Origin of the sequence: Shewanella amazonensis SB2B (genome assembly GCF_000015245.1) — a bacterium.
Lineage (GTDB): Bacteria > Pseudomonadota > Gammaproteobacteria > Enterobacterales > Shewanellaceae > Shewanella > Shewanella amazonensis.
The window spans coordinates 2227127-2284797 of the sequence record NC_008700.1; the positions used below are offsets into that span (position 1 = coordinate 2227127).

Sequence of the window (57671 nt, forward strand, 5' to 3'; positions counted from 1 at the left end):
CGCCTTTAACGGCATGAAGTTAATCGCAAAAATTGTTCCCCTGTAGTTCAGTCGGTAGAACGGCGGACTGTTAATCCGTATGTCACTGGTTCAAGTCCAGTCAGGGGAGCCAACTTCACAAGCGATTCAATCTGTTCCCCTGTAGTTCAGTCGGTAGAACGGCGGACTGTTAATCCGTATGTCACTGGTTCAAGTCCAGTCAGGGGAGCCAACTTCACAAGCGATACAATCTGTTCCCCTGTAGTTCAGTCGGTAGAACGGCGGACTGTTAATCCGTATGTCACTGGTTCAAGTCCAGTCAGGGGAGCCAATCGCACTTCAGTTTTTTTCGATTCCCCTGTAGTTCAGTCGGTAGAACGGCGGACTGTTAATCCGTATGTCACTGGTTCAAGTCCAGTCAGGGGAGCCATCGAAACTTTCTCCCATCCTCGCCTACTCTCGCTTTGCAAATCCTGTTGATTTGGATTTTGTTTTGTCAGCTTTGAGGTTACACTTTTCCCCGCTCTTCATATTCTTTAGCTAGAATTTTCAAAACGGCGTTAATGGAATTAGCCATGAGTTTGATAAAAACTTTCCCCATCGCACTTATTTTGCTCTTCGGTAGTGCCGCACTTTGGTTACATCAAGAGAACCTTGGCCTGATGCAGGATGCTGGTAAGGCCCTGGAAACACAATATCGGAACAAAACCACTGAATTGGCATCCTGGCATGGTGATGGCCAGGCGCTCTATCAACACCTGCAGCAATCGATCACATTACAGTTTTTTCAATACACCGATGGCACCGATGGCAGCCGCAACTTCACCACCGGACAATTACAGGAAACCCCGGAATCGTTTTTGGCACGCCTGTTCCCCTTGGAAATAAGTGATACCCGAAACTTGCCTGACGGGCGACTCATGGTGAAGTTGGATACAAACGGCCCCAGGACACTGGCGGTTAGCCTCTATTCAGAACAATTAATCATCATTGGCAGTTTATTTGCCGCTTCGCTGCTGCTGTTTTTGGCGTTGGCGTCTACCTTATCCCGTAAAATCCGTTACGCTGCAGAGTATGTAAAGTCGCTGACAGAACTTAACTTCTCTCCCCCTGAGCAGTCCAAACTCGGAGGAGAACTCAAGCCCCTCGCCACTGTATTTGAAGAAGCCAGACAAGCACTGAAGCAAAAGATTGATGGTTTGCATCATGAAAACGAGAAGCTGTCCCGGGCTGCATTTCAAGATCCCATTACCGGTTTTGGCAGCCGCGCGCGCTTTACCCGTAAATTGGATGAATTGGCAAAGAGCCAAAAAGATTTGCTGGGTTCCCTCGCCATGCTGCAAGCCACTGAACTGGGTACTATCAACCAGCTTAAAGGCCGTACCGCTGGCGACGATTATCTGGCGAAAGTCGCCGGATGTTTGCGAAAGGCAGGCAGTCCCTTCCCCGACGCAGAGTTCTACCGGATTAGCAGTTCTGACTTTGCCGTGTTTTTGCCTAACCTGGTTATCAGTGACGCAGAACGCTTTTTGGAGCCCCTTAAAACCTTACTCGATGAATACCAGTCCACTTCTGCCATGGAGTCAATAGCGTATACCGGACTCGTGCCCTACAAGAGCGGCGTTGACCCGGTAGGCCTACTCAGTCTTTCTGATGCGGCGCTCAGCATTGCTCAAACACTGGGCGCGAACAGTTTCCATGTGCTTGAGAAGTTCACAGAGGATCAGGAAATTGGAGATAACCGCTGGCAAGTGGCTATTACTGAAATCATCACCCAACGCGCAGTACGATTCTTTCAGCAGCCAATACAGCCCTGCCGCAGTGAAGTGGAAGTCTACCGTGAACTCTTTGCCCGCTTCTTTAATTCAGAAGGTAAGGTTCTCCCGACTGCCACTGTGATAGCCATGGCTGAAAGGCACGGGCTGAGTCAGGAGCTGGATAAACTGGTCGTACTCTCTGCTGTGCGCATGTTGCTGGATAATCCAAACATGACCGGTGCCTATGGGGTCAATATCAGCGCAGTGTCAGCGACCGATGATAATTTTGTGGTCTGGCTGAAAGATCTCTTGACCAAACACCGAGCCATTTCTAACCGACTGGTACTGGAAATCAACGAAAGTGGTCTCCAAACCAATATGCAGGGCAGTTTCCGTTTCATACGTGAAATCCACAGTGTGGGGACCAGGGTGTCCATCGAGCGTTTCGGCATGGGCTTTACATCGTTCAAGTTTTTCCGGGAAGTCAGACCCGACTATATCAAGCTCGACGCCACCTACAGCGAAGCCATCGATCAAGACGCCAATAACAAGTTTTTTGTGCGCATGATGATAGACATTGCCAGACGTATCGGTGTCAGGGTCATTGCCTGCGGTGTAGAACGTCAGGAAGAAAAGCTGACGTTAGAGAAGCTCATGGTGGATGGTTTGCAAGGTTTCTACATTGCCAAACCAGAACCTGCCGGCAGCAAAGACTTGCTTGACGAGAAACTCACCCGCCAGAGTTAACCCTGCATTTGATATGTTGTTAATGAGACTCAAAAAGCCGATAATACCGGCACCGACCGCTAATGCTTTTTTGCGATGAGTGAATATCTCCTGTTGTTGATCGGTACTGTGCTGGTCAACAACTTCGTTTTGGTAAAATTTCTCGGACTTTGCCCCTTTATGGGGGTGTCAGGCAAGCTTGAGTCTGCCATCGGCATGTCGATGGCGACCACCTTTGTGTTGACCCTGGCCTCCGTTCTCAGTTTCCTGGTAAACCAGTACCTGCTGGCACCGTTTGATTTGACCTATCTGCGCACCATGAGTTTTATTCTGGTGATCGCTGTTGTGGTGCAATTCACCGAAATGCTGGTACAAAAAACCAGTGCCAGTCTGCACCGTGCGCTGGGTATTTACCTGCCGCTTATCACCACCAACTGCGCCGTTCTCGGTGTGGCGCTGCTCAATGTGAACGAGCAGCACGATTTTCTGGAGTCAGCCATCTATGGCTTTGGCGCCGCAGTGGGATTCTCTTTGGTGCTCATTCTCTTCTCAGCCATGCGTGAACGCCTTGCTGCAGCTGATGTGCCCATGCCTTTTCGGGGTGGCGCCATTGCCATGATCACCGCTGGCCTTATGTCTCTGGCCTTTATGGGCTTTACCGGTTTGGTGAAATAATGTCAGCAGTCATGATAGCGGTTGTATTACTGGGCCTGCTGGCATTGGTATTTGGTGCCATATTGGGCTTTGCTGCCGTCAAATTCAGAGTAGAAGGCGATCCGCTGGTGGACCAGGTCGAGTCCCTCTTGCCGCAAACTCAGTGCGGTCAGTGTGGCTATCCCGGTTGCCGCCCTTACGCCGAAGCCATCGCTGGCGGCGACCAAATCAACAAATGCCCCCCCGGTGGTACAGCCACCATGGAAAAGATTGCTGAGCTAATGGGCGTTGAACCTCAGCCACTGTCTGCCACCACTGAGCAGCAAGTCAAAAAAGTTGCCTACATTCGTGAAGACGAGTGTATCGGCTGTACCAAGTGTATTCAGGCGTGTCCCGTGGATGCCATCGTCGGCGCCGGTAAGCTGATGCACACCGTCATTACCCAGGACTGCACCGGCTGCGATCTCTGTGTCGAGCCCTGCCCTGTCGATTGCATCGACATGCTCCCTGTCACTCAGGACATCAAGACCTGGAATTGGAAACTGAGTGCCATTCCCGTGATGCAGCTCGAAGAGGACAAACAGTGCTGACGCTTTTGGAACAATTGGATAAAGGTACGCTGTGGCGCTCACCCGGTGGCATTCACCCACCCGAGATGAAATCCGTCTCCAATGGCACCGCTATCGCCACACTGCCACTGTTTGATGAGTACCTGGTACCCCTGCCTCAGGTCGGTGAACAGGCCATTCTCGCCGTAAAAGTGGGAGATACTGTACTTAAAGGGCAGATGCTGACTCAGGGCCAGGGAGTTGGCTATCTACCGGTACATGCCCCCACCTCAGGCCGCGTCAAAGCCATTGAATCACGCCCGAGCAACCATGCCTCTGCGCTGCCCATACTGACCCTGGCATTGGAAGCCGATGGCCAGGACAAATGGTGTGAACTCCAAAGCGCGGCTTTGGATGCGTTGACCCCTGCCCAAATGGTCAAAAGGATACAGGATGCCGGCATCGCCGGTATGGGCGGCGCTGCGTTTCCAAGCCACATTAAATTAAGTCCGGCGAGCGAAATTGAGCTGGTGATAGTCAATGGCGTTGAATGTGAACCCTACATTACCGCTGACGATCGCCTTATGCGCGAGCACGCCGATGGGATAGTCGCTGGTATCGGTATAGTGCACCGTATCCTTGCACCCAAACGCATTATCATCGCCATCGAAGACAACAAGCCCGAAGCCGCTGAAGCCATGCAGGCTGCCGTCAATCGCAGCCAGTTACCGGCAGGACTTGTCAGGGTCACTGTTATCCCGACCAAATACCCTTCAGGCGGTGAAAAGCAGCTCATTCAGATAGTGACTGGCCAGGAAGTGCCCTCCGGCGCTATTCCTGCGCAGCTCGGTATCCTGGTGCACAACGTCGGTACCCTGTTTGCAATCCGGGATGCCGTCATCGAAGGTAAGCCACTGATAGAAAGAGTCGTCACTGTCACCGGCAATGCAGTAACCAAACCCGGGAACTACTGGACTTTAATAGGCAGCAAGGTAGAGGATGTCCTCCGCCACTGTGATTTTCGTGAAGCAGAGGCCCAAAAAATCATCATGGGTGGCCCCATGATGGGATATACCCTGGCCAATACCCAGGTACCGATTTTGAAAGGCAGCAATTGTCTGCTGCTGCCCAACGGCCTCGAAATCACCGAGATGCCGCCTGAAAAACCCTGCATTCGCTGCGGCGAATGTGCCGTTGCCTGCCCTGCGTCCTTGCTGCCGCAGCAACTCTTTTGGCACGCCAAGGCGGAAGAATACGACAAGGCACAAAGCTATAACCTTAAAGACTGTATCGAGTGCGGATGTTGCACTTATGTCTGCCCCAGCGATATCCCGCTGGTAGAGTATTATCGGGTGGCCAAAGCCGCCATTCGCCAGCAGGCGGAAGAAAAAGCCAGTGCTGAGCGTGCCAAGGTGCGATTTGAAGCGCGCATTACCCGCCTTGAAGAAGAAAAAGCGGCCCGTGAAGCCAAGGCAAAAGAGGCGGCGGAAAAACGTAAAGCGGCCATGGCCGGTGGAGAAAAAGACGCCATCGCTGCCGCCCTCGCCCGGGTACAGGCCAAAAAAGCCGCCCAGGAACAAAATGCCGCTCCGGTCGCTGCCTCACCAGAGGGGGCTCAAGCTTCAGCGGCGGATCCAAAAGCCGGGGTTGCTGCCGCCATCGCCAGAGCCAAAGCCAAAAAGACAGCCCAACAGGAAGCAGCCAAGTCCCCCGATACAGCGGGCAGCACTGTGACCGATGCTGCTTCAGACCTGTCTATCGAGACGACGCCTGAGCAGGAGTCAACGCCCGCAAGCAGTGAAGATCCGAAAAAGGCCGCTGTTGCCGCAGCGATTGCCCGCGCCAAGGCAAAAAAGGCAGCGCAGGCGGCAAACAGCAATACAGCGGCTACAGACACCGCTAACGGTAATCGCCAGGTATCCTCCTTACAGGAGCCAAAAGTTCAGGCATCAGCAGTACAGCCACCTGAATCACAGGCGCAGGAGCAGGATCCCAAGCGAGCTGCTGTGGCAGCCGCCATCGCCAAAGCGAAAGCCAAAAAGTCTGCCCGGAATACGGATGAAAGCGGCTTGGCTGTGGCAGAACCGTCCGCACCAGCGACCGGGGAGGCAGAATCAGCCCCAGCGGATGACAAATCAGCAAGAGTTGCCGCAGCGGTTGCCAAAGCCAAGGCGAAGAAGTTGGCGGCAAGTGCTTCTGACAGCCCATTCCCAGAGGATATGGCCGCTATTCCTGAAAAGAATCGCAGTGAGGCAAGCCTCGTACAAACAGATGAAAGTCTTCCTGAGACCAGGGGAGACGATAAGCCTGACAACAAAGCCGCCAGAGTGGCCGCTGCGGTTGCCAAAGCCAAGGCAAAGGCTGCGGCCAGACGTGAAGAGGCACAGCCGGATCCAGCTGTGGCTGAACACATTCAATCTGAAACGTCTCAAGCGGCCGACGCCGATGAACTTGAGACTGACATTCAGGCACCAGAGAAAAGTACCTTAACCGACATGGCCACGGCCATGCCGCCTGCAGCAAACCAAATACCAGAGCAAGGTGTTCACATCGCAGACAGCGCAAACACTGCTGCTTCAGAGGTTCCACCAACCGATGCCGATACGCTCAAAAAAGCCCGTATTGCTGCGGCTGTCGCCAAAGCCAAGGCAAAAAAAGCCGCCAAGGAGCATGAATAATCATGGCGTTCAAGATTGCATCCTCACCCCATGTCCGCAAAGACAGCCAAACCTCGGCTGTGATGCAGCGCGTCATTCTTGCCGCCTTACCTGGCCTTGCCGTGCAATGCTATTTCTTTGGTTGGGGCACCTTTATTCAGGTGTGTGTTGCCATCGCGACGGCACTTGCCGCCGAGGCACTGGTATTGAAGCTTAGAAACCGCCCGATATCACCTACCTTGATGGATCAGAGTGCTGTGCTGACCGCTCTCCTGATTGGTGTCGCCATTCCACCGCTGGCACCCTGGTATTTGGTAGTCATAGGCACGGTATTCGCCATCGTGATGGTCAAACAGCTTTATGGCGGTTTGGGGCAAAACCTCTTTAACCCTGCTATGGCCGCCTATGTATTGCTTCTGGTGTCTTTCCCGGTTCTGATGACGACCTGGGCTGCCCCCAGTACCCTGGCACAAAGCAGTGCTGGTATCCTGGATGCCATTGACGTGATTTTTTCAGCCCAGGGCGCAGCAGATTTTGCGCTGGGAATTGATGGCGTCTCCATGGCGACACCACTGGACACCTTGAAAACCGATCTTTCCATGGGGCTTACCGCAGATGAAAGTCTGAAACGCGCCATCTTCGGTGGCGGCAGCACCGGTGAAGGCTGGTTCTGGGTGAACCTCGCTTATCTGTGTGGCGGTTTGTTTTTGCTCGCCACCAAGACCATCCGCTGGCACATCAGCGGTGGGCTCATCGGCGCCCTTTTTGTGTGCAGTCTCTTTGGCTTTGGCGCCTCGCCAGACACCCACGCCAGCCCCCTGTTTAACCTCTTCAGCGGCGCTACCATGCTGGCTGCCTTTTTTATCGCCACCGACCCGGTTACCGCAGCCACCAGTCCTCGCGGGCGGCTGCTCTTTGGGGCCATGATAGGGGTGCTGATTTATCTTATTCGCACCTTTGGTGGTTACCCCGATGGTGTGGCGTTCGCGGTATTGCTGGCTAACCTCTGCGCTCCACTAATCGACTATTACATCAAGCCACGGGCCTATGGCCACCGTGGCAGCCTGTAGGACCTGGCGATGCAAAAATCCATCATCAAAAACGGACTCCTCTTAAGCGGTTTTGCGCTTATCTGTACCGCAGCGGTTGCGCTGGTGAACGAGGCTACCAAAGACAAGATTGCCGAGCAGCAACGTCTTGAGCTGACTCGAATACTGCACCAGATAGTACCCGATGAAATTCACGACAACGACCTCGGTGGAAGCTGTATTCTCGTTCACAATGCCGACGCTTTGGGCACAGACGAGCCCATGCCGGTTTACCTTGCAAGCAGCGCCAATGAGCCCGTGGCGCTGGCCATAGAAACCATTGCTCCCGATGGGTATAACGGCAACATTCGCCTTATCATAGGGGTAGATCTTAAGGGTAAGGTGCTTGGTGTCCGCACCCTCACCCATCAGGAAACACCGGGGCTTGGCGATAAGATTGAGCTGCGTAAATCCAACTGGGTACTGTCGTTTAACGATAAGGTGTTTTCTGACAAGGCTAATGACCGCTGGAAGGTGAAAAAGGACGGCGGTGACTTTGATCAGTTCACGGGTGCCACCATTACCCCCAGAGCCTACCTCAAGGCAGTGAGCCGTACCCTGATCTTCGTCAGTGCCAATCAGGCCGAGTGGTTTAATCGGCCGCTGGGCTGTGATAACGGAGCCAATGCAGATGAGTAACTACAAAGAAATTGCCTGGCAAGGGCTGTGGAAAAATAACCCGGGGCTGGTGCAGCTTTTGGGGCTTTGTCCACTCCTTGCCGTCACAGCCACCCTGACCAATGCCCTTGGACTTGGTCTTGCCACTGTTGCCGTGTTGATTGGCTCCAACGTGCTCGTCTCTCTGGTACGTGAATTTGTACCCAAGGAAATTCGCATTCCTGTGTTTGTGATGATCATCGCTGCGCTGGTTACAGTAGTTCAGCTTGTTATCAACGCCTATGCCTACGGCCTTTACCTGTCGCTGGGGATATTCCTGCCGCTGATTGTGACCAACTGCGTCATCATCGGCCGCGCCGAAGCCTTTGCATCCCGCAACAGCGTCGGCGCCGCCGCCTTCGATGGCCTGATGATGGGGACTGGATTTACCGCCGTGCTTGCTGTGCTCGGTGCAGTAAGGGAAATTCTCGGTCAGGGCACCTTGTTTGATGGCGCCGACCAGCTGCTCGGCGACTGGGCCGCATCCCTTCGTATTGAGCTGTGGCATGTGGATAACAGCTTCCTGCTGGCCATGCTGCCCCCCGGCGCCTTTATCGCCATGGGACTCCTGATTGCCGGTAAAAACGTTATCGACAAGCGCCTGGAAGCGAAAAAGCCAACACCTGAAGCCGCTCCCGCCATCACCCGAGCCAGGATCACCAAAGTAGGCTGAATACAGCAGACTGAGTAAGGTAAAAGATTCCGTGAATAACCAAAAGCGAGTGGAAATTTTAACCCGGCTTAGAGCCAATAACCCCAAGCCAGAGACTGAGCTTAATTTTTCCTCCCCCTTTGAATTGCTTGTGGCTGTCACCCTGTCGGCCCAGGCCACCGATGTCAGCGTGAATAAGGCCACCGACAAGCTGTTTCCGGTGGCCAATACCCCACAAGCCATTGTTGACCTTGGTGTCGAGGGACTTAAGGAATACATCAAAACCATCGGGCTTTTTAATAACAAAGCCATCAACGTGGTGAAGCTATCGCAAATTCTGCTGGATAAACACGGCGGCGAAGTGCCGGAAGACAGAGAAGCGCTGGAAGCCCTGCCCGGCGTTGGCCGCAAGACCGCCAACGTGGTACTTAACACCGCCTTCGGCTGGCCTACCATTGCCGTGGACACCCATATTTTCCGTATGGCAAACCGCACCAGGTTTGCTCCCGGCAAGAACGTGGTCGAGGTAGAAGAGCGGATGCTCAAGGTGGTGCCGGCGGAGTTTAAAGTGGATGTGCACCACTGGTTTATCCTCCACGGCCGCTATACCTGCCTTGCCCGCAAACCGCGCTGTGGTTCCTGCATCATCGAAGATTTATGCGAATTCAAGGATAAGGTTTACCCGGACGAGTAACCTGGAAACCACAAATGAAAAACGCCGCAAACTGTTGCCAGTTGCGGCGTTTTTCGTATAAATCGGCTTAAAACATGGAGGTTGCAAATGCAGCGAAGAACAATCCAATCACAGCTACAGTGCCCACAGCCATTTTCAGTTCAGTTTTCATCTTCTTCTCCTTTGGTGAACTTATACGGCATTATCCGATGCCATTGTGGCTTTAGCCAACACCACACTGTCAAACTGTGAGTTGCTTCAGATTTCTCCTTTTGTTCCCTGTAAGCAGTACGTTTTTGCTATACTGGCCGCCATCTTAATGCCGTTAAAGGAACCCCAAATGTCTCAAATTCTTCATACCATGGTTCGGGTTGCCAATCTTGAGAAATCCATCGCCTTCTACACTGAGGTGCTGGGCATGACGCTGCTTCGCACCTCAGAAAATCCTGAGTATCGTTATTCACTGGCTTTTGTGGGCTATGGCGAAGAAGCCAAGGGCGCGGCCGTCATTGAGCTGACCTGGAACTGGGATACCGACAAGTACGAACTTGGCACTGGCTTTGGCCATATCGCCATCGGTAAAGCAGATATTTACAAGGCCTGCGAAGACATCGCCAAGGCCGGCGGTAAAGTTACCCGCGCGCCTGGTCCTGTTGCCGGTGGCACTACGGAAATCGCCTTCGTTGAAGACCCCGATGGTTACAAGATTGAACTCATCCAGATGAAATCTGCCATGCAAGGCCTTGGCTGATTTTACCGGAGCGACGCTGACTGAGTGAGGCTTTGACTCCCGTAATAAAAAAGCGCCCATGGGGCGCTTTTTTGTTTCTGCGTTAAAGTGTCTGATAGTTATCAGAACTTCATCGTCAGACCACCGTAGATTTGACGACCGATGGTGTCAAATACTTCAGGAATGGTACCGCCGTCGCTGCCGTTAGGCACGTAGGATGGCTCTTCATCAGTGAGGTTCTTCACACCCAGAGATACGGTCACGCCGTCGTTGATGAAGTAAGTGGCAACCACGTTGTGGTACAGCACTGAGTCTACAGTTTCATCACGGTCACCCAACCACTCGGTTTCGCCGATGAAACGGTTGTAGTACATCAGGCTCCAGTCGGCCTGACCGGCCTGGATGCTGAAGTTGTTGCGCACCTTGGCATAACCACCGAAGTTACCATCGCTGGTGCCTTCGTAGGCTACGTTGTCCTGTTCGAATTCCAGCAGGTAGGTCAGATCGTTATTGATCTTCCAGTCCAGATTCAGAGCTTCGAAGTTGTAGGCCAGGTTGAAGTCGATACCACTGGTGTTCTGGCTACCCACGTTGGTCAGCGGGTTGGTGAAGTTCGACAGATCGCCTTCATCGGTGATCTTGAAGGTTTCACAGGCGCTCAGAATACCGGCATGACAGTCAACCAGACCCTTCTGGGCATCCAGACGGGTAATGGCGTTGGTCACACGGAAACGCCAGTAATCGAGGGTCAGAGACAGACCGTCGATGTAGCTTGGAGAGTACACCAGACCGGCAGTGTAAGACTCAGACTCTTCTGGCTTCAGATCAGGATCTGAGGTGTAGTTCACCAGAATTTGAGGATCTTGCTCGTTACCCCATGGATCGTCCAGATAATCGTAAGAACCTGTGTTACCACCAAACAGCTCGGCAACGTTAGGTGCACGGAAACCGGTAGCAGCTACGGTACGCAGCATCAGATCGTCAGTGGCTTCATAGGTCAGACCCACTTTCCAGGTCGAGGCTTTACCGAAGGTAGAGTAGTCATCGAAACGCAGGGCGAATTCACCGGTCAGTTTCTCGGTGAAAGGCACGCTGACTTCCTGATAGATGGAGAATACATCGTAGTTACCATCAGTTGGGTCTTGCTGAGCCGCAGTACCCTCACCGGCCACAATCACAGGATCAGGATTGTAGTAGCCACTGTCGTAACGGTATTCAGCACCGATTGCAAAACCAACTGCACCTGCACTCAAATCAAACAGTTCACCGCTCAGTACGCCGGCAACCACGTGCTGCTCGTTACCGCCATCGTTACGCTCGGTGAAACCGATGTCGTTGATGATGTCCTGAGTCAGAGGCTGACCGCTGAGCCATGAGTCCAGGTTGTTATAGACGGAGTTTTCCATCTTCACGGCATTGATAGAGTTTTCAACCCAGGTCTCGGCCTTGTTCTTACCATAGGTGTAAGACAGGTCCCAGGTCATGCCTGTGTTGATGTCCAGAGAACCTTGCAGGCCCAGAGAGGCGCGCAGAGTGTCGGTGTCCTGATTGTAGATACGTGGACCCACATCGGTGGTACGGCGACGGTAGTTTACACGGCCAGTGTCATCAGGAGCGATACCGGCAGCAATCATGTCGCCATCCAGAGTGATGCAACGTGCAGCATCGATACCCTCTTCACCACATACGCCCAGCATGATGTCGGCTGGCTGAGCGGCCATTTGCTGATCAGATTTACGCTTGGTATACAGGATGTCACCGGTCAGCAGCAGATCGTCACCCAGTTCCTGAGTCATGTTGGCAAACAGGCTGTAACGCTTGGCTGGGGTCTGATACCAGCTGTCCTGGGTGAAGTCATAACCTGTGTTACGGTCAACCCAATTACCGTTGGCGTCTTTCACCATACCTTCCAGAGAGCCGGTAGGAATGAATGAGCTGTAACCTGCCTCGGTCCAGTCACGATCGGCCTGGATAACACCACGGCGCTCAGAGTAAGCCGCACCAAAGGTGTAGTTGCCACCGTTATCGGTGTTGAAACCGTAGAGCATGCTCAGTTCGCCACTTTCGCCGTCACCCTTGTCGGTGCCGCTGCCGTTAAAGTCGAACTGGAAGCCTTCAAAATCTTTCTTGGTGATGATGTTCACCACACCGGCGATGGCGTCAGAGCCATACACTGCAGATGCACCGTCTTTCAGGATTTCTACACGGGCAATCATGGCAACCGGGATAGAGTTCAAATCCACAGCGCTGTCAGCGCCTGAACCTGAGTTCACCATGCGGCGACCGTTCAGCAGTACCAGAGTACGCTCAGCGCCCATACCACGCAGGTCAACCTGCGCTACACCATCTGCACCGTTGTTGGTGCTTGAACCCACAGCGGCACCCGCCATGGAGGTTTGAGCCTGCAGCATTTGGTCAACAGAGGTGAAGCCTTCAGCGCGAATGGCATCGGCACTGATCACTGTGACAGGAGAAGCAGTTTCCATATCCTGGCGCTGGATACGTGAACCTGTTACTGCGATACGCTCTACGTCTTTGGCTTGAGCTTCTTCGGCAAACGCCTGACTGGACACGACAGCAGAAGCACTGGTAGCCAACAGAACACAATTGACCGCCCAGGCGATTCTCGTGGTTTTTAACATGATTTAACTCCCTGCTTATTTTGACTGCGCCTGTAAGATTTTGAATTTGGCGCAGACCCGATACTCGCCAAGCAGCAGAGAATCGTCAAACCCTCAAACTATTAACATTCCATTTCCAATGAAACACTTATGTTCGTTTATGTTGTCATTTTTGTATGTCATTATGTTTTGTTTTTGTTTATTACTGAATATTTATTCAAATATGCAGTTACAGTCTGTCACAAGCGCTCATGACACCAGCAAACCGTCCACCTGTCCGTTAACAATGCAAAGAGCTTATTTTGTGACGTGCATCACACTTTTTCTGTGACCCATATCGATTAAATCTACCCAATGGATGAATTTGATAATGAAACTCACCGAGTCTGTTAACGAATAGCGAAGGACATAAACCCTTGTCCCATAAAAAAAGAGACCCCAGGGGTCTCTTTTTTAAGCAGTGGTTTAGCGGATTTAGTCAATCTGGTTTGATAAGGTCAAAATGGCTGTAGGCACGGGCCGTGGCAATCCGCCCCCTTGGTGTGCGCTGCACAAACCCCTGCTGAATAAGAAATGGCTCAAGCACATCTTCTATGGTTTCACGTTCCTCACCGATGGCGGCGGCAAGGTTATCCAGACCCACAGGTCCTCCCATAAACTTGTCGATAATCGCCAGCAGCAGCTTGCGGTCCATGTAATCAAAGCCTTCGCTGTCCACATCCAATAAATCCAGTGCTGACTGAGCCACCGCACGGCTGATTGCGCCATCATGCTTCACTTCAGCAAAGTCCCGCACCCGGCGAAGCAGCCGGTTGGCGATACGGGGAGTACCGCGGCTGCGGCGGGCAATCTCTTCGGCGCCACCTTCATCCATGGGCACATCCATCACCTTGGCGGAGCGCGCCACAATGGATGACAGGTCACGGACATTGTAAAACTCAAGCCGCAGCGGAATGCCGAAACGGGCCCGCAGCGGTGATGTGAGTGAACCTGCTCGGGTTGTTGCGCCCACCAGGGTAAAAGGCGGCAAATCCAGCTTGATAGAGCGTGCAGCGGGCCCCTCACCTATCATGATATCCAGCTGATAGTCTTCCATCGCCGGATAGAGGATTTCCTCCACCACAGGGCTTAAGCGGTGGATTTCATCGATAAAGAGCACGTCACCTTCTTCAAGATTGGTGAGCAGGGCCGCCAAATCGCCTGCCTTTTCCAGCACAGGCCCGGAGGTGGACTTGATGTTCACCCCCATTTCGTTGGCAACGATATTGGCCAGGGTGGTTTTACCCAGGCCTGGTGGGCCGTAGATAAGCATATGATCCAGGGCTTCGCCGCGCTTTTTAGCCGCCTCAATAAAGACTTTAAGCTGGGCGCGGGTATCGTCCTGCCCCGTGTATTCGTCGAGTAATTTTGGCCGCATGGCGCGGTCAATCACATCTTCCTGACCCAGATCCTGGGGCTGAATAAGCCGGTCGGCTTCAATCATGGTATTCCCCTTTCACCTTAGAGCATGGACTTAAGTGCAGCCTTGATAAGCTGCTCGGGATCCATGCCCTCCTGGAAGGCACTGGATACGGCTTTGCTTGCCTGCTGCGGTTTGTAGCCCAATGACAAGAGCGCGGCTATGGCATCTTCTTCCACAGTGGCAGCCACCGGCGCCGGTGTGAAGTTGCTCTTAAGCACAAACTCTCGCTCAGCGCCCATGGAGGCTTCCATCAGGCTCTTGAGTTTGTCGCGCATCTCAACCAGCAGACGTTCGGCAGTCTTTTTACCCACACCGGGCAGCTTAATCAGGGTCGCGATATCGTCACGTTCCAGGCAACCAATAAACTCTTTGGCGGTCATGCCCGACAGAATAGTGAGCGCGAGCTTGGGGCCAACACCATTGGCCTTGATCAGCAAACGAAACAGTGAGCGCTCTTCTTTATGGATAAATCCATACAAAAGCTGAGCATCTTCACGGACCACAAAATGGGTATAAACAATGACCTCGGCGCCAGGCAGTGGCAGCTCGTAAAAGGAGGTCAGCGGCATTTGCAGCTCATAGCCAACACCGCCCACATCTATCAATACCTCTGGGGCGTGTTTCTCAACCAAAATGCCCTTTAAACGACCTATCATCTGTATCTTCCGTATGTTCTGACACTGGCGCGCCCACCGAGGGCCACCAGACTTTGATGGGTGTGATAATGACACATGGCAACCGCCAGTGCATCTGCCGCGTCGGCCTGGGGCGCTGCGGGGAGTTTCAGCATCTGCTGCACCATGTGCTGCACCTGAGCCTTTTGTGCCCGGCCTGTGCCCACCACGGCATTTTTAATCTGGGTGGCGCTGTATTCCGCCACCGGCAAACCTGCCACTGTGGCGGCGACTATGGCAGCGCCCCTCGCCTGGCCTAGCTTCAATGCCGAGTCGGCATTCTTGGCCATAAAGACCCGCTCGATGGCAAACTGGCTCGGCTGGTACTGACGGATAATTTCCTGCAGACCATCAAAAATCTGCTTAAGCCTGTCGGGCAGTTCATCCGATGAAGTACGAATACAACCGCTGCCAAGATAGAGCTGATGCCTGCCCTGACACTGGATAACCCCATAACCTGTGATGCGTGAGCCCGGGTCGACTCCTAAAATAATGGCCATGGATTATTCCAGCGTCTCCATCACCTCATCGGGGATGTCGGCGTTATGGTAAACCTCCTGCACATCATCATGATCTTCAAGCTGATCGATAAGCCGCAGGAATTTGGGAGCGGTTTCGGCATCAAGCACGGCCCGTGTGGATGGCACCATGGTCACTTCGGCGTTCACCGAGGAAAAACCGGTGCCATCGAGGGCATCTTTCACGGCGCCAAAGTCCTCAGGCGTAGTGTACACATCGGCACTGCCATCATCATTGATGATGACATCATCGGCGCCGGCATCGAGCGCAGCTTCCATCATGGCGTCTTCATCTGTGCCGGCCTCGAAACTTATCACCCCACGTTTGGTAAAGAGATACGCCACCGAGCCATCTGTGCCCAGGTTGCCGCCGGACTTATTGAAGGCATTGCGCACCCCGGTCACCGCCCGGTTGCGATTATCCGTCATGCACTCGACCATCACAGCAGTGCCGCCGGGGCCGTAGCCTTCGTAGATGAGGGTTTCCAGGTTGTCGCCATCAAGTTCACCCGAGCCGCGTTTAACCGCGCGTTCCACAGTGTCACGGGTCATATTGGCAGACAGGGCTTTATCGATGGCAGCACGCAGACGGGGGTTGGCATCGGCATCTGAACCACCCTCACGGGCGGAGACAACCAGCTCGCGAATGAGTTTGGTAAAGAGTTTGCCGCGCTTGGCATCCTGGGCGGCTTTACGGTGCCTGATGTTGGCCCACTTGCTGTGACCTGCCATAGAAATCTCCTTGAAATGCGGATAGATGACCAGTGTCCAGACTAACGAAAAACAGCGTCCGGGGAAAATGCAGTGGCCGTAAAAACAGACCGAGGCATGCGCCCCGGTTTGTTTGTGACTCTATCAGTCTTGTTTCGGCTCTTTCGGCAGAACCGCAATGCCCAGTTCCACCAGTTGGTCGGGGTTGGCATGTCCCGGCGCGTTGGTGAGCGGACAGGCCGCCGTGGTGGTCTTGGGGAAGGCCATCACATCACGGATGGAGCTGGCGCCGGTCATCAGCATCACCAGACGGTCCAGACCAAAGGCCAGACCCGCGTGTGGTGGGGTACCGAAACGCAGTGCGTCCAGCAGGAAGCCGAACTTTTCTTTGGCTTCTTCATCGTCGATGCCAAGGATACGGAACACGGTAGACTGCATGTCGCCATTGTGGATACGCACAGAGCCGCCGCCCAGCTCAACGCCGTTGAGTACCATGTCGTAGGCATCGGACACGGCCTTGCCTGGGCTCGCTTCAAGCTCGGCAGCAGTGACGCCGCGCGGCGCGGTAAAGGGATGGTGAACTGCGTAGAAACGGCCATCGGCCTTTTCGAACATCGGGAAGTCAACCACCCACAGTGGGCGCCACTCACCTTCGAGCAGTTTGAAGTCTTCGCCGGCTTTCAGACGCAGGGCGCCCATGGACTCGGCAACCACGTTGGCCTTGTCAGCACCGAAGAAGATGATATCGCCATCGGCAGCCTTGGTGCGGGCAATGATTTCCTTGATGATGTCTTCATTCAGGAACTTAGCCACAGGTGACTGAATGCCTTCAACGCCAGCAGCCAGGTTGTTGACCTTCATCCAGGCCAGACCGCGGGCACCGTAGATTCCTACAAACTTGGTGTAGTCGTCGATTTGCTTGCGTGACAGCTCGGCGCCGCCGGGGATACGCAGGGCAGCAACGCGGCCTTCTTCATCGTTGGCAGGGCCGGAGAATACCGCAAACTCAACGGCTTTAAGCAGATCGGCTACATCAACCAGTTCCAGCGGGTTACGTAGATCAGGTTTGTCGGAGCCAAAGCGGCGCATGGCTTCATCCCAGGTCATTTTCGGGAAATCACCCAGATCCACGTTCATCAGCTCGAGGAACAGGTTACGGATCATACGCTCGGTGGTTTCCATCACCTGATCTGAGGTCATGAACGAGGTTTCGATATCGATTTGGGTGAATTCAGGCTGACGGTCGGCGCGCAGGTCTTCGTCGCGGAAACACTTGACGATTTGATAGTAACGGTCAAAACCTGACATCATCAGCAGCTGTTTGAACAGCTGTGGCGACTGTGGCAGTGCGAAGAACTGACCTTTATAGGTACGGCTTGGCACCAGATAGTCGCGGGCACCTTCCGGAGTGGCCTTGGTCAGGATAGGGGTTTCAATGTCGAGGAAGCCGTTGCCATCCATAAAGCGACGCACAAAGCTGGTGACCTTGGCACGGAAAATCAGACGCTGTGCCATTTCAGGACGGCGCAGATCCAGATAGCGGTACTTCAGACGGGCTTCTTCGCTGTTGTTCTGGTGGTTATCCAGGCTCAGTGGCAGCGGGTCGGCGGCATTGATGATGGTGAGCGCTTTACCCAGCACCTCAATTTCACCGGTTTTCATCTGGCTGTTCACCTGGCTGTCAGGACGTGGGCGAACCACACCTTTCACCTGAACACAGAACTCGGCACGCAGGCTGCTGGCTACGTCAAACACGTCTGGCAAGTCCGGGTCATATACTACCTGAACCAAACCTTCGCGGTCGCGAAGATCCAAAAAGATCACACCCCCCAAATCGCGGCTGCGGTTTACCCAGCCAACGAGGGTGACTTCTTGTCCGACGTGAGACTTATTAACGTCTCCACAATAATGACTGCGCATTGAGAGTTATCCTTTTTCCTGCACCGGTGTGGCGGAAATCTGATTGAAAATTGTGACTGGGCATTATAGAGAAATAATGCCCTGAGCCAAAGTACTTCACTTTTGGTCGGTGAAGTATCCAGCATGTTTTTGTCATTGACCAGAGGCCCAGGCCAGCAAAATGCGACGAGTGCGCAAAAAAAACGCACTCTCAGGCACTGCGATAACCATTACCTCCCGCCTGTTTGGCGAAATACATCATTTTGTCGGCTTTTTGCATCAGGCCTATGGGGTTGTCGCTATCGGACGGGAAAATGGCGATACCGATACTGGCCGACAGTTTCAGGGTCTTTTTGCCGATGTTCAGCGGCTCGCCAATGCGGGCAATCAGGGTTTCAGCCACCTGACAGACGCTGTCCAGGTCGTGAATTCTATTGAGCAATACCACAAACTCATCGCCGCCGAAGCGCGCCACTGTGTCGGACTTTCTGACAGCCTCGTCCAGCAAGTTCGCCACCTTAACCAGCGCCGCATCCCCTGTGACATGCCCCTCGCTATCGTTGATTTCTTTAAAGCCATCCAGATCGACAAACAACAGTGCAAATTTACTCTGCTCACGGCAATGGAACAAGGTTGCCTGTTTAAGACGGTCATCAAGCAACATACGGTTTGGCAACCCGGTTAGCGGGTCGTGGCTCGCCAGATGGGCAATGCGCGATTCGGCCTCTTTTCTGGCCTGAATTTCGCCTTTAAGGCGCCGGTTAATCACGGTAATGACCAGCACCAAGAGTGTCAGCAGTGCCAAGGCTATCGCCACGCCCTTCATATAGCGCTGATAACGCACCAAGCCGGTGTCGAGCTTAATGTCCACCCACCGGCTATAGATTTCCTGCACCCTGGCTTTGTCCAGTTTGGCAATGACCCGATTGATAAAAGGCAGAAGTTCCGAGTGTTTGGCTGATACGGCTATGTGGCTCTTCTGATCGGCAAAATCTGCCAGCAGCGACATCTTCAGCTGCTGATACTGGCCTGCGCCCAGTTGGCTTGCGACTGTTACCACCTTTTCAAGGAACACATCGGCCTTACCGGATGCAACCGTTTGCAACCCGGATTGACTGTCCGGCACCAATACCAGCTTGATGCCGGGGTATTCTGCCATCAAACGGCTGATAATCTGGTATCCCTCTACAACCGCCAAACGCTGACCTTCGAGCTGTTCAAGGTTGAATACGGTGACGCTTTCCAGTGGGCTAACCAAAGCCCAGGCCGAGGGCCAGTAGGGTTCTGAGTATCCCATTTGCCCTTCCCGCTCGGCGGTTTTGGCCACGCTGCCCGCTAAATCTATGTTGCCTTTTGCCAGGGCGCTTATCAGATCGCTCCATTCCTTGAATGGCACGGGTTGAATTTCAATGCCCAACATGGCTTCCATCATCTGGGCAATGTCGGCATTAACGCCGGCAAAGTTACCCTGCTCATCAACAAACTCCATGGGCCCCCAGTTTTCAAGAAACCCCATACGCAAGGTGCCAAGTCCATCAAGATAGCGCCGTTGGTTATCCGTGAGCTCTATGTGTTCTTTGCTTTTCAAAAACACATGGTCGCGGCTGTTGAGCATCCATTTTTGCTCAATGTCCGCCAGCTCTTTCCAATCAATCATGTTGAATCCAGAGGCAATACGATTGGCAAGCCCCTGATCTCCCTGACGGATCAGCGCATAAATTTCGGTGTCAAACTCAAGGGAAGGCACCTGATGAAATTCTGACCAGCTGCGATTGAGCAACAAGTAATGTTGGGTCCAGGCGGCGGCCGCCACAAAACCGACAATATCCCCCTGATGCACAGCGGTGAGCATTTCGTCCATACCCTGATAGAAACGGATCTGGGTGTTGGGTAAGGCAGCCTTGAGCGCTGCCACATAAGGTGCAGTCGGAAATACCCCAAGACGTTTGCCCTTTAGGGCATCCAGGTCATGACTTTGATCGCCGTACAAAAATAAACGGCTCTTGATGGTGTACATATGCCAGGCGCGGTAGAGCCCGGTATTCATATCGTCACTCTCCGGATAGCCGATATGCACATCGGCACGCCCCGAACGCACATCCTCCAGACTGCCATTCATATCGCCGGGGATGAAGTTAATGGGGATCCCGGTTTTTTCTGACCACAGCCGCCAGATATCAACGTAGAGGCCGTGGGGCTGACCATCGCCCCCCAGGTCTACAAAGGGCTCAACCCCCAGTTGCATGGCAATGGCGAGACCACTTTGCTGACGCTGATACCCCAGCCAGCGACGCTCTAGCTTGCGAATAAAATCATCGGCGACATTGGCAAAGCCTTCGTTTATCTCCCGGATAAGCGCATTGTTGCCCTTTCTGACCGCTGGATGAAGTTTGGTCTCCCGAACCAATACCCGTGTATTAATGGGAAACTCAGCCGCGAGTTTCTGCTGCAACGCCTGGTCGCGCATGTAGCCTTCCATCCCGGCAAACGCAACAAGCTCTCCCCGGTATGCGGCTTCAAGGAGGCTATCGCGGGTAGGGAAATAGCGAAACACCAGACCGGGCTGGCGGCTACTGAGCTCCTGCTCAAAGGTAGAACCCTGTACTATGCCGATTTGAAAGGGTTGAAGTTCTTCAAGTTTTGTACGTCCCTGCAACTGCTTATGCAGGTAGACGTAGGTGTTAACGTCAGAAATGGCGTTTGCAAATGCAAACCTGGCTTCGCGTTCAGGATTGATAGCCATGCCCAAATGGACATCGGCGCGCCCGTCTTCCAACTGGGCAACCGAATCGCGCCACACCCTCCCGACAAATACCACCGGACGACGATTGACCCTCGACCACTCTTTCCACAACTCCACCAGTAATCCCTGTGGTTCGCCATCATCATCAAGGAACTGAAATGGATAGCTGTCTTCTCCCATCACCAACACCAGTGGCTTTTCACTGGCATGAAGCACAGAGGGCAACAAGAGGCTAAGGAAAAAAAACAGTCTCAGAATAAGCTTCAAAGGGAACACCCAAAAGGTCAATAAGGCGTAAAGGGAATGTTACTTAACGATATATTAGACATAAATTTCCACGAAATAGCCAGTGTGCCCTTGCTGGTCAGAAAAGCGTTTCGTTAAAATACAAGGCTATATTGTGAGATAAGAATCCCATGACCAATCAACAGGACACACTGTTCGCCGAGCCAGGCGAGCATCAGGGTAACTTCCAGTTTGACAGTCGCGTTGCCGGTGTATTTGGCGACATGATCCGCCGCTCAGTGCCCGGTTACACGCAAATCATTAACACGATTGGTGAAATTGCTGACCGCTGCGTCACGCCAGGCTCCAATGTTTATGATCTGGGCTGTTCTCTGGGAGCCGCGACTCTTGCCATCCGCCGCAAAATCGAAGGTCGCAATGCGCGCATTTTTGCCATCGATAACAGCGAGCCTATGTTGGTACGGGCTGAAGAAAACCTCTCCGCTTACGTGAGCGACACCAAAGTTTTCTTTCAGCTGGCTGATATTCGAGATCAAACGTTTGAAAATGCCTCTCTGGTGGTGCTCAACTTTACCCTGCAGTTTTTGCCGCCAGACGACAGAGACACCCTGCTGGCACGCATCTATCAGGGACTTAACCCCGGCGGTATCCTGCTGCTGTCTGAAAAACTCAAATTTGACGGCGTCGATGTCCAGGCATTACTGGACTCGCTGCATCTCGATTTCAAACGGGCAAATGGTTATAGCGAACTGGAAATCAGTCAAAAACGCAGCGCCATTGAGAATGTACTGATCCCCGACACGCTGGAACAGCACAAAACCCGACTGAACCAAGCCGGCTTCACCCAGGCTGACCTTTGGTTCCAATGTTTTAATTTTGCATCTATGGTGGCTATCAAGTGATCAGTTTCTCAAGCTTTTATCGCCAAATCGCCGATACTCAATTGCAACACTGGCTTGAGTCTTTGCCCGCAATTCTGGGTGAATGGCAACGCCAACATAAACATGGAAACCTGCCCAAATGGGAGAAGGTGCTGGCAAAGCTGCACTATCCGGCCCCTGAGTTCCTTGACTTGAAAGACAGCGTGACGATTGGCGATGGGCTGCAACTTGACAGCGGACAAACCGAGAAACTCGAAAACCTGCTGAAAATACTGCAACCATGGCGCAAGGGGCCGTTCCATGTACATGGGATTCATATTGATACCGAGTGGCGCAGCGACTGGAAATGGGACAGGGTTTCCCCCCACTTAAGCCCGCTGACCAATCGCACGGTATTGGATGTGGGATGTGGCAGCGGCTATCACATGTGGCGCATGCTGGGTGCGGGAGCCAAACGGGTGGTGGGAATAGACCCATCTGCACTGTTTCTGTGCCAGTTTGAAGCCATTAAGCGCCTGATAGATACCGAGCTGCCAGTGCACCTATTGCCACTGGGCATAGAGGAACTGCCGCCGCTGGATGCGTTCGATACTGTGTTCTCTATGGGCGTGCTTTATCACAGACGCTCCCCCATCGATCACTTGTTACAACTTAGGGATCAATTGCGAATGGGTGGTGAACTTGTGTTGGAAACCCTGGTGGTAGATGGTGATAAAGACACGGTTCTGGTGCCCCAAGATAGATATGGCAAGATGAATAATGTATGGTTTTTACCATCAATTGATGCACTTAAGCTGTGGCTTGAGAAATGTGACTTTACCGATGTGCGCTGTGTGAATGTGGATGTCACCTCCCTTGCGGAGCAGCGCAGTACCCCATGGATGCAAAATGAATCGCTTGTGGATTACCTGGATCCCAAGGACGTCAATCTTACAGTAGAGGGATATCCGGCACCCAAGCGGGCCACCTTCATTGCGGTAAAGAACCGCAGTCCACAGGATGCAGACTGAGACAAGAACCGCTATCGAAAGGGAAGCAAAGACTATGTTCAAACATACCCTGGCCGTTGCCATCATCGCCGTATGTGCAGGTTGCAGCACTACCTCCAAACCCGAAGTTGCAGGCCCTGCCCCGCTAAATGCCCAAGAGCTGAAAGCCAACCTCGATAACAGTGAAGCGCGCATGATGGCCGTTATCGATAAGGGAAATCTGGATACACAAGCCAAACTTTCTGAACTGAACAGCGCCATCGCAGCCCTGGATAAAAACCTCGCGACATTCAAGCAAAATAATCAAATGACTGCGGCCGCAGTAGTACCTGTCGAATGTCCGCCCAGTGCCATCGGCGACAAGTTCATGCTGGGGGAAGTCGAAAAAGTCTTCATCGACGAACTTAAAGCCAGCTTTCACACCCGCATCGACACGGGGGCTGAAAGCTCGTCACTGGATGCCCGCAACATCCTCCTGTTTGAGCGAGACGGCGAACAATGGGTGCGCTTCGATGTGATGGTACAGGGAGAATCCAAACCGGCCTCCACCTATGAGTCAAAAGTGGTGCGTTTTGTGCGCATTAAACAGGAAGGCGATGTGGACGACCGTCGTCCTGTTATTCACGCCCACCTTAAAATCGGCAAATACAGCGCCGAAACCGATCTGAATCTAACCGACCGCAGCCATCTGGATTATCCCTTGTTGCTTGGCCGTAAATTTATCAAAGACATTGCAGTTGTGGATGTCAGCCAGCAGTTCATTCACGGAAAGTAACAGATCTCAAGAGCAAAGGAGCGCAGATGCACTCACGTAAGCCATTTTATATTTTCGTTTTTTTATTGGTTGTCCTTGGGATCTCCAGCAGTATTTATCGCGGTGTAGAGCACAGGGTACCCTTCTTGCCGGGCGAGCAGGTCAATACCTGGGCGATAGATGCAAAGGTCAGCTTTATCGGCCAGGGTGGCGAAAGTGAAGTGTCGCTTGCCTTACCCCAGGACCCCGCATTTGAAGTGCTGCTTGAGCACACAACGTCTGCTGGTTTTGGCCTGGCGATGATGGACGATGCCGACGGGCGACGTGCATTGTGGAGCAAACGTGCGGTGCTTGGGCAACAGGATCTCTACTATAAGGTGACCTTGGTTCCCACAGGCATTTCTCGGTTAGTTGAGGATATCGAACCAAAAACGCCCGAAGCGCCTGTCTGGGCCGCCACCGAGCAGACCGCCGCTCAGGAAGTCATCGATGCCGCCTGGGAACGCAGTGGCTCCAACCTCTCCTATGCCCGCCAACTGGTAACTCTGGTGGGGACCGAAAAGAGCCAGAATCTGGCGCTGCTGCTGACAGCCCAAACGCCAAGCCGCCTCTTTATCAACTTGCTGGCCGCCAAGGGGGTTCCCGCCCGTGAAGTCTCAGCCCTGTTTCTGGAAGATCAGCGCCGGCGCCAGCAACTGGTGCCCTTTGTGGAAGTGTACGACCAGGGTGAATGGTATCTCTTTGATGCCACAAGTGGCAAAGAAGGACGCCCAGAGAATCTGCTGTTGTGGGAACGTCAGGGCAAGTCGGTACTGGACGTGATAGGCGGCAACAATTCTCAGGTAAGCTTTTCCATGCTGATGGAAACCCGCCCCGCCCTTGCCACCTCCATCGACATGATGGAAACCACTCAGGGACTGGACTTTTCACTCTATCAATTGCCACTGGAAGAACAGAGCCTGTTCAAAGGGATTTTGCTTATCCCCATCGGCGTGCTGATGGTGGTGTTTTTGCGGGTGATAATCGGTATAAAAACCTCTGGCACCTTTATGCCGGTGTTGATTGCACTGGCCTTTATCCAAACCACCCTGCTCACAGGTTTGGTTGGCTTTTTACTGATTGTGGCCTGTGGCCTGATGATCCGCTCTTATCTGTCGCACCTTAACCTGCTGCTGATTTCGCGAATATCGGCGGTCATCATAGTGGTGATTGGCATCATAGGTATCTTTACCCTGCTGTCTTACAAGTTTGGCCTCAGCGAAGGCCTGACCATTACCTTCTTCCCGATGATCATCCTCGCCTGGACCATTGAGCGAATGTCTATCCTGTGGGAAGAAGAAGGCGCCAAAGAAGTCGTGCTTCAGGGTGGCGGCAGCCTCTTGGTTGCGACTCTGGCCTACCTCGCCATGAGCGCAAGCTGGGTCCAGCACTGGGTGTTCAACTTCCTCGGGATCCACCTGGTGATCCTGGCGTTGGTGATGTTGATGGGCCAATACACGGGCTATCGCCTGCTCGAGCTTAAGCGCTTTAAACCCCTGGCGGGAGAATAACATGAAATTTGCCTGGCCTTGGGAGCTTCGCCGCGCGGGTGTGCTCAATATGAACAAGCGCAATATCGACTTTATCGGTCGATATAACCCGCGAAAATACTATCAGCGGGTGGATGACAAACTGACCACCAAGCAGCTGGCCCTTGCCAACGACATCGCAGTACCGGATTTGATTGGTGTGGTGCAGGAGCAGCACGAGATTGCCGAAATCCCGGAAATGGTACAGGGGCGCGGCGGCTTTGTGATTAAGCCCGCCAAGGGCTCCGGGGGCAAAGGGATTTTGGTGATCACCAAGGTCGAAAACGGTCGCTACTACAAACCCAGTGGCAATGAAGTCACACCCAGCGAAATCGACCGCCATGTCTCCAATATCTTAAGTGGCCTCTTCTCTCTTGGCGGCAAACCCGATGTCGCCATTGTAGAAGGGCTTATTCAGTTTGATCCCGTATTCGATGGCTACAGCTATGAAGGGGTACCGGATATCCGTTTGATTGTGTTCAAGGGATATCCTGTAATGGGCATGTTGCGCCTGTCTACCGCAGCGTCCGATGGCAAGGCTAACCTGCACCAGGGCGCGGTGGGGGTTGGCATTGATATCGCCACAGGTAAAGGCCTCAGAGCAGTGCAGTTTAACGAGCCTATCGAGTTTCACCCCGACACAGGCAAGCGCCTGATGGACATTCAGGTGCCAAATTGGGATACCCTGCTGACCACCGCCTCCAGTGCCTATGAAATGTGTGAGCTTGGTTATCTTGGTACCGATATGGTGCTGGACAGCGAAAAAGGCCCTCTGCTGCTGGAGCTAAACGCCCGACCGGGTCTCGCCATACAAATCGCCAACGGCAAGGGATTGCTGCCAAGACTTAAACACGTGGAATCGCTCGGCAACAAGTTTATGGATGTGAATGACAGGGTGGCCTATGCCAAAGTGCATTTCGGCGCTCACGCTGACCGCTAGTCTCTGGTGCAGTACTGCGATTGCCAATCCTGTGATGCTGCTGGCGGAGCAATGCCAGCAGCTGACCCTGGCAAGTGACTTCGACGCAGCCTTCAACCCGGAAAGTCTTGACCTCATTCAGGATCCACTCTCGGCTGCAGTTCAAGCCACGCAATTTGAACGGCTCAGCCTGGGCTTTAACAATATATCGTCCCGGGTCAGCCTTTACCTTAGTGAGCCACTGTCGAAAGACGGCCGCGATATCCTGGTAAACTGCCAAATCCGCCTCGCTGATGAAATAGACCAAATCACGCAAAAGGTTGCGTTTAAGCAGCTCAGTCTTCGCTTGCAAACCCATGGCGAAGGCGATACGGCAGCGTTGGGGCAAGCAATGTATAGGCTGGCGAGTATGCGATTGTCGGCTACTGACAAAGCCCGATTGCACACCGCAGAGGCCAGTTTTATGACTGGCCACAAGCGCGGAGAATTCAGTTTACAGCCCACTGACGAATGCCAAATTGTCAGTGAAAATAAATCATCAAAAAACCAAATAAGCAATGCTGTTGCGGTTTATTTGAGCGAACAAATCAATGAAGAATGCCGCGAGAGCGCTTGGAAATCCTATCAAATTAGAGCGCGCGAACTGAGCCTTAGTGCCTTGAATGTCATTCACGACATAAGACAGTCACAGGCCATTCAGCAGGGCTTTGCAGATTACGTAAGTCTTGCACTCAACAACACCTTCTTCGCCACCCCGGACACGGCGCTCGCCTTCTTGCAGGCCACCCGTCCTGATAAGACATTGGCGCCCTGGAACATAGGCCGGGCACTGAAACAGGCCGACGGCAACCGCACTCCCATTGACAGCAACTGGCTGTTAAACACCTTGCTCAATGAGTTACAAACATTCGGCATTCGGTTCGACTGGCTCAGCGATACTCATTTACGGCTCTGGCTTAATAACAGACTTCTTGGGGAGCTTGCCATTGCCACAGGTAAAGACCCGGACTTTCAGCTCACCCGCCCAGGTATTTTTACACGCCAGTTCAATCAGGGCCTGTTAATCCGGCCTGATGTGTTAAAGGGTCGCAGCGCCGCGGCGGATTTTATCCATGCTTTTGCCAGGGCCCTTGCCAATATGACGCAGGTAGAGCGCCACTATTTGCTGGCGAGGCAAAGTGAATATGATGACAGTCGGGCGCTTGCAGCCAACTGGCTGGCACTGATACTGGAAAACAAGCTCAGTAGCCGATTGCCGGCGGCCACGCCAAGGGAAGCGATAGTCGACGCCCACCGCCTGGCCCAAAACTACTATCGCTCGGCGTTGGCACTGGATTTCTATCGATATCAACCTGCGGGAATAGACAGATTTGCAGAACATTTTGAGGGGCAATGGCCGAGTGTAGACGCTCAGTACCAAAGTACCATAGCACTCGTGCAACAAGGCCCCTTGCTTTACCGCGAGTTGTGGCAACAAAGACTCTCCCGCTTTATCACCGACCACCAGCAGATGACCGATGAACACGCCTTTGAACTGCTGCTGGTCAATCCAAATCGTCAATCTTTGATGCAGCAACTCACCTCCCTCCTCGGCCGCAGTTACACGGCCGACGAACTGATAAGGAGTATTGCCGATGACCTTCGCTAGTAAAACCTGCGCCTTGTTACTCTGTGCCAGCCTTTTACCCGCGGCCAATGCCGCAGACAGCAAGGCCGAAGATGCCAAACACAGCAGCAACAACGCTACCGAGCCCATGGGTACGACAGCGGTTTATCAGGCTATCAAACAGCAATTGGAAGCCAGTCTGTTTGAGTTGCCGCCGCGCGTGCAGGGCCATTACGGCATACGCATGTATCGCATGACAGGCGATGACAAATATGCCAATGCAGCACTGGTTGATTTGTACGCGGTGACCGAGTCGCAGGCGTTTTATGCCTGTAACCTGGACAAGCCCGGCTTTATTGGCTCCGCTGCTGAAGAAGCCATTGAGGCACTTGGTCGAGGCCCAAGGGCGAGTGCACGCAAAAAGGCCCTCGACAGCTTTCCGGAGTTTTTGTTTTACACCGATGTACTGCTCAGGTTTGCAAGCCGCATCGATGAATTCGGCCTTGAGGGCCCATGTCATGACAAGATGATTGCCGCATTAAAGGCGACTGATCTTAAGCAGGGACTGACCTCACCTGAGATGATTGAATCCTGGGCCGCGCAGCTTGCCAACTATGTTTACTGGGCGAAACAGCTGGGCGTTGGCGACTACCTCAAAGACTACCGGGATGCCTTTAACAAGGTGTACCCTGCATCCCGCGACCAAAACCTGGATAAGGCGCAGTTTCGTAACAAACTCTACGGCATGACCCACTTTGTATTTGCAGCCAGTGGCTATTACCAGGCGCCCGTTGATGCCAGCGAGTTTGCCTGGGTACTGGAGTATTTCGAGGCCAATATCGACCGGATCCTCAAAGATGCCACCGACGACATCATCGCTGAAGTCGGTGTCAGCTTTTTGCTTGCAGGGAAAGACGACAGTGATGTGGTCAGTAAGACCCGGCGTCACATCGTAAAAGCCTTTGACGAAGAGCACGATATCATCCCTTCGCCAAGGGGCAATCCGGACCTGGCTCTGGGGGAGCACAGAAACATGCTCGCCATGATGCTGTTGCAATGGCCACAGACCTTAAGCCCGGGACCTTATCTGGCGGAGCTGAAAGCGACCAAAAAGTATCTGCCGAAAATGGTTACTCCCAAAACGGCGCCCAGCGCCAAATCGAAAAAGCCGGACAACCTAAAAAAATAGAATCACGTGTAACTCACCGTTGATAAAGTAAGGTCACGCAGTAAGTCCAAAGACCGCAAAACCGGTCTTTGGCACCTACAATGCAAAGCCATTAAGATTCATCCTTTTCGGGTCATGACGACAGGACATGAATCGTCACCACACATCTTCTGTTCACAAGAGCCGGATATTTTTATTGCAAAAAATCGAATTAAAAGTGCAGTATTAAGCAAACTTCTTTCGATGTAGCAGCTATGTTCAGAGCAAAATCCACCCTCGAGCAATGGCGAATTCTGCAGGCTGTCGTAGACCATGGCGGCTATGCGCAGGCCGCCACTGCCCTAAACAAGAGCCAATCTTCCCTTAACCATGCCGTTGCAAAGTTACAACATCAGCTGGGGGTGGAGCTTTTGGAGGTTAGGGGACGCAAAGCCTACCTGACTCCCCGCGGGGAAGTACTGCTCAGGCGCAGCCGCTACATCACCCAGTCAGTCATGGAGCTTGAGCAACTTGCAGGCAATCTTGAACGCGGCTGGGAACCCAGCCTGACCATAGCCCGGGAAATTATCTATCCCATGGATAAGCTCATCACAGCCATCAACGCTTTTTTACCCAATGGCAGAGGTACCCGGGTCTCTGTGATTGATTCGGTGCTCAATGGCACCCATGAGTTGGTGGAAGAAAACAAGGTTGATATTGCGCTCTGCGGCGGCAATCCCCCAAAGGGACATTTGGCACAGCCACTGTGCGTCGTCGAATTGATTTTAGTGTGTCACCCTTCCAACCCACTTGCCGCCGAGCTCAAGATCCAGGACGACAAGTTTCTCGCCCAGCATCTGCAAATCGTTATTCGTGATACCGCCGCCAAAACCAATAAGGATATCGGCTGGCTTAAAGCTGAGCAGCGATGGACGGTGAGTAATTTCCACGAAGCGAAAGCCATTCTGTGTTCGGGTAGCGGCTTTTGCTGGCTGCCAAAAGAGTTGGTTGAAAAAGAGTTGGCGTCAGGAGACTTGGTCAGACTGTATCTGACCGGAAGTGAAAGCCGGAAGATCCCCATTAATCTGGTTGTCCCTAGCAGAGACGATCAGGGGCCTGCGGGTGAGGCGTTGGAGCTGCTCATTCTTGCCCAGCATGGTATCTCATGCCAGCGCCAGTAGCGATGATGCCGCCTTATTAGGTTGGGACTTATCGTTTTCGATTTGTGTCTTCTCGTTGGTGTCGAGATACGCAAGGATCGCTCTCGGTGGCCCAAGCTTACTGATATCCGTGGTGCGTGAATTATCAAGTGTTTGGCCATAGCCATCAGAAGCCGAGCCTGAGCCATCCGACCCGGTATCGACGGCAACTAGGCTAGTCTCAGTGCCTTTGTCGTCGTTACCCTGGTTCTCTGTTTTATTTCCCTCACTATCCTTTTCAAGGGTTTGAGCCAAAGCGGCGGTAATACGTGCCGACAATGCATCGACAAAGCCGCTGTCACTCTGCTCTTTGCCCAAAGCGCCGGATTTATCCAGGTTGGTGCCCAAAGAAGGGGTAACCGGCTCGAACACCGGCACTTCATCAATGGCGTTTTGAGCGTCCAATAATGGGGAAATTTCGTCCTGAGTGGGCATTGCCGCCAGCCGCTCGGACGCCAATTCGTCCTTGGCCAACTCAATGTTCCTGAGTGCTTCAGCCGCCACACGCAGATCCGCTTGCGACGGATTTACCGGCGCCATGGCTGCGGCATATACCTGCTGCATCTTGTTGATTGTCGCCTGGGGGTTGCCTTGGACGCTGGCAATATCAATCGACACCTCTCCCCCCGTGGCATATCTCTTACCATCAGGACCAAGCTCATATTCAAAATTGGGCGCGCGGGCAAATTGTCCACCAACGGCGGCGTGGGCTCTCTCATGTGCCAGTACTTCCGCTTGTCTGGCTTCAAGCTGACGCACCTCCATCTCCTGCTGACGTATTTTTACCTGCTCGCGACGCTCGATGTCGTTTTCGCGGGCCATTGCCTGAGCATTGCTGTCTTGTTCCACTTGCTGCCTGGCAACCTTTTGTTCAGAGAAGGGCTCCCGCTCTCCACCCAGCGCCTCAGCAAGCTTTTGTTGCTTTGCTTCTTTGGCAGCCTTCTCAGCTTCCTGGGCAGCGACAGCTGAATTTGACGCGTCTTCTCGTGCAAACTGAACACCCACAGGCGTACCTGTATCAAAAACTGCGTTCGAACCGCCTCCACCGTCTCCTTGACTGACAACGCGCCCCGTTTCAGCACTACTCGTTGTGACACCATCAACAGAAGATTGATTTGGGGAAATAAAGATATCTGCGACTGAGTGCTCATCCGAGCTTGTAAATTCAGCACCTGTGAGTCCAGTGTTCTGAACCTGACTGAACCGAGCATCAGAACCTTGATTCACTGGAGAATAACCTTGAGCAGAAATGGCTGAAGCAAATTGGGTTCTACCCGGCAACGCATCGATACTCTGCGCGCCAGTAATCAGATTAAAACCGGGAGTGGCAGCCGAGGCAGTGGGTGCTGAGCCTCCTTGCAGTGAACCTGACGCCCTGTGTTTGACCTGTCCAGCCGTTCCAGTCGCGACCGGTGCTGATGGCAACGTCGCTGAAGACGGTGATGATTTTAATATCTGGTTAGTGCCCACTGAAACTGACGCTACGCCACCTGACGCCGCAGTCTGTGTCATGCCGGATGAAGGCGCTCCGTGGGAAATAGCTGGCGTAGAAACACCGCCCCCACTATGGAAAGACACTGAGTGGGAAGAAGCATGATTTGATGGGGACTTTAGTGAGACTTCGGATACAAGGGGCGCCGACGAGAACGAATTTCTCGCAGTCTCAGCGGTATCAGGATGCCCGGCGAAAGATGGCCGGGCAACACCGTTTGACGCCGCATGATTGACAGACAGCGCCGGGGAGGACATGGCAATTACACTTTGATGTCTATGATGGTGCCAATTGTCTCATCGGCCGTTTCAATCACTTCGGCCGATGCCTCAGCCTGATTAACCGACTGGGTCGCTTTGACCAGGGCGTCGGTTTTATCAGGTGCTTCAGCCTTGAGCTCGGCACTTTGTTGGGCAGGCTCGCTGCGCGCCACATCGATGGTTGCCTGAGTCAACCCACTTTGAGCGCTGTTAAAGCCATTGATACCCGATACGGATGCAGGTGGGATTTGCATGGCTTCCTCCAGAATAAGTTTCACAAATGGCTTTTGATGAACGGGTCAATTATTAGCCAAAAAAGCGGGAAACGCCAGCAAAAATGCACTGTAGACCGTCGACTGACGGCTCCATTACCACTGGGATTCCCAGTCTTTCCAGATGGGGTTAAGTCCCCTCGCCTTCAGCACGGCTGCGATGTCGGCTGCACTTCTGTCATCGCTGATTTCAAACTGATCCAAATGGGTATCCGGCTCAGAGTATCCTCCCGGTGATGTAGCACTGCCAGCGCTGGTTTGGGTGATCCCAAGGGCAAACAGATTGTCGCGAAAGTCCGGCCGCTCCCGTGTCGAGAGGCTGATATCCAGCGCTTCGTTGAACAACCGGAACGCACAGATAAGTTGCACCAATCCTTTATCGCTTATCTCGGTTTTCGGTGCCACGCCGCCGGTGCAGGGCCTGAGTCTTGGCAGTGAAATACTGTAGCGGCTGCGCCAGTACTTTCGCTCAAGATAATCAAGGTGATACCCCATCAACAGCGCATCCAGGCGCCAGTCATCAAGCCCCAGCAGCACCCCAAGGCCAATCTTGTCTACACCGGCCAGCGCCAGTCTGTCGGGCGTATCCAGGCGCCAGATAAAGTCCATTTTTTTGCCGCGGGTGTGATGCTCAGCGTAGGTGGCTCGCTGATAGGTTTCCTGATAAATCATCACAGCATCAAGCCCGAGGGTTACCAGCTCGCGGTACTCCGGCTCGGCTAGGGGCTGCACTTCCATCGCCACGTAGGAAAACGCACGCTTTACCTCGGGTAACACCTTACGAAAATAGCCCATGCCGACCTTGGTTTCATGCTCGCCGGAGACCAGCAGCACTGAGTCATAGCCCATGGCCTTGATGGCGGCCATTTCGCGGGTAAGCTCGGTTTCATCAAGGGTCTTGCGCTTAATGCGGTTACTCATTGAAAAGCCGCAGTAATCACACTCGTTTGCACACAGATTGGATAGATACAGCGGCAGGTACATACCGATACTGGCACCAAAGCGCTTACGGGTGAGCTGCATGCTTTTTTGTGCCATCTGCTCAAGATAAGGCTCGGCGGCAGGCGACAAGAGTGCCAGCAGCGCATTCAGGTTACCCGCCGGAGCCCGCAGTGCCGCCTCCACATCCTGTGCTGTGGCCGAGTAGAGCTTAAGCCGCAAGCTATCGGGGTTCAGGCGCGCAAATGCCTCAGAGAAATACCCCTGGCTCATAACAGCTTTTCCGCCATGCCCGAATCAACCAAGCCCGTGGTGGATAAGCCTGTATTTAAAAAGCCGGTCAGCGGGCTGGTTTCGTGGGCGTGCAAGCTCTTACTGCCAAGCCCGGCCAGATAGGCTTCACGGCCAATTTGCACCGCCAGCGCAAAGGCTCTGGCCATACGCACAGGGTCGGCACTCGAAGCAATAGCGGTATTAACCAGCACGGCGTCGGCGCCAAGCTCCATCGCCTCACACGCATGGGACGGCGCGCCAATGCCCGCATCCACCACCACAGGAATGCTCGCCTGCTCAATGATGATTTTCAAAAATTCACGGCTCACCAAGCCCTGATTGGAGCCTATGGGGCTGCCAAGGGGCATCACCGCTGCGCAGCCAATCTCTTCGAGGCGACGACAGAGCACAGGGTCGGCATGCACATATGGCAGTACCTTAAAGCCCTGACTGACGAGCTCCTTGGCGGCGGCAAAGGTTTCCATGGGATCCGGCATCAGGTACTTGGGATCCGGGTGGATCTCAAGCTTCAGCCACTCGGTGCCCAGCATTTCCCGGGCAAGCTCGGCTGCGAATATCGCTTCTTTGGCATTGCGGGCACCGGAGGTATTGGGCAACAGACGCACGCCGCGCGACAGCAGCGGCGCCAGAATATCATCGCTGCCGGTTTTAAAATCCACCCGCTTCATGGCGAGGGTGACAAGCTCACTGCCGCTGGCCGCAATAGCCTCCTGCATCAGCTTACCCGAAGCAAACTTGCCGGTGCCGGTAAACAGCCTGGAGCCAAATTCCGTTTCTGCAATTTTCAGCATCTCAGCCTCCTGCCACTGCTGCAAAAAGTTCAACCGCATCATTGTGTTTAAGATGAATATGTTCCCAGCTATGCCGCGGTACTACTTCACCGTTGAGCACCAGCGCGATATGGCTATCGCGCTCGCAGTGATGTTTAACCAAACTGGCCAGATCCTGGCCGTCGTCTATTGGATGGGAATGTCCGTTAACACTGATACTCAGCATGCCTTGCGCTCCTTGCCCTTACCGCAAACCGGGCAAAGGGGATCGGCAGGCACCCTGGCTTCATGCCACCGAAAATGCCTGAAATCGAAACGTTGCAGGCGTCCAGCCTCGCAGGGAAGTTGAAGCAGTTCATTCAAACAAAGTTGTGCCTGCATCGAAGCGACAATGGCCACAGCGGGCCCCATAACCCCAACCGCAGCACAGTTTTGCGCCGAAGTGGTGCCTGGCGGGAACAGACACTGATAGCAGCCACCCTCACCGGGCCGCTGAACAAACAAAAGCCCGTCAAAACCGGCAATGGCACCGCTGATAAGCGTTTTGCCGTGTTTAGCGCAGTACGCCGAAATAAGATGCCGCGCCGTAAAATTATCGGTGCAATCAAGCACCAGCCCGGCGCCGTCGAGCTGAGTTAACGTCTCACTGTTAAGCTCGCCGTACACAGAGACTTTTAAGCCAGGCTCTCGAGCCTGAAGGCGCGCGGCGGCGACCCCGGCCTTGGTTTTGCCCAAATCAAGGTCGCAAAACAGCATCTGGCGCGGCAGGTTAGAAAGCTCCACGCTATCGGCATCGAACAGTGATAAGTGCCCCACTCCCGACGCGGCCAGCAGCATGGCCGCCTGACAGCCAAGGCCACCCACGCCCACTATGGCCACATGGGAGTTCCTTAATCTGAGCTGCCCGGCTTCGCCGCATTCTGGCAGCAAAATTTGCCGCGAGTAGCGGATAAAATCTTTATCAGCGAGCATTCCGCATCTCCCAGGCGTCAGCGAGTGCGCGAAAGGCAGTCGCCGGTTCGCTTGCTTCGGTCACAGCACGTACCACGGCAATGCTGTCCACGCCTGTAGCAGCGACCTCAGGCAAATTACCCGCCTCTATACCGCCAATCGCCACCGTTGGCACAGCTGTACTGACAATCTTCGCAAGAAGTGCCAGCGTCTCCAGCCCCTGTGGTTTGGAAGGCATTTCCTTGGTGGTAGTGGGAAAAATATGCCCAAGGGCGAGGTAGCTGGGGTTAAGCTCAAGGGCCAGCAAGGCCTCAAACAACCCGTGACTCGACAGCCCAAGGGCCATGCCAGCCTCAGCAATGGCATCCAGCGGCACGGCCTCTATATCCTCCTGCCCAAGATGCACCCCAAAGGCACCATGGCTGATGGCAAGGCGCCAATGGTCGTTAATAAAGACGCGCGCCCGATGCTGCCTGCCAAGGGCAATGGCGCGGATGATGTCCGCTTCAGCCGCGCTACCCGGGCCAATCTCGCCCTTGATGCGCAGCTGAATTGGGTTGGCGCCTGCCTCAAGCAGTGTTTCAAGCATATCGATGTCGGCCACCACGGGATAAACGCCCAAATCATGACCCAGGCGGGTAAACCCCTTGGTTGGCAACCTGTGACTGCGGCTTTCATGTAATCGGTGAATCGATGCCATAGCGGCCAGGGACTCAGGCATGCCGGTGCGGGCCAGTGGCCCGGGGCCAGAACCTACAGCGCTTGCCTGCCTGAGCCCCTCAAATACATAGGCTTTGGCCAGCAGCACCGCATCGGGCAGCACCAACCCCTTGGCGACAAAGGCGGCTATGGCACTTGAAAGCGTGCAGCCGCTGCCGTGATTGTGCACAGTCGCAACCCGCTCATTGCTGAGCCAAAATCCCTGACGCCTGTGCAGCGGCGAAATGGTAGCAATATCACCCAGCAGCAACAGATCCCTGGCCTTAGACTGCTGCCATGGGCAATCTCCTCCCTTGGCAAGAATGCTGCCGCCAAAGGCCTGCCACAGTACGTTGGCAGCCCACTCCAGAGCATCGTCATCATTGAGTAAGCGGCCGATAAGACGGGAAAGTTCCGCCTTGTTGGGGGTGATAAGGCTAATTTTTCCGGCAAAGGGACTGAAATCCAGACCAGACCGTTCCCCGGTTTTATCGGGGCAGGTATTGTCTGGCGACTGCAGGTCACCACCGCAGGAGGCCACCATAACAGGGTCAAGAATAACTGGCACGCCGGGTAAGTTTTCACCCAGCCAGTCAGCCAAAAAATCCAGCTGCGGCTGATTGGCGATAAGGCCTATCTTGACTGCGCTGGGGTACAAATCCGCCTTTAACGTCTCAAGCTGGGCACGCAGCATCCTTGGTGTCACCGGCTCAACCGCCGTCACCGCCACCGAGTTTTGCGCCGTTATGGCGGTTATCACGCTGCAACCATAGCAGCCCAGGTCTTGCAGCGTCAGCAAATCCGCCTGAATACCGGCGCCGCCGCCGCTGTCTGAGCCTGCGATAGTCCAGACGATGGGTTTAGCTGCCATGTCGTTGATTTTGGCCATCTACACCGGTTCCTTTTCGGTGCTCAGGGCCGCTTCCACATGAGTCTCGCTGTAAAGCGCACTGCCTGTCTGTTTAAAGGTGGCCGACATCTTGTCCATACCCGCCCTGGCGTAGCTTTCTGCCTTGGAATAGCTTTCGGCCGCCCCCACTTCAAGGGTCTGTACGCTGTCAGCCTCGCTGCGGGCAGCATTCTCCAGACTGGCCGCATAGTCGCGTACATCCTGGGTGATTTTCATCGAGCAGAACTTGGGGCCGCACATGGAGCAAAAATGGGCCACCTTGGCCGACTCCTGCGGCAGAGTTTCGTCGTGATAGGCACGGGCAGTATCGGGATCCAGCCCGAGGTTGTACTGATCCTCCCAGCGAAACTCGAATCGTGCCTTGGACAGCGCATTGTCGCGGATTTGCGCGCCGGGATGTCCCTTGGCGACATCGGCAGCGTGGGCGGCAATCTTGTAAGCAATAAGCCCTTGTTTTACATCTTCCTTGTTCGGCAGGCCCAAATGTTCTTTCGGCGTGACGTAACAAAGCATGGCGCAGCCATACCAGGCAATCATGGCCGCCCCAATACCGGAGGTGAAGTGATCGTAGCCTGGGGCAATGTCGGTGGTTTGCGGGCCCAGGGTATAAAACGGCGCCTCTGCGCAGTGCTCAAGCTGCTTATCCATGTTCTCTTTGATGAGCTGCATGGGGATGTGGCCCGGACCTTCAATGATGGTCTGCACATCGTATTCCCAGGCGATTTTTACCAGCTCCCCCAGGGTTTCGAGCTCAGCAAACTGGGCTTCGTCATTGGCATCGGCAATGGAGCCCGGACGCATACCGTCGCCGAGCGACAACGACACATCATAGGCGGCGCAAAGCTCGCAAATATCGCGAAAATGGGTGTAGAGGAAGTTTTCCTGATGGTGGCTTAAGCACCATTTGGCCATGATGGAGCCGCCGCGGGACACTATGCCGGTAACCCGTTTTGCAGTCATGGGCACGTAGCGAAGCAGCACGCCCGCGTGGATGGTGAAGTAATCCACCCCCTGCTCGGCCTGTTCAATCAGGGTGTCGCGGAATACTTCCCAGTTAAGATCTTCGGCGATGCCGTTGACCTTCTCCAGCGCCTGATAAATCGGCACAGTGCCAATAGGCACCGGTGAGTTACGCACAATCCATTCGCGGGTTTCGTGAATATAACGGCCGGTGGACAGGTCCATCACGGTATCTGCGCCCCAGCGGGTGGACCACACCAGCTTTTCCACCTCTTCTTCGATGGATGAGGTCACGGCCGAGTTGCCGATATTGGCGTTCACCTTCACCAAAAAGTTGCGACCAATGATCATAGGCTCCGCTTCGGGGTGATTGATGTTGGCCGGAATAATCGCCCGGCCACGGGCTACTTCGTCACGGACAAACTCAGGGGTAATGGGTTTGCTCACCAGAGCGCCAAAGGCTTCGCCTGGTTTTTTGCGGTTAAGCTGCTCATCGGTGACTTCATCCCGGGCCATGTTTTCGCGAATGGCGATGTATTCCATCTCAGGGGTGATAATACCCTGACGGGCATAATGCAGCTGGGTAACCCGCTTACCGGCCTTGGCGCGGCGCGGCTTTGGCAGCACATCAAAACGCAGGTGATCCAGCCCGTCATCGGCGAGACGCTGCTGGGTAAAGTTGGATGAGGCGCTGTTAAGCTCTTCGGTATCGCTACGCGCTAAAATCCAGCCTTCACGCAGCTTGGGCAGGCCTCGGCGCACATTGATGTCGGCATTGGGGTCTGAATAAGGACCGGCGCAGTCGTACACCTTGATGGGTGGGTTGGCCTCAAAGGTTTCTTCGCCGCGGGTATTCACGATACGGGTATCGGTTTGATGGATTTGGCGCATGCCCACCTGGATATCAGGCCGTGAGCCTTCAATGAAAATCTTTTCGGAATTGGGGCGGCGCAGCGGCTTTAAGTTATCGATAAAGTCCTGGGCGGCTTTACGGGTTTCGCGGCGGTTTGACATCAGCAATCTCACTTTTGGTTTCAAAATGGAGTTGCTTGTCGGGGGAGAAAATTGAGCAGTTGAATCAGCGGCGACGATAAATTCCAAGGTGCGATGTTTATCGTCTCATTCACCTCATCTTACGGCGATCCATTGTGGTGGCGCGAGTTTGAGGTGGATTTGATGCTTGTTTCCTTCGCAGGTTCTAACCTGATCAGGTTCAACGGATCCCGAATAAACGGTCTCAGCCCTAAGGCACTCCGACAAGTGCTGGCAGTATAGGCTGAGGCGATGCGCCTTGACAATAGCCGTTAAACGGAAAAGTTTTCAGCATTGCAACCAACGACAATTCAATTTATTTACATATACTTGAACACAAATCTATGTTTTGTGATGAATATATTTCAACGCAAATCTCGCTTGCCCATCAAGGCAAGGTACTTATTGATGCCTTCCTTCAGCGCCTTTTTCACCTTGTCTTCACCACAGCGAAATGGGAATCCCAGGTTTTCGGCGTGCGGATTCAACGGCGTTGGCACCTTGACCACCCGATAACAGGTATCGCCTGATTTGACGATACGGTTGGGATCGATTTTCGAATCAAGGGTATTGGGTTTATAGAAATCATCGGCGCTCGGTACCAACAGTACCTCCATCTCGGGCAACAACTCCGACATACTGCGACCCGATGCGCCAAAGTGAGCCGTTTTATCACTGGCATAACGCTCAGACAGAGCCGTGAGCGCCTGTTCATTTTGCCGCGCCATAAAGCGACTGGCGGGAGTCGAGAAATCAAGCTGGCTGTGCTCAGGTAGTGTGGGCGTCTCTATTGGCGGCAGTGATTCCCACCGAGCCTCCTGCGCCGGTTCAACCGAAGGCTGTGCTGGGAGCGGTTCATCTTTGATAGGGGCAGGCTCTTTTGGCGCTGTAGCCAAGACTGGCTCGAGAGGCGCTTTTTGCTTGTTCACAAGCTCACGCTCAAGCTGTTCGGGTTGGGGGTTGGTGGCTGTGGGCTCTGAAGGATTTGCTTCTGATGGCTGTTCAGTCACCTGCTTTGGCGCGCTGAAAACCAAATAGGATTGCAACGCCTTGGGCTTATTGGCTCGCCCGTCCAGTGCCGTACTTAACGAACCCAGGTGCGGTGCCAATTGCCAGGCGAGCAGCCCCAATACCGCCAGGTGCACCAGGGTAACGGACAGCAACAACTTAATCGGCAGTGCCTGTGGTTCTTTGGTTCCATCTCGCGCTTCGGCTGCACCTTGTTTTACAGCGTCAACTTGTTTTACGGTGCCTGGCCGCTCCCCTGCTTCCAGTGACGTATAGGCCGTTAACGCTGGAACCAGCGTTGAGCTGTTGGCATGTTCAGCACCTCCGAGATCAAGGCTATTGGTAAGATTATCGGCGTCAAGACAGGGCCAGATAGAGGTAACAAAGAGCGGCAGTGGTAATTCCTGCGGGATTCGGGTAGAGAGCAGTGGCGTCAAGACTTGATCCCCTTGCTCTTTTTCACCGTTTGCATACCGATAGTCGAATTCATCTCTGTGGCCTTGTATGCCCGATGTGTTCAACACGGGATGGATGCCAGAGTCGGTGTAGTTACTGCTTTTTGTCAAACGCCTGTCCTTTTCCCTGGCCTGTTTCTTCGTTTTCCAGCGCTTTTACATGGTTTGTACGTGGCTTTCTAAAGACCAGCGGCAAGCTCTTACGGATCAACCAGCCCTTCCTGATTGGGTCAATTCCGGTAGCGGGTACTGGCAATAGAACTGAATAGTCGATGCTGATAATTCATGCTGCTGTGGGCACCATTAACCATATCGCTATTGGAACAGAGACCGGCTGCAAAAGTTCCTGATTGATCATCATCTCGCCACCCGGCGATCGGCTTTAAAGTGGCTAAATTTAGAACAACTGAAAAAGTGACGCGCTCAATCATCTGATTTAAAAGAGATAAAATAATTTAAGCGTACACATGTACTCTTTTGTGGTGTTTGCAGAAAGTGAATGTTAGATTATCGACTCTAATGCCAAGCCCAAGCTGACGAGTTCACCATGCCGCCAATGCAAGCCAGCAGCGTATCAGATACTGCTCCCGTTAATGTCCCCAATGCCCCCGCCGATGCTTCAGGCAATGCCAGTACGGCTGCGTATTGTGAGCGGGAAGAGCTGGCCAATACCTTAAGCCATGGCATTGGCGTGCTGGCGGCACTGATTGGCACAGTCGCTATGTTGCACGACAGCATTGGCCATTTGAGTGCACTGCAAACTCTCGGCGTTGGCCTCTATGGCCTGAGTATGGTACTGCTGTTTGCCTGCTCTACCGCTTATCACTGGGCCACATCGCCTACGCTCAAGCGCAAATTCAAATTGTTTGACCACTGCGCCATTTACCTTTTGATTGCAGGAACCTACACGCCTTTTGTACTCATTACCCTGGAAGGCGCCGGTGTCGACTGGGTGCTGGCTGCCATCTGGTTGTTTGCGCTTGGCGGGATTGGATTCAAGCTTTTGTTTTTACATCGCTTTAAAGCGTTCAGCCTGCTGCTTTACCTTGCCATGGGCTGGTTGTGTGTGGCGGTGCTCGACAAGATGATCGCCGGGCTCAGTGATACCGGTTTTACCCTGCTGCTCACCGGCGGCCTGTTTTACAGCCTGGGCGTGGTGTTTTATGCGGTGAAACGCATCCCCTTTAACCATGCCATATGGCACCTGTTTGTGCTTGGCGGCGCCATCAGTCACTTCCTGTGTATTTATCTCACTGTGATCCCCAAGGGCTAACGGATAAAAGCCAAAGCACCAAAGGGCATAAAGGTGAGTCACAAACGCCAGTCCTCACCATACCAGTGATTTTACCCAACCACGTATGTCCGCCATCATTCAGCGTTGTTGACCAGTCTGCCTGCTGATAGCTGAGCTATGATGGCGCTCAGCCCTAGTGAAAATCCCGCGAGGCCACTTTGAGGCTATCGAGCAAATGCGAGATATCCTCAAGGCGACCCGCCACCACATGGGTTACGCCATCGGCATGTTCCACAGTGCCACTTACCTTCAAAATAGTTGATGTTAAATACGGTTTTCGCTGCGCCCTTGCTGTACCCATCCACACTATCAGATTGGTATTGCCTGTTTCATCTTCCAGGGTAATAAAGGTTACACCCGATGCAGTGCCGGGTCGCTGCCTGCCAGTTACCACACCGGCAACAGTCACCAACTGGCCATGGCGGGTATTTTCAAGCGCTTTTGCTGTCAAAGATTTTCCAAGCAAGCCGGCAATTCGCAACAATGCCATCGGATGTTGCCCGAGACTTAACCCCTTGCTGCGATAATCCGCCTTGAGGCACTGGACCGCATTGGGGGCATCCAGACTTGGCTCAGTTCCCACTGGCTTAAGCGGCTCTGGCAAGTCATCAAACAGCGGCAGGCTTGCCTGACGGGCAGAGAGTTGCCAGCGACTTTGAAATCGGTGGCCACTGAGCAGTCTGAAGGCATCGGCAGCGGCAAGCAGCTCCAAAGCATGCCTGTCGAGCAGCATGCTGATTTCACTCAAGTGCGCAAAACCAGCAGCAGAACGAACGTCCACCAACCTTTGCATAGCCTGCTCTTTCAAGCCTTTGACCTGCCTGAATCCCAGTCGAATAGCAAAGCCAGTGGCGGTCTTCACCAGGCTGCTGTCCCACTGGCTGTGATTGATACACACATCAAACACCTCCACCCCATGACGGCGCACGTCCTGTAACAGCTGCGATGGGCTGTAAAACCCCATCGGCTGGCTGTTGAGCAGCGCGCAGCAAAAGGCCGCCGGGTGGTATAACTTAAGATAAGCAGAGACATAGGCTAACAGCGCAAAGCTTGCCGAGTGGGATTCAGGAAAACCATACTCGCCAAAGCCCTGAATTTGGCGAAAAATCTGCCGGGCAAAGTCTTCGCTGTAACCCCGTGCGGCCATGCCATCCAGCAACTTTTGCTCGAAGGACCACAGCTTGCCGGTATGTTTCCAACTGGCCATGGCCCGGCGCAGCGCATCCGCCTCACCGCCACTGAAACCTGCGGCCACCATGGCAAGCTTGATCACCTGCTCCTGAAAAATCGGCACCCCCATGGTGCGCTCAAGCACGGCTTTAACTGCCTCGCTGGGGTAAGTCACCGCCTCCAACCCTTTGCGGCGTCGAAGGAACGGATGCACCATGTCCCCCTGAATTGGCCCCGGGCGCACAATCGCAATTTGAATAACCAGATCGTAATAGCAGGCAGGTCTGAGCCTTGGCAGCATGGACGTTTGAGCCCGGGACTCCACCTGAAACACCCCCATGCTGTCGCCGCGACTGAGCATGCGATAAACATTGGGATCTTCGGCTTTGATTGACCGCATGCCAAAGGGCTGCTGATGACGACTGATAAGCTCGAAGCACTTACGGATGGCAGTCAGCATCCCCAGCGCCAGCACGTCCACTTTCAGTAGTCCCAGCGCCTCCAGATCGTCCTTATCCCACTGAATAACGGTTCTGTCTTCCATGGCGGCGTTTTCCACCGGCACCAGCTCGGCCAGCGGCCCGGCGGAAATTACAAAGCCGCCTACATGCTGGGATAAATGACGCGGAAACCCGAGCAAGGACTGCACAAGGTAGCCAAACATGTCGGCGCTAGGCAGCTGCGCGGCCAATTGTTCGCGCCAGGGATGGCTAGGATCGCGCCTGTCGATGCCCTGAATGAGCCTCGCCACCAGCTCTCTGTCCAGCCCCAGCACCTTGCCCACCTCGCCCATGGCGCTTTTGAGTCGATAGGTGATCACACTCGCAGCCAGCGCCGCCCGGTGGCGGCCGTACTTACGGTAAATGTACTGGATCACTTCTTCGCGGCGCTCATGCTCAAAGTCCACATCGATATCCGGCGGCTCGTGGCGTTCTTTGGAAATAAAGCGTTCAAACAGCATATTGACCCGGGTCGGATCCACTTCGGTGATCCCAAGGCAAAAACACACCACCGAATTGGCCGCCGAGCCGCGGCCCTGATGCAAAATCCGCTTGCGTCTGGCGAAGCGGACTATGTCGTAAATGGTGAGAAAAAAATACTCGTATTCAAGCTCATGGATAAGCTTAAGCTCGGCCAGGTACTGGCGTTTTACCGCTGCTGGCACCGCCAGGCCGTATCGGCGCCGGGCGCCTTTGGCCACCTCCCGGGCAAGGTATTCACTGGCGCTAAACCCGGCAGGCACCAGCTCCGCCGGGTACTCGTACCTCAGCTCAGCCATCGAAAACCGGCACTGACTGGCAATCTTCTGGGTGTTGGCAATCCACTCCTGCGGATAACGGCGATGGATACTGCCAAGGGGCCGCAGGTAATGCTCAGCGTTCTGGCACAAATGCCCTTCGGCTTCATCAAGCCTGAGCCCTAAGCGAATGCAGGTGAGTACATCCAAAAGCGGCTGACGCGCTGCGCTGTGCATACGCACATCTCCTGCTGCCACGCAGGGGATGTCGCACAAGCCGGATAGACGCATCAAATAGCGCTGCCACAGGCTGCCTGCGGCCTCAAGACACTGCTCTGCCAGTAAATAGCGCCGCCCCTGCCAGGGCGTAAGCTGCTTTGCCAGCTGCTTTTGCGTAGCAAACCAATGCTGCTCGGTAGCGGCTATGTCAGTCCCCGGATTTTGGGGCATCGGCGGGCGCCACAGCAGCACACAATCGGGCAGCGGCGATAACAGGTCGTCCAGATTGATGCGATATTCCCCCTTGGGCGCCCGCCGCCTGCCACGACTTATCAAGCGGCACAGGGCGCCATAACCTGCCCGGCTGGTGGCCAGCAGCACAAAGGTGCCTTGCTGCAGCCGAAATTCACTGCCCACAATCAGTGATATCCCAGCATCCACGGCGGCCATGTGCGCCTTGACCACACCGGCCACCGAACACTCATCGGTAATGGCGATGGCACTGTAGCCAAGCCGCGCCGCCTCGGCCACCAGCTCGTGGGGGTGCGACGCGCCCCGTAAAAAGCTGTAGTTGCTGATGGCATGTAGCTCGGCGTACATCAAAACCAGCCCTGCAAGTAAAGTCCGGGCTCGCCCTCACGGCGAAACACCCAGCACAGGCCACCTTCATGGTGGCGGGCAAGGTAATAGTCCCGCGCCGCGCCTCTGGGTTTCCCGCTTGGCAAACTCTCGTTTACCTGGCCTGTCTCAAGCTCAGTTGTGCTTTGAGCCGCCATGGTTTGGCTGCCATGCCACCAGGGCTCACGCAGCCGCTCGGGGCCGCGCAAGAGCTCAACATCAGTTTCTGCAATCGCTTCTGGCGCCACCAAAAGCCAGGGCGGGCGGCAGGCAAGTGACAGTCCTTCTGTGGCAGCATCCTGTGTGGCCACAGGCTTACTGGTTGCTGCGGCTTTTGCCACTGTCTCGCACAGTTCCATTCCGGCAGTTGCAGCTTTGTTGGTAAAGGGCTCGTTAGTCGCGGCTAAGCCCGTAACTGCTAAGTCCTTATCAGTTATGTCTGAAGCGAATCGCGGCGCTATGGCTCCAGCCATCGAATCATCATTCGCCCCATCCATTTCAGTCATGGTCGCTGTGTTACCGACATGAGCAGCCGGGAGGCTAAAGGCGGTACGGATGACGTTCGAAGCCGCGGCCGGGTTGGCGGCTTTTTTATCTGGTGCCGGAGGGATACCGGCAGCTGCAACGCGTTGCTGTGCTGGCTTGGTTAGCAATAACGGCGCAGCCGATTTACGTGGGATCGGTTTTGGCTGCTGACGTGAAGACTCGGCAGACAAATATGAGACAGATAACGATGAGACAGGCAAAGCCCTATAGGTAACCGCCACAGGTGCTGACATCGGCTGCAGGCAAAAACTGTGCTCCGGCAAGAGCGCTTGTCTGGCACCGAGACGCTTTACCCTGTCTTCCCCCAGCCGGGCCTCAAGCCGGGCCAGCAAACTGAGACTTGCTCTATGGCTATTGTCGATGGCGCCTGCCGGTGGCGCGCTTCTAGGGACAAAGTGGCAGCGGTGCAGTGTTAGCGCCACCACCGGAGCCGCCAGCGTAAAGCGCTCCAGCTGCAAACGGCACAGGGCCAACAGGCCATCGGTCGTGTATTCAGCAAAGGGGTATGCCAGCGGCAAGCGCGCTTCATGAACTACATCCACAACATCTGTGGTTTGCTCAGATACTATCTCCTCCTGCACTCCTTCTACTTTGGAGCGCCCATCAATCCTGCCCCCCAAACGGCCCGCTACGCTGCCCCGGACTGCTGGCGAAGCGGCTGAGAAAGAGGCCTTTGTACAAGAAGCTTTTGCAGAAAATCGTTTGCTCCCTTTCTGCCCCTTTTCCCCATGGTTCATCCACTCAGATACCCGGTAATGCAGTACCAGCTCCAGCATGGAAACCGCCAACTGTCGCTGACGTAAAAACAGCGCCAGCTCGGCAAACATACGCCCAAGCACAAACACCAGGGCATTGAGGCTTTCGGCCTCATACATCAGCTCAATCCGCTGACAATACTCTTCCTGCGGGCAGTAAAAACTCTGAGGATGGGGCTGATTACCGTTAAGCCTCGCCAATAGCAACACGAATTCGGGACCAAAACGGATCCCAAGCTCGGCAGCGGGTAAAGCCTGCAGCGCACCTATATGCTCAAGTCCCATCCCCTCCAAACGGGATAACAGCGCCTCGGGCACAGGCAGAGTGGAGATTGGCAGCGCCGATAATTGCCGTGATAAATCCTCAGCTGCACTTTTGGGCTCAGCAATCGCTTTTGATGCTGATTTTGAAGCTGAAACCTTGAGAGCCGATTGCAATGTTGCAGCCTTGGCAAACATTGGCTGCAGCGTCTTTGATACCAGACAGGGCTGGGCTTTGGCCAGCACACCTGCCGCCAACGGCGTGGCAGCAAAGGCCATGGCAAAGCTGCAGTTAAGCCCTTCAAGGGCAGCTGCCAATGCCTTTGCCAGCGCCGCTTCGCCACCAAAAAGCTTCGCCATGGAGCCCGTTTCAAGCAAAAGCACATCGTGGCAACGGGCAAAAAGTGTATCGGGCTCAGGGGGCGGCACCAGACGGGCGCTGAAACTGTAGCCGTGGCGGCACAGCCAATCGCTGCCTTGTCGGTGCAGCGAGAGATCAAAGGGGAAGGGTTGCACCTCCGGGCACAGCTGCGCCGCACTGCCCATGCTCTGACCGGCCATGACCCCGGCACTGGCCGCCTGCGGACAGGCTTTGAGCACCCGTGCCTTTGCCACATCGTACAGAATAAGTGGCATGGATAGCGCCAGCCCCTGCACATGGCGCAGGTAATCCAGCTCCCAATTAGGCAGCCATACACCAAGCCAGCGCATCAACCCTTAACCCAAACAGATTGATAACGCCTCAGCCCGCGGGCCAAACAGCAGTGCCGCTGGGCGAACTGGCTCTGATGCAAACACAGGCTTTGCTGAAACAAGTGTCTTTGATGGACGCACAGGCAATCACGGATAAACGACATACATCATCCTCCTGCTCAGACACCGCCCCAGGGGCCCTGCACCAACTGCACTGATGGCTGCGACGGTAAGTAGCGTGCCAGCAGCGGGGAAAGTCCCTCAATCTGCAAACTGTCCTGCGGTTTGCCGCCACGGCGTTTCAGCAAGGCAAGTTCCAGCCTGTCGGAGTTACCGCCAGGGGTTAACCCCACACGCAGCGGCAAAGGATTACCCTCAATGGCATCAGTCACCAGAATAATGGCCAGACAGCCGCCCTTTTCCGCCGCCAGCTGCAAACGCCGGGCTTCAGTCAGGCTTAAACGGTCAAGCCAGCCCAGCAACAAACGGCAGCCACCACTGGCCAGACTCTGCTCTATGGCCCAGAGTTTGTCTTTACGTGCGTTGACATCCACCAGGCAAAAGCCTTCCGGCCGCAGTCCATGTTGCAATAAGTACTGGGGATTCAGTTGCCAAGGGGCACCAACCAACATCACCGGGGTGTCGTTTTCGCCCTGTATACACCTGAGCAGTGGCGTTAACAGCAGCATTGACTGCGAACCCGGTACCGGGCAGCTCAGTTCACACACCCCATGGCGAGGCCAGCCGTTGTCGGGCAAGGCGGCATCCAGCGCCTCAAAACCGGTTGCATAACCGGGCTGCTGGCAGGTTTGTTGTCCAAGCCAGATATCCTGGCGGCCAAGTTGTTTGGAAAGCTCTTGTGGACTGGTTTTCATGGGGGCACCTGTGTCTGAACCGGGTTTCGGTATCCAAATCACCAATAACTGTATATTTATACAGTATAACAATTATGACAAACTTGCCAATCCTCTGGGATCTGAAAAGACAAGGTGTATAATGCGAATCATTTTTATTTATGAGTCTGTGCGATTGTCATGAAGTTGTCCCGCCATCACCCCTTTGCCCGCCTGCAATGGCGCCTGTTTGGCTATTTCGGTTCCTCCTTGTTGGTGATTTTGTTATTGGCCAGTCTGATCGAAGCCATGGTGCTGCACCAACTGTTGGTGTTGCCCAAAGAGACCAAGGCAAAGCTGTCGATGCTTGCTCAAGAGGCCGAAGCTCTCATTAAACAGGGCTCCCCCCAGGCGATTGCCCAGTGGGAGGCGGCGCAGTCGTTCCGCTTGCATGTGATTAACAGCCGTCTAGAAGGCGTCAGCGGCCGCCCCATTCATCCGCACTTTGAATTTAAGCTGGGATTTATGCTTGGACCGGATCAGGCGCTGGGGGATCGGGTGCAAAAGCCCATCATCGGCTTGCCGATTTATGCCACCTTAGATGGCAGCGGACCTCTGCTTTTGGCAGTGCAGCTTAATGCCGATCTTCATCCGGCCAAGGATCTCAGTTACAGCCTGTGGGCCATTCGGTTAACCGTGGGATTATTTGTGCTATGGCTTTTCAGTCGCCTGCTGGGACATTACCTCATCAAACCGCTGGCGACGTTGCAACAGGGCACCCGCGCCTTGGCAAGCGGTAAACTCAGTACCCGCATCGGCGAGCACTTTTCGGCGGCTGAACCTGAGTTTTATCAGCTCGGTCACGACTTTGATGAAATGGCGGATGTGATTGAACGCACCCTCACCACCCAGGAGCGCCTGATCCGCGACGTGTCCCATGAACTGCGCACCCCGCTTGCCCGGCAAAAGCTGGCCGCTGAATTGCTGGAGAGCGACCTGGCAGACACCTCGCCTTACCTTAAGCGGATCCACGCTGAAAACAGCGAACTCAGCCGCCTGATAGACACACTTCTGGGTTACAGCCGCCTCGCCAGTGGTTATCAGGCCGCGCGCAGCACATCATTTACCCTGCACGAGCTGGCTTGCTCACTTCTGGGGGATTGCCGCTTTGAAGCGGCGCCAACACAAAGTATCGAGTGGCAGGCTTTGAGCGCCTGCAAGTATATCGCCCTTGAAACCGATCAAAGTCTGCTGCTGCGGGCGCTGGAAAACCTGGTGCGCAACAGCCTTAAATACGCAGGAACTGAATGTCATATTCAGATAAGCAGCCACTGCGATGATAGCTGGCTCACTATCACAGTGGAGGATGATGGTCCGGGTATAGATGACACCAAACTCGAGACCCTGTTTCATCCCTTTACCCGCTTTGATGAGGCCCGTCATGCCAGTCAGGGCGGCTTTGGGCTGGGGCTTGCCATAGTGCGGGAGTGTATGCGTCTGCTCGGCGGCGATGTCTCGGCCGGGCGAAGTGAACTTGGTGGGTTGGAAGTTAAGCTGTTGCTGCCGATGCGGCTTAAAAGGCTGGCCGCTACCGACAAGGCAATTTAGTATAGGTGCATGAATTGCTTTTGGAAGGTGCGCGGATGTCCAGCCTGAGTCCAAGCCGGATTTGGCATATAGTGACCCTCATTCCCGAGGGCAAGGTGCTCAGTTATGGTAAGGTGGCCGACCTTGCCGGTTTGCCCGGCCGCGCTCGCTATGTGTCTCGGGCCCTTAAGCTGGCACCGGACAGTCTGGCGCTGCCCTGGCACAGGGTGATAAACAGCCAGGGCAAAATTGCCTTTCCCAAAGACACTGAGCCTTTTCGGCAGCAGCAGGAAAGCCTGCGTCTTGAGGGGGTTATCGTGAACCAAGGCAAAATCAACTTGTCTGAATATGAGTGGCGACCCGACATGGCCACCCTGATTTTGAGTCTGCCTTACTGATGCCAAGGAGCTGTATGCGCAAGTTTCTGTTATCCCTTGCCCTGCCACTGTTGAGTATTAATGCGTATGCACAAAACTCACTGTCGCCCTTTGAGGCCGACTACAAGGTGCTGTACGGCGATATTGGCCTGGGCAAGGCCCATTTCAGCCTGCCGGCACCCGAGGGCAACTATTACGAATACAATTTTACCAGCGAGCTGAGTTTGCTGTTTTTAAGCGATGAGCGCAGTATCAAGAGTAAATTCCGCCGCACCGACCACGGCCTCGAGCCCATGGTGTTTATCCATCAGCGCACGGGTACCGGCAGTGATTTCAGCGAGCAGGTGGCCTTTTTGAAAGACAAGTCCATCGTGCGCAGCAACTACAAGGGTGAGCATGTTGAACTGCCGTTTGAGAACAAGCTCTACGACACCATGATGGTGCAGTTGCAGTTCCGTCAGGATCTGATTGAAGGCAAAGACAGCCTCGAATACCACATGGTGAAAGACAACGAGATTGATGATTACTCCTTCAAACGCATGGGTGAAGAAGTGCTGAATATCGATGGCACCGAGTACCGTACCCTGCGCCTTGAAGTCATTCGCGACAGCAAAAAACGTAAAACCGTGGTGTGGATGGCCCCGGATTTGGCCTACCTGCCGGTACGCATGACTCACTTTGAAAAAGGCGACAAGCAGCTGGATGTACAGCTGACCGGTTATCGTTTTTCCGACACCCAGGCCGCACCGCTGGCAGCCAACCCTTAAGCTGTGAAATGAACAACAAAAAAGCCGGCAATGCCCGGCTTTTTTCTTCATTATGCTGTGTCAGCACATTCCGCGTTATGCGCACGTATCCGTGTTTGCCACGAATGTGCCGCCGCCAACCACTTCGCCTTTGCAGAACAGCTGCCATTGACCGGGCTGCATGATGTTCCAGGCCTCGTTATCGGTTAATGGCCGGGTAGCTATCACGGTAACCACATCATTGGGGGTGGTTTCCTTGTCAAAATCAATCACCACATCGGTATCAATCAACTTGGCCTTGCCAAAAGGCGCGCGGCGGGTGATATGGCTTAAGTTGTTGCTGCAAAAGCACATCAGGTAGTTGCCTTCCGAGAGGATCATATTGAACACCCCAAGCGCACGAATTTCTTCGGCAAGTTCTGCCACGTAAGCAAACACAGGCAACATGTCATCGGGGCGCTCATCGCCAAAGCGGGCCACCAGCTTTTCCAATATCCAGCAAAACGCCAGTTCACTGTCAGTATCCCCAACCGGACGGAAACGGCGCACCGCAAACTTATCTTTATAGTCACTGAGCTGACCGTTGTGGGCATAGGTCCAGTTAAGGCCCCATAACTCCCGGTCAAAGGGGTGGGTGTTTTCCAGTGCAACACAACCACGGTTGGCCTGACGGATATGGCTTATCACGGTTTCGCTTTTAATCGGGTATGACTTAATCAAGCGGGCAATGTGTGATTCGCTGGATGGACAGGCGTCTTTAAAGGTGCGGCTGCCCTTGCCTTCATAAAAGGTAATGCCCCAGCCATCCACATGGGGGCCAGTTACCCCGCCACGCTCCGCCAGCCCGGTAAAACTGAACACAATGTCAGTGGGCACGTTGGCACTCATCGCCAATAACTCACACATAATCAAGGCACCTGAAGGTCACAAATACAACAACTAACTTATTGTAACTTTGCCCTTTGTTGATGGGAATGGCGAAGGGCTCGAAAAAATTTAAACATTTGTTTGAAAAATGCTTGTGTTCGCTCACAGTTGGATTTACTTTTTAATGCGACACAGGTCTGACCACACACTATACTTGTGATCAGGATCGCTTATATGACCCGCCTGGAGAAGGGTTATGAATAAAGGAGAACGAGAGTGACTACCCTACTTTGGAGTATCGCGCTGCTTGTGGTGCTTGGTGCCTGCGCTTATTTGCGGGTGTCATTGCTGACCGCCACGGCCGCAGCCGCCATTATGTTGACCGCAGGATGGACCTTGGATGTTGTTGGCCTTTGGGGCGGCATCATCTTTTTGATTATCGCCCTTCCTCTGAATATCAGCAGTATTCGTCAGAGCCTGATCACCCGCCCGCTGCTGAAAGTTTACCGAGGCATCATGCCCGAGATGTCTTCCACTGAAAAAGAAGCCATCGACGCCGGTACCACCTGGTGGGAAGCCGATCTGTTCGCCGGTAATCCTAACTGGAAGAAGCTGCACAATTACCCGACCGCCCGCCTTTCTGCCGAAGAACAGGCCTTTATCGACGGCCCGGTTAACGAAGTGTGCCGCATGGTGAACGAGCATCAGGTATCCCATCAGTTCGCTGACCTGCCTGCTGACGTGTGGCAGTACCTGAAAGACAACGGCTTCTTCGCGATGATCATCAAGAAGAAGTACGGTGGTCTTGAGTTCTCCGCCTACGCCCAATCCCGCGTACTGCAAAAGCTGGCTGGTGTTTCCAGCGAGCTGGCATCCACCGTGGGCGTACCAAACTCCCTCGGCCCTGGTGAACTGTTGCAGCACTACGGTACGGCCGAGCAGCAGGACCACTACCTGCCACGTCTGGCCAAGGGTCTTGAAGTACCTTGTTTTGCCCTGACCAGCCCGGAAGCCGGTTCTGATGCAGGCTCAATTCCTGACTACGGTGTTGTCTGCAAAGGCATGTGGAAAGGTGAAGAAGTGCTGGGTATGAAGCTCACCTGGAACAAGCGCTACATCACCCTGGCTCCTATCGCGACTGTGCTTGGTCTGGCGTTCAAACTGCGTGACCCTGAGCGTCTGCTTGGCGGCGAAGAAGAGCTCGGCATCACCTGTGCCCTTATTCCTACCGATGTGGAAGGCGTGGAAACCGGTCGTCGTCACTTCCCACTCAACTGTATGTTCCAAAACGGCCCAACCCGCGGTAAAGACGTGTTTGTGCCCTTAAGCTTTATCATTGGCGGCCCGAAAATGGCCGGTCAGGGCTGGCGTATGCTGGTGGAATGTTTGTCGGTTGGCCGCGGCATTACCCTGCCATCCAACTCTGCCGGTGGCGTGAAAACTGCTGCACTGGCAACCGGCGCCTATGCCCGCATCCGCCGACAGTTCAAGCTGCCTATCGGTAAGCTGGAAGGTATTGAAGAGCCAATGGCGCGCATCGGCGGTAACGCCTATCTGATGGACGCTGTGACCTCGCTGACCACCACAGGTATCGATCTGGGTGAAAAGCCATCGGTTATCTCGGCCATCGTGAAGTATCACCTCACCGATCGTATGCAGAAATGCGTAATCGACGCCATGGACATCCACGGCGGTAAAGGCGTGTGCCTTGGCCCCAACAACTACCTGGGCCGTGGTTATCAGGCTGCGCCTATTGCCATTACCGTGGAAGGCGCCAACATCCTCACCCGCTCTATGATCATCTATGGTCAGGGCGCCATTCGCTGCCATCCATACGTACTGGCCGAAATGGACTCTGCCTTCGATAAAGACGTGCGTCAGGGCCTGAATAAGTTCGATGCGGCTCTCTTTGGCCATATCGGCTTTACTATCAGCAATCTGATTCGCAGTGTGTGGATGGGCCTGACTGGCAGCCGCTTCTCTAACGCGCCATACGGCGACAAGACCAAGCGCTACTACCAGCACATGAACCGTTTCAGTGCCAACCTGGCGTTGCTGTCTGATCTGGCCATGGCCACCCTGGGCGGAAACCTGAAGCGTAAAGAGCGTATCTCTGCCCGTCTTGGCGATATGCTCAGTCAGCTGTATCTGGCCTCCGCCACCTTGAAACGTTATCAGGATGAAGGCCGTCAAACTGAAGATCTGCCGCTGGTACAGTGGGCGGTTGAAGATGCCCTGTTCAAACTGCAAGCCTCTTTGGATGAGCTGCTGGACAACTTCCCTGCCGGTCTGGGCGGCGTGCTGCGCGTATTGCTGCTGCCTTTCGGTCGTCCACTGAAGCGTCCAAGCGATGTACTGGACCACAAGGTTGCCAAAATCATGCAAACCCCTTGTGCCAGCCGTGAGCGTCTGGGTCAGGGCCAGTTCTGGGAAGCCTGCGACAACAACCCTGTGGGTGTTCAGGAACAGACTTTCAAGGACATCCTTGCCGCTGAGCCCCTGTACGACAAGGTATGCAAAGCTGCCGGTAAGCGTCTGCCCTTCATGTGGCTGGATCAGGTGGCTGCCGAAGGTAAGGCACTGGGCATTCTGTCTGATGCCGAGATCGCCCTGCTGGAGAAAGCCGAGATTGGCCGTATGAAGTCTATCAACGTAGACGACTTCGACCCAGCCGAGCTGGTGGCGCAAACCACCACTGGCAAGTCTCAGGAGCAAGCGGCGTAAGTGCTGCGACTCCAGATAAAAAAGGCGCCTCTGGGCGCCTTTTCTGTTATTGCTGATTGCAACAGTGGATCAAGTGGTCGTCGGACTCCTGCTTAGATATCACCAATTGGTGAATGTTTTGTCTCAGGCTTTGAGCGGTTGATTGCCTTCACCGCCTCCCTCTTTGAGTGCCGGACTGCCAACGGTTTCTTCTTCAAAGCCTGCGTTCGCCTCACTGGCCGCTTCACGGGCCGCGTCTTCCTGCTCACGGGCCAGCTTTTCAAGCGCAGCGCGTTCAGCGTCTTCTTTCTCAGCCAGAGCCTTCTCAAGCGCTTCTTTTTCCTGCTGCTCTTTGGCGTATTGCTGCGACTCAACCGGGATCAAACTGATAAGCTCAATGCCAGTGGCCGGGATGTCGCTGCCGGCGGTGACAATACGCAACTTTTCATCCTGCAGATACACCAATGGCAGCACGCTTTCACCGTAGCGGCGCATAAAATCCACCAGCGTAAAACTTTCCCTCAGGGTGGTACTCTTCAAGATGGCGCCTTTCGCCATCTGGCTGGCGATTTTGGCGTAAGAAATCCCTTCGCCAAACAGGCACAATCGCTTCATGTAAACTTCAGAGGCCAGATGACGGGCGCTGGAGCCTTCCATATTGTTCAGCCCAAAAACCTTTTCGGCGCCAAAATAATCCTGAAAATGAAAACTCACCAAAGGATTTAGCTGCCGGTAAGGTGATACCACCAGCACCCGACCGATGCCGGTCAAGTCCAGATAAGTCTCGGCGTGTTCCGATGCCGGATTGCCAAAGTAAACAGGGATGTTGTCCATCCGCGCCAGACGAATATTGTCCCAGTTAGTATCGGCAAGGATGACTTTGATATTTTTAGTCTTCAACAATTTGGCAAAGGTGCGGGAAAAGCTCGAGGCTCCAAAGAGCAGCAGTCCCTGGGCAGAGTCGGCCTTGACTTTAAGCAGTCGGGCCCAGGTGCCTGCTGAAAGACTTTGAATAACCACAGTGCCGATAATAATCAGAAACACCAGAGGCACAATTTTCTCGGCGCCAGGCACGCCCTGCTCTTCAAGCTTGATGGCAAACAGCGAGGAAACGGCCGCCGCCACAATTCCCCGTGGCGCCACCCAACTTAAAAACCACTTTTCGGGGGCCGTAAGATTGGTGCCTATGCCTGACAGCCACACGCTGAGTGGCCGGGCAATCAGCATGGCAACGGCGAGCACTCCAATGCCGCCCCAGCCTAAATCCAGCATGGCAGTGGAGTCGAGCCTTGCCGCCAGCAAAATAAACAGCGCCGAAATCATCAGTACCGTCAGGGTTTCTTTAAACTCGAGAATATCGGCAATGTCTACCCCGCGCATATTGGCAAGCCAAATACCCATCACTGTTACCGTGAGCAGACCCGATTCTTCCTGCAGCAGATTCGAGCCCACAAAGGTGCCCAGCATCACGGTGAGCACGGCGGTGTTTCTCAGATAATGCGGCAAGAGATCTTTGCGAAGCACCCAGCCCACCACATATCCCATGGCGGCTCCGACACCAAAACCCAGCGCCAAAATCGAGCCGAATGACATCAAAATGTGCTCGGTGGCATTTTGGGAGGCCGCGATATATTCAAATACCAATACCGCCAGCACAGCGCCAATGGGGTCAATCACTATGCCTTCCCAGCGAAGGATACTGGCAAGCTGGGACTTGGGACGTACACTCCTTAGCATGGGCACTATCACTGTGGGACCTGTCACCACCACCAAAGCACCGAATAACCAGGCCAGCGCCCAATCAAATCCCATAAAGTAGTGAGTCGCAAGGGAGATTGCCACCCAGGTCACCACCATACCTATGGTCACGAGGTGGGTTACCATTCGACCATAGTCTTTGATTTCTTTGAAGTTAAGCGTCAATGCACCTTCAAATAAGATGATGGCAACACCCAGAGAAATCATCGGGAACAGAAGATCGCCAAAAATGGCATCGGGCTTGAGAAAACCAAGCCCGGGCCCAAGCAGCAGGCCACAGAGGAGCAGAGGCAAAATGGCTGGAAGCCTTAACTTCCAACCCAGCCACTGGCAAAACAACGAAAGCACTCCAATAAGCGCCAGAATGCCGGTGATATGTTCAACCATGTATTAATCCTTGAACAGAAGATCCCTGAAAGTAAGATCACAGTAGCAGCCAAATGTGTCTGTTTCATCTTATCTATTTTTATGCAGAGCGCCACGGGGCAAACAACACTGAGCCACCTCAAAAGGTACACAGCGTCAGTAAATCCCTGATAAGGCGCACAGCCATGGCTAACCATGGTTAGAGGAGCATCCAGACTGCGGCAACTTCGCTACATATCCGTCAGACGGATATCCACGCACATTGATATTTAGCCCTCCGATTGATGGATACAACTTTTAACAGTTAAGAATGTTTCCATCATGTTATAACTAATGCCCATCTATGTAGCGCTGCCGTGGTATTTCGCGGGGGAATAATGTCTGCGGTAATAAGAACTATCATTTATCTAATGCTTTTGCACTTTGGTAACGCCTGGTCCGCACCTGAAAAAATTGCACAAAACGTAGACTTTGACTCAGACAACATTTCCGCAATCCTGATTGATAAACAAGGTTTTATGTGGCTTGGAACCCAAGATGGGTTGTTCTTTTACGATAGCTATCAACTGGAGAAATTCAGGCCGGATGCTGATACGCCGGGCACCATCGCAGCTTTGGATATACGCAATCTCTATCTGAGTCGGGACAACAGTCTCTGGATATCCACTAACAGCGGTGGCCTCAGTCGATTCAACCCGGACACCCGCACTTTCACTAATTACCGCCACAATTCCGAAGATATTAATTCCCTGTCCAATGACAGTGTTTATGACGTCGCTGACGGCCCTGACGGTGAGCTTTGGGTAGCGACTCAGATTGGATTAAACCGATTAAATCCGGCAACCGGACAAGTGCGCCGGTACCTTAAAGACGACACAAACGCCGCGTCCCTGCCCTCAAACTATGTTTACACGCTTTTTGTCGACAGCAGCAACCGGCTTTGGATTGGAACCATTGGCGGTGGACTGGCGTATTGGGCAGGTGAAACCCAAGGATTCATCAGTTTAGAACTGCCCAATGTGATAACGGATGTATTTTCCATCGTCGAACAGGATGGAAAATATTTGTGGGTCGGCACCCGCCAGGGGTTGCTCAGGATAACGCTGGACAACCTACTCGTCAGACGTATCCAGCCAGATCAGGGCAATGAGCCGGAATTGATGATTATTTCATTACATCTGGACGCCAATCAGCTGGTTTTAGGTACCTTTGGCCAAGGCCTCAAGTTTTACAACACTGATACCAATCAGCTCAGTCATGCTAGCCAGGATATCCCAGGCGCCAAAGACACCATTACCAGCATGGTAAAAGACAGCACCGGGCAGCTTTTTTATGCCACCTGGGGACGAGGAGCCTATAAGCTGGATGTGACCGAGCGAAATAAATCGGATGACGGTACAGCCAAGCGCACGTCACTCTCTTTGCCTAATGTCGCAGCGATGTACGCAAAATCCGGCAGTAATAAAGCCTGGGTTGGCTCTTTCAGTGATGGCCTGCACTGGCTTGATCTCGACACCCAACGACTGAATAGATTCACCCCC

General features: G+C 54.0%; 44 protein-coding genes, 4 tRNA genes and 1 riboswitch (1 of these 49 cut by a window edge). Of the genes, 27 read left to right on the forward strand and 21 right to left on the reverse strand.

Annotated elements, in window-relative coordinates; genetic code table 11:
• Positions 1-36 precede the first annotated feature (36 nt).
• From SAMA_RS09560 to gloA, 13 genes are all read left to right on the forward strand, one after another.
• Positions 37-112 (forward strand) — tRNA-Asn (locus tag SAMA_RS09560).
• 23 nt (positions 113-135) lie between these two features.
• Positions 136-211, forward strand: a tRNA-Asn gene (locus tag SAMA_RS09565).
• A 23-nt stretch (positions 212-234) separates the two neighbouring features.
• Positions 235-310: transfer RNA gene (locus tag SAMA_RS09570), tRNA-Asn, on the forward strand.
• Positions 311-333: 23 nt separating this feature from the next.
• Positions 334-409, forward strand: a tRNA-Asn gene (locus tag SAMA_RS09575).
• Positions 410-554: 145 nt separating this feature from the next.
• Positions 555-2483 (forward strand): EAL domain-containing protein, encoded by a 1929-nt coding sequence (locus SAMA_RS09580; RefSeq protein ID WP_041409792.1) that lies wholly within the window; start codon positions 555-557, stop codon positions 2481-2483.
• Positions 2484-2558: 75 nt separating this feature from the next.
• Entirely contained in the window at positions 2559-3137 is a 579-nt protein-coding gene (gene rsxA, locus SAMA_RS09585; protein WP_011759943.1) for an electron transport complex subunit RsxA, read from the forward strand.
• The gene (gene rsxB / locus SAMA_RS09590) at positions 3137-3706 is read left to right on the forward strand and encodes an electron transport complex subunit RsxB (protein ID WP_011759944.1); all 570 of its coding nucleotides are present in this window, start codon (positions 3137-3139) and stop codon (positions 3704-3706) included. The genes rsxA and rsxB overlap by 1 nt, the downstream gene beginning before the upstream one ends.
• Positions 3700-6342 (forward strand): electron transport complex subunit RsxC, encoded by a 2643-nt coding sequence (gene rsxC / locus SAMA_RS09595; protein ID WP_011759945.1) that lies wholly within the window; start codon positions 3700-3702, stop codon positions 6340-6342. The genes rsxB and rsxC overlap by 7 nt, the downstream gene beginning before the upstream one ends.
• Positions 6343-6344: 2 nt before the next feature.
• Positions 6345-7391: an electron transport complex subunit RsxD gene (gene rsxD, locus SAMA_RS09600; protein ID WP_011759946.1), complete on the forward strand. Its 1047-nt coding sequence runs from the start codon at positions 6345-6347 to the stop codon at positions 7389-7391.
• Between the two features lie 9 nt (positions 7392-7400).
• On the forward strand, positions 7401-8048 hold the full coding sequence (gene rsxG / locus SAMA_RS09605; protein ID WP_011759947.1) for an electron transport complex subunit RsxG: 648 nt from the start codon (positions 7401-7403) through the stop codon (positions 8046-8048).
• Positions 8041-8739 (forward strand): electron transport complex subunit E, encoded by a 699-nt coding sequence (locus tag SAMA_RS09610; protein WP_011759948.1) that lies wholly within the window; start codon positions 8041-8043, stop codon positions 8737-8739. The genes rsxG and SAMA_RS09610 overlap by 8 nt, the downstream gene beginning before the upstream one ends.
• Before the next feature lie 31 nt (positions 8740-8770).
• A complete protein-coding gene (nth, locus tag SAMA_RS09615; protein ID WP_011759949.1) occupies positions 8771-9412 on the forward strand; it encodes an endonuclease III in 642 nt (213 codons plus the stop codon).
• 319 nt (positions 9413-9731) lie between these two features.
• Positions 9732-10142, forward strand: a complete 411-nt coding sequence (gene gloA / locus SAMA_RS09620; RefSeq protein WP_011759950.1) for a lactoylglutathione lyase — start codon at positions 9732-9734, stop codon at positions 10140-10142.
• Between the two features lie 101 nt (positions 10143-10243).
• Here the strand turns inward: gloA and SAMA_RS09625 are convergent, their stop codons facing one another.
• From SAMA_RS09625 to SAMA_RS09655, 7 genes are all read right to left on the reverse strand, one after another.
• Positions 10244-12763 (reverse strand): TonB-dependent receptor plug domain-containing protein, encoded by a 2520-nt coding sequence (locus SAMA_RS09625; protein ID WP_011759951.1) that lies wholly within the window; start codon positions 12761-12763, stop codon positions 10244-10246.
• A 457-nt stretch (positions 12764-13220) separates the two neighbouring features.
• Entirely contained in the window at positions 13221-14225 is a 1005-nt protein-coding gene (ruvB, locus tag SAMA_RS09630) for a Holliday junction branch migration DNA helicase RuvB (protein ID WP_011759952.1), read from the reverse strand.
• Between the two features lie 17 nt (positions 14226-14242).
• Positions 14243-14860 carry a Holliday junction branch migration protein RuvA gene (gene ruvA, locus SAMA_RS09635; protein WP_011759953.1) on the reverse strand — a complete coding sequence of 206 codons (618 nt, stop codon included), beginning with the start codon at positions 14858-14860 and terminating at the stop codon, positions 14243-14245.
• Positions 14857-15378 carry a crossover junction endodeoxyribonuclease RuvC gene (gene ruvC / locus SAMA_RS09640; protein ID WP_011759954.1) on the reverse strand — a complete coding sequence of 174 codons (522 nt, stop codon included), beginning with the start codon at positions 15376-15378 and terminating at the stop codon, positions 14857-14859. Before ruvC ends, ruvA begins: the two co-directional genes overlap by 4 nt.
• A 3-nt stretch (positions 15379-15381) precedes the next feature.
• Positions 15382-16128, reverse strand: coding sequence for a YebC/PmpR family DNA-binding transcriptional regulator (locus SAMA_RS09645; RefSeq protein ID WP_011759955.1), 747 nt, complete (start codon positions 16126-16128; stop codon positions 15382-15384).
• Between the two features lie 123 nt (positions 16129-16251).
• Entirely contained in the window at positions 16252-18027 is a 1776-nt protein-coding gene (gene aspS, locus SAMA_RS09650) for an aspartate--tRNA ligase (protein WP_011759956.1), read from the reverse strand.
• Between the two features lie 190 nt (positions 18028-18217).
• On the reverse strand, positions 18218-21016 hold the full coding sequence (locus tag SAMA_RS09655) for a transporter substrate-binding domain-containing protein (RefSeq protein WP_011759957.1): 2799 nt from the start codon (positions 21014-21016) through the stop codon (positions 18218-18220).
• Positions 21017-21165: 149 nt separating this feature from the next.
• Between SAMA_RS09655 and cmoA the strand changes: the two genes are divergently transcribed.
• The 8 genes from cmoA to SAMA_RS09695 all read left to right on the forward strand — a co-directional run bounded on the left by cmoA (position 21166) and on the right by SAMA_RS09695 (position 30040).
• Positions 21166-21897: a carboxy-S-adenosyl-L-methionine synthase CmoA gene (gene cmoA, locus SAMA_RS09660; protein WP_011759958.1), complete on the forward strand. Its 732-nt coding sequence runs from the start codon at positions 21166-21168 to the stop codon at positions 21895-21897.
• Positions 21894-22886: a tRNA 5-methoxyuridine(34)/uridine 5-oxyacetic acid(34) synthase CmoB gene (cmoB, locus tag SAMA_RS09665; RefSeq protein WP_011759959.1), complete on the forward strand. Its 993-nt coding sequence runs from the start codon at positions 21894-21896 to the stop codon at positions 22884-22886. The genes cmoA and cmoB overlap by 4 nt, the downstream gene beginning before the upstream one ends.
• Before the next feature lie 34 nt (positions 22887-22920).
• Positions 22921-23640, forward strand: coding sequence for an ATP-dependent zinc protease family protein (locus SAMA_RS09670; protein ID WP_011759960.1), 720 nt, complete (start codon positions 22921-22923; stop codon positions 23638-23640).
• A 26-nt stretch (positions 23641-23666) separates the two neighbouring features.
• Positions 23667-25169, forward strand: a complete 1503-nt coding sequence (locus SAMA_RS09675) for a UUP1 family membrane protein (protein ID WP_011759961.1) — start codon at positions 23667-23669, stop codon at positions 25167-25169.
• A gap of 1 nt (position 25170) precedes the next feature.
• Positions 25171-26127, forward strand: coding sequence for an alpha-L-glutamate ligase-like protein (locus SAMA_RS09680; protein ID WP_011759962.1), 957 nt, complete (start codon positions 25171-25173; stop codon positions 26125-26127).
• Positions 26090-27754: a hypothetical protein gene (locus SAMA_RS09685; RefSeq protein ID WP_011759963.1), complete on the forward strand. Its 1665-nt coding sequence runs from the start codon at positions 26090-26092 to the stop codon at positions 27752-27754. The genes SAMA_RS09680 and SAMA_RS09685 overlap by 38 nt, the downstream gene beginning before the upstream one ends.
• A 106-nt stretch (positions 27755-27860) precedes the next feature.
• On the forward strand, positions 27861-28901 hold the full coding sequence (locus tag SAMA_RS09690; protein WP_232280546.1) for a DUF3541 domain-containing protein: 1041 nt from the start codon (positions 27861-27863) through the stop codon (positions 28899-28901).
• Between the two features lie 233 nt (positions 28902-29134).
• Positions 29135-30040: a LysR family transcriptional regulator gene (locus SAMA_RS09695; RefSeq protein WP_011759965.1), complete on the forward strand. Its 906-nt coding sequence runs from the start codon at positions 29135-29137 to the stop codon at positions 30038-30040.
• On the opposite strand, the gene SAMA_RS19390 is transcribed toward SAMA_RS09695, so the two are convergent.
• From SAMA_RS19390 to SAMA_RS09745, 9 genes are all read right to left on the reverse strand, one after another.
• The gene (locus SAMA_RS19390; RefSeq protein WP_198134274.1) at positions 30023-31570 is read right to left on the reverse strand and encodes a putative metalloprotease CJM1_0395 family protein; all 1548 of its coding nucleotides are present in this window, start codon (positions 31568-31570) and stop codon (positions 30023-30025) included. The genes SAMA_RS09695 and SAMA_RS19390 overlap by 18 nt on opposite strands.
• Before the next feature lie 242 nt (positions 31571-31812).
• Entirely contained in the window at positions 31813-32064 is a 252-nt protein-coding gene (locus SAMA_RS09710) for a hypothetical protein (protein ID WP_011759967.1), read from the reverse strand.
• A 114-nt stretch (positions 32065-32178) separates the two neighbouring features.
• Positions 32179-33294 carry a 2-iminoacetate synthase ThiH gene (thiH, locus tag SAMA_RS09715; RefSeq protein WP_011759968.1) on the reverse strand — a complete coding sequence of 372 codons (1116 nt, stop codon included), beginning with the start codon at positions 33292-33294 and terminating at the stop codon, positions 32179-32181.
• The gene (locus SAMA_RS09720) at positions 33291-34106 is read right to left on the reverse strand and encodes a thiazole synthase (protein ID WP_011759969.1); all 816 of its coding nucleotides are present in this window, start codon (positions 34104-34106) and stop codon (positions 33291-33293) included. Before SAMA_RS09720 ends, thiH begins: the two co-directional genes overlap by 4 nt.
• Before the next feature lies 1 nt (position 34107).
• Positions 34108-34311: a sulfur carrier protein ThiS gene (thiS, locus tag SAMA_RS09725; protein WP_011759970.1), complete on the reverse strand. Its 204-nt coding sequence runs from the start codon at positions 34309-34311 to the stop codon at positions 34108-34110.
• Entirely contained in the window at positions 34305-35057 is a 753-nt protein-coding gene (locus SAMA_RS09730) for a HesA/MoeB/ThiF family protein (protein WP_011759971.1), read from the reverse strand. Before SAMA_RS09730 ends, thiS begins: the two co-directional genes overlap by 7 nt.
• Positions 35047-36624 carry a thiamine phosphate synthase gene (gene thiE, locus SAMA_RS09735; RefSeq protein ID WP_011759972.1) on the reverse strand — a complete coding sequence of 526 codons (1578 nt, stop codon included), beginning with the start codon at positions 36622-36624 and terminating at the stop codon, positions 35047-35049. Before thiE ends, SAMA_RS09730 begins: the two co-directional genes overlap by 11 nt.
• On the reverse strand, positions 36625-38619 hold the full coding sequence (thiC, locus tag SAMA_RS09740) for a phosphomethylpyrimidine synthase ThiC (RefSeq protein ID WP_011759973.1): 1995 nt from the start codon (positions 38617-38619) through the stop codon (positions 36625-36627).
• Between the two features lie 153 nt (positions 38620-38772).
• A riboswitch (TPP riboswitch) is annotated at positions 38773-38871 on the reverse strand.
• 131 nt (positions 38872-39002) lie between these two features.
• Positions 39003-40211 carry a hypothetical protein gene (locus SAMA_RS09745; protein ID WP_041409803.1) on the reverse strand — a complete coding sequence of 403 codons (1209 nt, stop codon included), beginning with the start codon at positions 40209-40211 and terminating at the stop codon, positions 39003-39005.
• Positions 40212-40647: 436 nt separating this feature from the next.
• On the opposite strand from SAMA_RS09745, the gene trhA reads away from it, so the two are divergent.
• Complete coding sequence (gene trhA / locus SAMA_RS09750; protein WP_011759975.1) at positions 40648-41373, forward strand: PAQR family membrane homeostasis protein TrhA; 726 nt, start codon at positions 40648-40650, stop codon at positions 41371-41373.
• Between the two features lie 154 nt (positions 41374-41527).
• Here the strand turns inward: trhA and SAMA_RS09755 are convergent, their stop codons facing one another.
• The 3 genes from SAMA_RS09755 to SAMA_RS09765 all read right to left on the reverse strand — a co-directional run bounded on the left by SAMA_RS09755 (position 41528) and on the right by SAMA_RS09765 (position 47768).
• Positions 41528-44620 carry an error-prone DNA polymerase gene (locus SAMA_RS09755; RefSeq protein ID WP_011759976.1) on the reverse strand — a complete coding sequence of 1031 codons (3093 nt, stop codon included), beginning with the start codon at positions 44618-44620 and terminating at the stop codon, positions 41528-41530.
• Positions 44620-46911 (reverse strand): Y-family DNA polymerase, encoded by a 2292-nt coding sequence (locus SAMA_RS09760; protein WP_011759977.1) that lies wholly within the window; start codon positions 46909-46911, stop codon positions 44620-44622. The genes SAMA_RS09755 and SAMA_RS09760 overlap by 1 nt, the downstream gene beginning before the upstream one ends.
• A gap of 161 nt (positions 46912-47072) precedes the next feature.
• Complete coding sequence (locus SAMA_RS09765) at positions 47073-47768, reverse strand: hypothetical protein (RefSeq protein ID WP_011759978.1); 696 nt, start codon at positions 47766-47768, stop codon at positions 47073-47075.
• A gap of 159 nt (positions 47769-47927) precedes the next feature.
• Here SAMA_RS09765 and SAMA_RS09770 point away from each other — a divergent pair, with 159 nt between their 5' ends.
• Genes SAMA_RS09770 through SAMA_RS09780 form a run of 3 tightly spaced genes read left to right on the forward strand, consistent with a single transcriptional unit; the run spans position 47928 to position 50457 of the window.
• Positions 47928-49334: a histidine kinase sensor domain-containing protein gene (locus SAMA_RS09770; protein WP_011759979.1), complete on the forward strand. Its 1407-nt coding sequence runs from the start codon at positions 47928-47930 to the stop codon at positions 49332-49334.
• Between the two features lie 35 nt (positions 49335-49369).
• Positions 49370-49711: an MGMT family protein gene (locus SAMA_RS09775; protein WP_011759980.1), complete on the forward strand. Its 342-nt coding sequence runs from the start codon at positions 49370-49372 to the stop codon at positions 49709-49711.
• Positions 49712-49725: 14 nt separating this feature from the next.
• Positions 49726-50457 carry a DUF3108 domain-containing protein gene (locus SAMA_RS09780; protein ID WP_011759981.1) on the forward strand — a complete coding sequence of 244 codons (732 nt, stop codon included), beginning with the start codon at positions 49726-49728 and terminating at the stop codon, positions 50455-50457.
• A gap of 75 nt (positions 50458-50532) precedes the next feature.
• On the opposite strand, the gene SAMA_RS09785 is transcribed toward SAMA_RS09780, so the two are convergent.
• Positions 50533-51342 (reverse strand): class II glutamine amidotransferase, encoded by an 810-nt coding sequence (locus SAMA_RS09785; RefSeq protein ID WP_011759982.1) that lies wholly within the window; start codon positions 51340-51342, stop codon positions 50533-50535.
• 237 nt (positions 51343-51579) lie between these two features.
• On the opposite strand from SAMA_RS09785, the gene fadE reads away from it, so the two are divergent.
• Positions 51580-54027: an acyl-CoA dehydrogenase FadE gene (gene fadE, locus SAMA_RS09790; RefSeq protein ID WP_011759983.1), complete on the forward strand. Its 2448-nt coding sequence runs from the start codon at positions 51580-51582 to the stop codon at positions 54025-54027.
• Positions 54028-54150: 123 nt separating this feature from the next.
• Here fadE and SAMA_RS09795 read toward each other — a convergent pair whose 3' ends face one another.
• Positions 54151-56151 carry a cation:proton antiporter gene (locus tag SAMA_RS09795; RefSeq protein WP_011759984.1) on the reverse strand — a complete coding sequence of 667 codons (2001 nt, stop codon included), beginning with the start codon at positions 56149-56151 and terminating at the stop codon, positions 54151-54153.
• 356 nt (positions 56152-56507) lie between these two features.
• Here SAMA_RS09795 and SAMA_RS09800 point away from each other — a divergent pair, with 356 nt between their 5' ends.
• A protein-coding gene (locus SAMA_RS09800) for a ligand-binding sensor domain-containing protein (protein WP_011759985.1) crosses the window boundary here: on the forward strand, positions 56508-57671 show its start. It continues 1977 nt past the right edge of the window; only the first 1164 of its 3141 coding nucleotides appear in the window; the start codon lies at positions 56508-56510; its stop codon lies off the right edge, out of view.

Bases quoted from the DNA above. Each gene is read 5' to 3' on its own strand.
- SAMA_RS09580 (WP_041409792.1), top strand. From the start codon at position 555: ATGAGTTTGATAAAAACTTTCCCCATCGCACTTATTTTGCTCTTCGGT.
- rsxA (WP_011759943.1), top strand. From the start codon at position 2,559: ATGAGTGAATATCTCCTGTTGTTGATCGGTACTGTGCTGGTCAACAAC.
- rsxB (WP_011759944.1), top strand. From the start codon at position 3,137: ATGTCAGCAGTCATGATAGCGGTTGTATTACTGGGCCTGCTGGCATTG.
- rsxD (WP_011759946.1), top strand. From the start codon at position 6,345: ATGGCGTTCAAGATTGCATCCTCACCCCATGTCCGCAAAGACAGCCAA.
- rsxG (WP_011759947.1), top strand. From the start codon at position 7,401: ATGCAAAAATCCATCATCAAAAACGGACTCCTCTTAAGCGGTTTTGCG.
- SAMA_RS09610 (WP_011759948.1), top strand. From the start codon at position 8,041: ATGAGTAACTACAAAGAAATTGCCTGGCAAGGGCTGTGGAAAAATAAC.
- gloA (WP_011759950.1), top strand. From the start codon at position 9,732: ATGTCTCAAATTCTTCATACCATGGTTCGGGTTGCCAATCTTGAGAAA.
- SAMA_RS09625 (WP_011759951.1), bottom strand. From the start codon at position 12,763: ATGTTAAAAACCACGAGAATCGCCTGGGCGGTCAATTGTGTTCTGTTG.
- ruvB (WP_011759952.1), bottom strand. From the start codon at position 14,225: ATGATTGAAGCCGACCGGCTTATTCAGCCCCAGGATCTGGGTCAGGAA.
- ruvA (WP_011759953.1), bottom strand. From the start codon at position 14,860: ATGATAGGTCGTTTAAAGGGCATTTTGGTTGAGAAACACGCCCCAGAG.
- ruvC (WP_011759954.1), bottom strand. From the start codon at position 15,378: ATGGCCATTATTTTAGGAGTCGACCCGGGCTCACGCATCACAGGTTAT.
- SAMA_RS09645 (WP_011759955.1), bottom strand. From the start codon at position 16,128: ATGGCAGGTCACAGCAAGTGGGCCAACATCAGGCACCGTAAAGCCGCC.
- aspS (WP_011759956.1), bottom strand. From the start codon at position 18,027: ATGCGCAGTCATTATTGTGGAGACGTTAATAAGTCTCACGTCGGACAA.
- cmoA (WP_011759958.1), top strand. From the start codon at position 21,166: ATGACCAATCAACAGGACACACTGTTCGCCGAGCCAGGCGAGCATCAG.
- SAMA_RS09670 (WP_011759960.1), top strand. From the start codon at position 22,921: ATGTTCAAACATACCCTGGCCGTTGCCATCATCGCCGTATGTGCAGGT.
- SAMA_RS09675 (WP_011759961.1), top strand. From the start codon at position 23,667: ATGCACTCACGTAAGCCATTTTATATTTTCGTTTTTTTATTGGTTGTC.
- SAMA_RS09680 (WP_011759962.1), top strand. From the start codon at position 25,171: ATGAAATTTGCCTGGCCTTGGGAGCTTCGCCGCGCGGGTGTGCTCAAT.
- SAMA_RS09685 (WP_011759963.1), top strand. From the start codon at position 26,090: ATGCCAAAGTGCATTTCGGCGCTCACGCTGACCGCTAGTCTCTGGTGC.
- SAMA_RS09690 (WP_232280546.1), top strand. From the start codon at position 27,861: ATGGGTACGACAGCGGTTTATCAGGCTATCAAACAGCAATTGGAAGCC.
- SAMA_RS09695 (WP_011759965.1), top strand. From the start codon at position 29,135: ATGTTCAGAGCAAAATCCACCCTCGAGCAATGGCGAATTCTGCAGGCT.
- SAMA_RS19390 (WP_198134274.1), bottom strand. From the start codon at position 31,570: ATGACACAGACTGCGGCGTCAGGTGGCGTAGCGTCAGTTTCAGTGGGC.
- SAMA_RS09710 (WP_011759967.1), bottom strand. From the start codon at position 32,064: ATGCAAATCCCACCTGCATCCGTATCGGGTATCAATGGCTTTAACAGC.
- thiH (WP_011759968.1), bottom strand. From the start codon at position 33,294: ATGAGCCAGGGGTATTTCTCTGAGGCATTTGCGCGCCTGAACCCCGAT.
- SAMA_RS09720 (WP_011759969.1), bottom strand. From the start codon at position 34,106: ATGCTGAAAATTGCAGAAACGGAATTTGGCTCCAGGCTGTTTACCGGC.
- thiS (WP_011759970.1), bottom strand. From the start codon at position 34,311: ATGCTGAGTATCAGTGTTAACGGACATTCCCATCCAATAGACGACGGC.
- SAMA_RS09730 (WP_011759971.1), bottom strand. From the start codon at position 35,057: ATGCTCGCTGATAAAGATTTTATCCGCTACTCGCGGCAAATTTTGCTG.
- thiE (WP_011759972.1), bottom strand. From the start codon at position 36,624: ATGGCCAAAATCAACGACATGGCAGCTAAACCCATCGTCTGGACTATC.
- thiC (WP_011759973.1), bottom strand. From the start codon at position 38,619: ATGTCAAACCGCCGCGAAACCCGTAAAGCCGCCCAGGACTTTATCGAT.
- trhA (WP_011759975.1), top strand. From the start codon at position 40,648: ATGCCGCCAATGCAAGCCAGCAGCGTATCAGATACTGCTCCCGTTAAT.
- SAMA_RS09755 (WP_011759976.1), bottom strand. From the start codon at position 44,620: ATGTACGCCGAGCTACATGCCATCAGCAACTACAGCTTTTTACGGGGC.
- SAMA_RS09760 (WP_011759977.1), bottom strand. From the start codon at position 46,911: ATGCGCTGGCTTGGTGTATGGCTGCCTAATTGGGAGCTGGATTACCTG.
- SAMA_RS09765 (WP_011759978.1), bottom strand. From the start codon at position 47,768: ATGAAAACCAGTCCACAAGAGCTTTCCAAACAACTTGGCCGCCAGGAT.
- SAMA_RS09770 (WP_011759979.1), top strand. From the start codon at position 47,928: ATGAAGTTGTCCCGCCATCACCCCTTTGCCCGCCTGCAATGGCGCCTG.
- SAMA_RS09775 (WP_011759980.1), top strand. From the start codon at position 49,370: ATGTCCAGCCTGAGTCCAAGCCGGATTTGGCATATAGTGACCCTCATT.
- SAMA_RS09780 (WP_011759981.1), top strand. From the start codon at position 49,726: ATGCGCAAGTTTCTGTTATCCCTTGCCCTGCCACTGTTGAGTATTAAT.
- SAMA_RS09785 (WP_011759982.1), bottom strand. From the start codon at position 51,342: ATGTGTGAGTTATTGGCGATGAGTGCCAACGTGCCCACTGACATTGTG.
- SAMA_RS09795 (WP_011759984.1), bottom strand. From the start codon at position 56,151: ATGGTTGAACATATCACCGGCATTCTGGCGCTTATTGGAGTGCTTTCG.